The 56885-nt window shown below is 52.9% G+C and carries 60 protein-coding genes (1 of these 60 running past the window's edge); 24 read left to right on the top strand and 36 right to left on the bottom strand.

All coding sequences use genetic code 11. The annotated features are described in order from the left end of the window. Positions 1-568, top strand: partial view of a tRNA epoxyqueuosine(34) reductase QueG gene (gene queG, locus K7G70_RS05125; protein ID WP_223787537.1) — the 3' portion only. Its footprint begins 491 nt before the window's first position; the window shows 568 of its 1059 coding nt (coding positions 492-1059); the start codon falls outside the window, past its left edge; it ends in the stop codon at positions 566-568. Positions 569-735: 167 nt separating this feature from the next. Here queG and K7G70_RS05120 read toward each other — a convergent pair whose 3' ends face one another. Next, positions 736-1338, bottom strand: a complete 603-nt coding sequence (locus K7G70_RS05120; RefSeq protein ID WP_223787536.1) for a TlpA family protein disulfide reductase — start codon at positions 1336-1338, stop codon at positions 736-738. An 11-nt stretch (positions 1339-1349) separates the two neighbouring features. Beyond that, positions 1350-2558, bottom strand: coding sequence for a YihY family inner membrane protein (locus K7G70_RS05115; RefSeq protein ID WP_223787535.1), 1209 nt, complete (start codon positions 2556-2558; stop codon positions 1350-1352). Positions 2559-2784: 226 nt separating this feature from the next. On the opposite strand from K7G70_RS05115, the gene K7G70_RS05110 reads away from it, so the two are divergent. After that, a complete protein-coding gene (locus tag K7G70_RS05110; RefSeq protein ID WP_223787534.1) occupies positions 2785-3159 on the top strand; it encodes a hypothetical protein in 375 nt (124 codons plus the stop codon). 64 nt (positions 3160-3223) lie between these two features. On the opposite strand, the gene K7G70_RS05105 is transcribed toward K7G70_RS05110, so the two are convergent. The 9 genes from K7G70_RS05105 to K7G70_RS05065 form a co-directional block, all read right to left on the bottom strand. After that, on the bottom strand, positions 3224-3916 hold the full coding sequence (locus K7G70_RS05105; RefSeq protein WP_223787533.1) for a 5'-methylthioadenosine/adenosylhomocysteine nucleosidase: 693 nt from the start codon (positions 3914-3916) through the stop codon (positions 3224-3226). After that, positions 3913-4746, bottom strand: a complete 834-nt coding sequence (trpC, locus tag K7G70_RS05100) for an indole-3-glycerol phosphate synthase TrpC (protein ID WP_223787532.1) — start codon at positions 4744-4746, stop codon at positions 3913-3915. The genes K7G70_RS05105 and trpC overlap by 4 nt, the downstream gene beginning before the upstream one ends. Then, positions 4743-5783, bottom strand: a complete 1041-nt coding sequence (gene trpD / locus K7G70_RS05095; protein ID WP_223787531.1) for an anthranilate phosphoribosyltransferase — start codon at positions 5781-5783, stop codon at positions 4743-4745. The genes trpC and trpD overlap by 4 nt, the downstream gene beginning before the upstream one ends. Before the next feature lie 18 nt (positions 5784-5801). After that, positions 5802-6386, bottom strand: coding sequence for an anthranilate synthase component II (locus K7G70_RS05090; protein WP_223787930.1), 585 nt, complete (start codon positions 6384-6386; stop codon positions 5802-5804). A 111-nt stretch (positions 6387-6497) separates the two neighbouring features. Beyond that, positions 6498-9392 (bottom strand): TonB-dependent receptor domain-containing protein, encoded by a 2895-nt coding sequence (locus K7G70_RS05085; RefSeq protein ID WP_223787530.1) that lies wholly within the window; start codon positions 9390-9392, stop codon positions 6498-6500. A 219-nt stretch (positions 9393-9611) separates the two neighbouring features. Further along, the gene (trpE, locus tag K7G70_RS05080) at positions 9612-11084 is read right to left on the bottom strand and encodes an anthranilate synthase component I (protein ID WP_223787529.1); all 1473 of its coding nucleotides are present in this window, start codon (positions 11082-11084) and stop codon (positions 9612-9614) included. A 94-nt stretch (positions 11085-11178) separates the two neighbouring features. Beyond that, positions 11179-11853: a glutathione S-transferase gene (locus K7G70_RS05075; protein ID WP_223787528.1), complete on the bottom strand. Its 675-nt coding sequence runs from the start codon at positions 11851-11853 to the stop codon at positions 11179-11181. Between the two features lie 72 nt (positions 11854-11925). Then, complete coding sequence (locus K7G70_RS05070) at positions 11926-12285, bottom strand: nuclear transport factor 2 family protein (RefSeq protein WP_223787527.1); 360 nt, start codon at positions 12283-12285, stop codon at positions 11926-11928. Then, positions 12282-12596, bottom strand: coding sequence for a hypothetical protein (locus K7G70_RS05065; protein WP_223787526.1), 315 nt, complete (start codon positions 12594-12596; stop codon positions 12282-12284). Before K7G70_RS05065 ends, K7G70_RS05070 begins: the two co-directional genes overlap by 4 nt. A gap of 228 nt (positions 12597-12824) precedes the next feature. Between K7G70_RS05065 and K7G70_RS05060 the strand changes: the two genes are divergently transcribed. Next, positions 12825-14471: a hypothetical protein gene (locus K7G70_RS05060; RefSeq protein WP_223787525.1), complete on the top strand. Its 1647-nt coding sequence runs from the start codon at positions 12825-12827 to the stop codon at positions 14469-14471. Between the two features lie 100 nt (positions 14472-14571). Here the strand turns inward: K7G70_RS05060 and K7G70_RS05055 are convergent, their stop codons facing one another. The 9 genes from K7G70_RS05055 to K7G70_RS05015 all read right to left on the bottom strand — a co-directional run bounded on the left by K7G70_RS05055 (position 14572) and on the right by K7G70_RS05015 (position 23042). After that, positions 14572-14928, bottom strand: coding sequence for a TFIIB-type zinc ribbon-containing protein (locus K7G70_RS05055; RefSeq protein ID WP_223787524.1), 357 nt, complete (start codon positions 14926-14928; stop codon positions 14572-14574). A gap of 202 nt (positions 14929-15130) precedes the next feature. Continuing rightward, positions 15131-15379, bottom strand: coding sequence for a zf-TFIIB domain-containing protein (locus K7G70_RS05050; RefSeq protein ID WP_223787523.1), 249 nt, complete (start codon positions 15377-15379; stop codon positions 15131-15133). A 108-nt stretch (positions 15380-15487) separates the two neighbouring features. After that, complete coding sequence (locus K7G70_RS05045; protein ID WP_223787522.1) at positions 15488-15751, bottom strand: hypothetical protein; 264 nt, start codon at positions 15749-15751, stop codon at positions 15488-15490. A gap of 412 nt (positions 15752-16163) precedes the next feature. Further along, positions 16164-16451, bottom strand: a complete 288-nt coding sequence (locus tag K7G70_RS05040; RefSeq protein ID WP_223787521.1) for a hypothetical protein — start codon at positions 16449-16451, stop codon at positions 16164-16166. A 47-nt stretch (positions 16452-16498) separates the two neighbouring features. Beyond that, complete coding sequence (gene recG, locus K7G70_RS05035; protein WP_223787520.1) at positions 16499-18565, bottom strand: ATP-dependent DNA helicase RecG; 2067 nt, start codon at positions 18563-18565, stop codon at positions 16499-16501. 22 nt (positions 18566-18587) lie between these two features. Further along, entirely contained in the window at positions 18588-18968 is a 381-nt protein-coding gene (locus K7G70_RS05030) for a Rid family detoxifying hydrolase (protein ID WP_255589886.1), read from the bottom strand. Further along, positions 18952-21123, bottom strand: coding sequence for a RelA/SpoT family protein (locus tag K7G70_RS05025; protein WP_223787519.1), 2172 nt, complete (start codon positions 21121-21123; stop codon positions 18952-18954). The genes K7G70_RS05030 and K7G70_RS05025 overlap by 17 nt, the downstream gene beginning before the upstream one ends. Positions 21124-21168: 45 nt before the next feature. Next, entirely contained in the window at positions 21169-21447 is a 279-nt protein-coding gene (gene rpoZ / locus K7G70_RS05020) for a DNA-directed RNA polymerase subunit omega (RefSeq protein ID WP_305067288.1), read from the bottom strand. 110 nt (positions 21448-21557) lie between these two features. Further along, entirely contained in the window at positions 21558-23042 is a 1485-nt protein-coding gene (locus K7G70_RS05015) for a M48 family metalloprotease (protein ID WP_223787518.1), read from the bottom strand. Positions 23043-23284: 242 nt separating this feature from the next. Between K7G70_RS05015 and K7G70_RS05010 the strand changes: the two genes are divergently transcribed. The 5 genes from K7G70_RS05010 to grxC are packed head-to-tail and all read left to right on the top strand — an operon-like array spanning position 23285 to position 24770. After that, complete coding sequence (locus K7G70_RS05010) at positions 23285-23617, top strand: DsrE family protein (RefSeq protein ID WP_223787517.1); 333 nt, start codon at positions 23285-23287, stop codon at positions 23615-23617. Continuing rightward, entirely contained in the window at positions 23617-23919 is a 303-nt protein-coding gene (locus K7G70_RS05005) for a hypothetical protein (protein WP_223787516.1), read from the top strand. The genes K7G70_RS05010 and K7G70_RS05005 overlap by 1 nt, the downstream gene beginning before the upstream one ends. Next, positions 23916-24197, top strand: a complete 282-nt coding sequence (locus K7G70_RS05000) for a hypothetical protein (RefSeq protein ID WP_223787515.1) — start codon at positions 23916-23918, stop codon at positions 24195-24197. Before K7G70_RS05005 ends, K7G70_RS05000 begins: the two co-directional genes overlap by 4 nt. Then, positions 24194-24505 carry a TusE/DsrC/DsvC family sulfur relay protein gene (locus K7G70_RS04995; protein WP_223787514.1) on the top strand — a complete coding sequence of 104 codons (312 nt, stop codon included), beginning with the start codon at positions 24194-24196 and terminating at the stop codon, positions 24503-24505. The genes K7G70_RS05000 and K7G70_RS04995 overlap by 4 nt, the downstream gene beginning before the upstream one ends. 10 nt (positions 24506-24515) lie before the next feature. Beyond that, entirely contained in the window at positions 24516-24770 is a 255-nt protein-coding gene (gene grxC, locus K7G70_RS04990; protein ID WP_223787513.1) for a glutaredoxin 3, read from the top strand. Between the two features lie 9 nt (positions 24771-24779). Here the strand turns inward: grxC and K7G70_RS04985 are convergent, their stop codons facing one another. The 4 genes from K7G70_RS04985 to K7G70_RS04970 all read right to left on the bottom strand — a co-directional run bounded on the left by K7G70_RS04985 (position 24780) and on the right by K7G70_RS04970 (position 28849). Then, a complete protein-coding gene (locus K7G70_RS04985) occupies positions 24780-25853 on the bottom strand; it encodes an AI-2E family transporter (protein ID WP_223787512.1) in 1074 nt (357 codons plus the stop codon). Positions 25854-25913: 60 nt separating this feature from the next. After that, a complete protein-coding gene (locus tag K7G70_RS04980; RefSeq protein ID WP_223787511.1) occupies positions 25914-27134 on the bottom strand; it encodes a hypothetical protein in 1221 nt (406 codons plus the stop codon). Between the two features lie 184 nt (positions 27135-27318). Continuing rightward, the gene (locus K7G70_RS04975; RefSeq protein ID WP_223787510.1) at positions 27319-28323 is read right to left on the bottom strand and encodes an isocitrate dehydrogenase; all 1005 of its coding nucleotides are present in this window, start codon (positions 28321-28323) and stop codon (positions 27319-27321) included. A gap of 64 nt (positions 28324-28387) precedes the next feature. Next, on the bottom strand, positions 28388-28849 hold the full coding sequence (locus K7G70_RS04970; protein WP_223787509.1) for a peroxiredoxin: 462 nt from the start codon (positions 28847-28849) through the stop codon (positions 28388-28390). A gap of 67 nt (positions 28850-28916) precedes the next feature. Here K7G70_RS04970 and dapA point away from each other — a divergent pair, with 67 nt between their 5' ends. Together dapA and K7G70_RS04960 are read left to right on the top strand one after the other, a co-directional pair. Beyond that, the gene (gene dapA / locus K7G70_RS04965) at positions 28917-29819 is read left to right on the top strand and encodes a 4-hydroxy-tetrahydrodipicolinate synthase (RefSeq protein ID WP_223787508.1); all 903 of its coding nucleotides are present in this window, start codon (positions 28917-28919) and stop codon (positions 29817-29819) included. Further along, positions 29816-30436, top strand: coding sequence for a hypothetical protein (locus K7G70_RS04960; RefSeq protein ID WP_223787507.1), 621 nt, complete (start codon positions 29816-29818; stop codon positions 30434-30436). Before dapA ends, K7G70_RS04960 begins: the two co-directional genes overlap by 4 nt. A gap of 72 nt (positions 30437-30508) precedes the next feature. Here the strand turns inward: K7G70_RS04960 and fdxA are convergent, their stop codons facing one another. Continuing rightward, positions 30509-30841 (bottom strand): ferredoxin FdxA, encoded by a 333-nt coding sequence (gene fdxA, locus K7G70_RS04955; protein WP_223787506.1) that lies wholly within the window; start codon positions 30839-30841, stop codon positions 30509-30511. A 67-nt stretch (positions 30842-30908) separates the two neighbouring features. On the opposite strand from fdxA, the gene pcnB reads away from it, so the two are divergent. From pcnB to K7G70_RS04925, 6 genes are all read left to right on the top strand, one after another. Next, on the top strand, positions 30909-32165 hold the full coding sequence (gene pcnB / locus K7G70_RS04950; RefSeq protein WP_223787505.1) for a polynucleotide adenylyltransferase PcnB: 1257 nt from the start codon (positions 30909-30911) through the stop codon (positions 32163-32165). Continuing rightward, positions 32155-32715 carry a 2-amino-4-hydroxy-6-hydroxymethyldihydropteridine diphosphokinase gene (gene folK, locus K7G70_RS04945; RefSeq protein ID WP_223787504.1) on the top strand — a complete coding sequence of 187 codons (561 nt, stop codon included), beginning with the start codon at positions 32155-32157 and terminating at the stop codon, positions 32713-32715. Before pcnB ends, folK begins: the two co-directional genes overlap by 11 nt. Before the next feature lie 324 nt (positions 32716-33039). Continuing rightward, positions 33040-34572 carry a glucose-6-phosphate isomerase gene (gene pgi, locus K7G70_RS04940; RefSeq protein WP_223787503.1) on the top strand — a complete coding sequence of 511 codons (1533 nt, stop codon included), beginning with the start codon at positions 33040-33042 and terminating at the stop codon, positions 34570-34572. Positions 34573-34577: 5 nt separating this feature from the next. Then, positions 34578-35600: an iron-sulfur cluster carrier protein ApbC gene (apbC, locus tag K7G70_RS04935; RefSeq protein WP_223787502.1), complete on the top strand. Its 1023-nt coding sequence runs from the start codon at positions 34578-34580 to the stop codon at positions 35598-35600. A 22-nt stretch (positions 35601-35622) separates the two neighbouring features. Next, a complete protein-coding gene (dcd, locus tag K7G70_RS04930) occupies positions 35623-36192 on the top strand; it encodes a dCTP deaminase (protein ID WP_223787501.1) in 570 nt (189 codons plus the stop codon). Further along, positions 36189-36962: a Rossmann-fold NAD(P)-binding domain-containing protein gene (locus K7G70_RS04925; protein WP_223787500.1), complete on the top strand. Its 774-nt coding sequence runs from the start codon at positions 36189-36191 to the stop codon at positions 36960-36962. Before dcd ends, K7G70_RS04925 begins: the two co-directional genes overlap by 4 nt. Positions 36963-37021: 59 nt before the next feature. On the opposite strand, the gene K7G70_RS04920 is transcribed toward K7G70_RS04925, so the two are convergent. Both K7G70_RS04920 and K7G70_RS04915 read right to left on the bottom strand, forming a co-directional pair. Next, positions 37022-37237 (bottom strand): hypothetical protein, encoded by a 216-nt coding sequence (locus K7G70_RS04920; RefSeq protein ID WP_223787499.1) that lies wholly within the window; start codon positions 37235-37237, stop codon positions 37022-37024. 136 nt (positions 37238-37373) lie between these two features. Then, entirely contained in the window at positions 37374-38669 is a 1296-nt protein-coding gene (locus tag K7G70_RS04915) for a TlpA disulfide reductase family protein (RefSeq protein WP_223787498.1), read from the bottom strand. 120 nt (positions 38670-38789) lie between these two features. Here K7G70_RS04915 and K7G70_RS04910 point away from each other — a divergent pair, with 120 nt between their 5' ends. Next, positions 38790-39185 carry a hypothetical protein gene (locus tag K7G70_RS04910; RefSeq protein ID WP_223787497.1) on the top strand — a complete coding sequence of 132 codons (396 nt, stop codon included), beginning with the start codon at positions 38790-38792 and terminating at the stop codon, positions 39183-39185. 57 nt (positions 39186-39242) lie between these two features. On the opposite strand, the gene K7G70_RS04905 is transcribed toward K7G70_RS04910, so the two are convergent. Then, positions 39243-41354 carry a prolyl oligopeptidase family serine peptidase gene (locus K7G70_RS04905; RefSeq protein ID WP_223787496.1) on the bottom strand — a complete coding sequence of 704 codons (2112 nt, stop codon included), beginning with the start codon at positions 41352-41354 and terminating at the stop codon, positions 39243-39245. Positions 41355-41531: 177 nt separating this feature from the next. Between K7G70_RS04905 and K7G70_RS04900 the strand changes: the two genes are divergently transcribed. Then, positions 41532-42314, top strand: a complete 783-nt coding sequence (locus K7G70_RS04900) for a DUF1223 domain-containing protein (protein ID WP_223787495.1) — start codon at positions 41532-41534, stop codon at positions 42312-42314. Here the strand turns inward: K7G70_RS04900 and K7G70_RS04895 are convergent. The 5 genes from K7G70_RS04895 to rapA all read right to left on the bottom strand — a co-directional run bounded on the left by K7G70_RS04895 (position 42301) and on the right by rapA (position 48600). Continuing rightward, entirely contained in the window at positions 42301-42873 is a 573-nt protein-coding gene (locus K7G70_RS04895) for a hypothetical protein (protein WP_223787494.1), read from the bottom strand. The genes K7G70_RS04900 and K7G70_RS04895 overlap by 14 nt on opposite strands. Continuing rightward, positions 42866-43840, bottom strand: coding sequence for a hypothetical protein (locus K7G70_RS04890; protein ID WP_223787493.1), 975 nt, complete (start codon positions 43838-43840; stop codon positions 42866-42868). Before K7G70_RS04890 ends, K7G70_RS04895 begins: the two co-directional genes overlap by 8 nt. An 88-nt stretch (positions 43841-43928) precedes the next feature. Continuing rightward, positions 43929-44744, bottom strand: coding sequence for a helix-turn-helix domain-containing protein (locus K7G70_RS04885; RefSeq protein WP_223787492.1), 816 nt, complete (start codon positions 44742-44744; stop codon positions 43929-43931). A 59-nt stretch (positions 44745-44803) separates the two neighbouring features. After that, the gene (locus K7G70_RS04880) at positions 44804-45733 is read right to left on the bottom strand and encodes a glutaminase (protein WP_223787491.1); all 930 of its coding nucleotides are present in this window, start codon (positions 45731-45733) and stop codon (positions 44804-44806) included. Between the two features lie 2 nt (positions 45734-45735). Then, a complete protein-coding gene (gene rapA / locus K7G70_RS04875; RefSeq protein WP_223787490.1) occupies positions 45736-48600 on the bottom strand; it encodes an RNA polymerase-associated protein RapA in 2865 nt (954 codons plus the stop codon). A 116-nt stretch (positions 48601-48716) separates the two neighbouring features. Here rapA and K7G70_RS04870 point away from each other — a divergent pair, with 116 nt between their 5' ends. Then, positions 48717-49628, top strand: a complete 912-nt coding sequence (locus K7G70_RS04870; protein WP_223787489.1) for a diacylglycerol/lipid kinase family protein — start codon at positions 48717-48719, stop codon at positions 49626-49628. On the opposite strand, the gene K7G70_RS04865 is transcribed toward K7G70_RS04870, so the two are convergent. Next, complete coding sequence (locus K7G70_RS04865) at positions 49617-50390, bottom strand: hypothetical protein (RefSeq protein ID WP_223787488.1); 774 nt, start codon at positions 50388-50390, stop codon at positions 49617-49619. The genes K7G70_RS04870 and K7G70_RS04865 overlap by 12 nt on opposite strands. A gap of 152 nt (positions 50391-50542) precedes the next feature. Here K7G70_RS04865 and K7G70_RS04860 point away from each other — a divergent pair, with 152 nt between their 5' ends. Then, positions 50543-50776, top strand: a complete 234-nt coding sequence (locus K7G70_RS04860; RefSeq protein ID WP_223787487.1) for a hypothetical protein — start codon at positions 50543-50545, stop codon at positions 50774-50776. 92 nt (positions 50777-50868) lie between these two features. Here K7G70_RS04860 and K7G70_RS04855 read toward each other — a convergent pair whose 3' ends face one another. Next, entirely contained in the window at positions 50869-51966 is a 1098-nt protein-coding gene (locus tag K7G70_RS04855; protein WP_223787486.1) for a DUF2855 family protein, read from the bottom strand. Between the two features lie 27 nt (positions 51967-51993). Further along, on the bottom strand, positions 51994-53013 hold the full coding sequence (gene add, locus K7G70_RS04850; RefSeq protein WP_223787485.1) for an adenosine deaminase: 1020 nt from the start codon (positions 53011-53013) through the stop codon (positions 51994-51996). A 110-nt stretch (positions 53014-53123) separates the two neighbouring features. Between add and K7G70_RS04845 the strand changes: the two genes are divergently transcribed. The 4 genes from K7G70_RS04845 to K7G70_RS04830 are packed head-to-tail and all read left to right on the top strand — an operon-like array spanning position 53124 to position 56408. Continuing rightward, entirely contained in the window at positions 53124-54083 is a 960-nt protein-coding gene (locus K7G70_RS04845; RefSeq protein WP_223787484.1) for an acetyl-CoA carboxylase carboxyltransferase subunit alpha, read from the top strand. Further along, on the top strand, positions 54061-55335 hold the full coding sequence (tilS, locus tag K7G70_RS04840) for a tRNA lysidine(34) synthetase TilS (protein ID WP_223787483.1): 1275 nt from the start codon (positions 54061-54063) through the stop codon (positions 55333-55335). The genes K7G70_RS04845 and tilS overlap by 23 nt, the downstream gene beginning before the upstream one ends. Positions 55336-55344: 9 nt before the next feature. Next, positions 55345-55539: an exodeoxyribonuclease VII small subunit gene (locus K7G70_RS04835; RefSeq protein WP_223787482.1), complete on the top strand. Its 195-nt coding sequence runs from the start codon at positions 55345-55347 to the stop codon at positions 55537-55539. Next, positions 55536-56408: a polyprenyl synthetase family protein gene (locus tag K7G70_RS04830; protein ID WP_223787481.1), complete on the top strand. Its 873-nt coding sequence runs from the start codon at positions 55536-55538 to the stop codon at positions 56406-56408. Before K7G70_RS04835 ends, K7G70_RS04830 begins: the two co-directional genes overlap by 4 nt. Positions 56409-56885: the final 477 nt, after the last annotated feature.

Raw genomic sequence — 56885 nt, 5'->3', positions numbered from 1 at the left:
CACCGGCTCCTACTTTTTCTTGGGTGAAATTTACACCGACTTGCCCCTACCCCCGGACCCAGCGGCCACTTTCCACTGTGGCTCTTGCACCCAGTGCTTGCAAGACTGCCCCACCGAAGCCATCGTCGCCCCGTTTCAGGTCGATGCCCGCCGCTGCATTTCCTACCTGACCATAGAAAACCAAGGGCCCATTCCCGAGGAATTCAGGAAAGCCATGGGGAACCGCATCTACGGCTGTGATGATTGTCAGGTGGTCTGCCCCTGGAACAAGTTCACCCAAGACACCCAAGTGGCCGACTTTGCCCCCCGCCATGGAATGGATGACATTGAATTGTTGGCCCTGTTTCAATGGACCGAACGCGAATTCCTCAGTAACACCGAAGGCTCCCCCATCCGCCGCATTGGCTATGACGCCTGGCAACGCAACATCGCCGTGGCCTTGGGCAACGCCGAGCCTGATGCAGCCACCATTCAGGCTTTGCAAGCCAAGTTACTCACGGCTTCACCCATGGTCAAAGAACACATTGAGTGGGCGCTGGCAGAGTTAGGGAGTCATGACAGTCGGTGATGATTCTACAAACAGGAAAATCGTCATTCTGAGCGAAACGCAGTGCTGTCGAAGAATCTCATCATGGACAGTTGATTTCAAACTTGAGATCTGCCCTACATACACGAGATTGACCCGCCAGCTCAGCCGCCTCGCAATGATCTTCAGTTAACTGGATTAACCGAACTTCACTCCAACATTTCCACCAACCCCTTGGCATCAATCGGACCCATGTGTTTTTTGTGGCGCATGCCCTCAGGGTTGTAAACTATGGTGGTGGGCAGACCGAGGCCGCCTTCTTCGGCGAAGGCCGGTGGGTTGTAGACATCGATGGTCAACAAGGGATAATTCACATTGAAGTCAGCCGCGAAGTTTTTCAACTTCTCGACTTCAGCGTCTTCATAAGCAATGCCCAACACCTGGACATTGTCATGCTCGGCTTGGAATTGCACCAGTTCGGGCATTTCATCGCGACAAGGGGCGCACCAGGTGGCCCAGTAGTTCAACACCAACCATTGACCGCGGTAATCTTCGGCCTTGACGTCTTCACCATCGAGGTTTGTCAAGGTGAAGGACAAGGGGCCATTGATGCCGTCATTGGCCACGGCATCGGCCGTGGAGTCAGCCGTGGTATCAGCTTCAGAGTCAGCCGCAGGTGGCTTGGTGCCCACCGGTTCAGCGGTGGTGTTGGCATGGGGTGCTGCGGCAGGGGCCTCGGCGGCCGGTTCGGAACAACCGAACAGCAGGGTGGTGAGCATGACAATGATTAAAGTGTGGGTCAATGGTTTCATGTTGGTGTCTTTCATGTGATTGAATGGTCGGCAATGATTTGTTCCAAAGTTTCGTTCAACAGGCCCTCGGCCGGTTGCCAATATCGATCCAGCAAGGGTTGGTAATGGGCCAAGTGTTGGCTCGCTTGGACCGGTATTTTAAACCCTCCGGTGCCATAAAGTTGTCGAAATGTGACGGTTTGTGTGTCGTGTTGCAGCAGGTAATCGCCCTGGTGGTCGACGGTGATGTATTGGTGCGTTTGTAGCCAGGCCATTTGCGCGCTCAGCTCATCATCAGGCACAAAAGAATAGCGGTCACTGATGGCTTGATGGCTGACGGTTTGACCTTGCTGGCTGGCCTGCTTCAATTGACTCAGCACATCCAGCACCAACAACAACCGTTGGTCGGTTTGGTATTGCTGTACCCTGAGCCGCCACCGCGATGTCTCCAAAGTGGCGGTGATGGTGCCTCCCAGTAAGATGATGTTCCAAGATAAAAACATCCAAATCAAAAACAAGGGCACGGTGGCCAGGGCGCCGTAGACTTGTTGGTAACTGGGAATCGAGGAAACATACAGTTTGAAGCCCTGCTTGGCCAACTCAAAACAGATCGCGGCGAACAAGGCGCCGATCATCGCGTGCTTCCATTTGATCTTGCGGTTGGGTACCACCAAATAAATCAAGAAAAAAGCCACCGCGGCTGACAGCACCGGTAAGAATTCCACCAACAACCCTTTGACGCTGGCCAAGGCGGCGTATTCAAACACCAAGGATGACAAGGCCATGCCACCACCCACCAACAACGGCCCCATGGTCAGCACCGCCCAATACATCATTAGCTTGCGGGTGAAGCGGGTGGTCGAACGGGTGTCAAAAATCCGGTTCAAAGCTTTTTCCATGGTGTGCATCATCAACAACGATGTGATGAACACCGCCAGGAACATGGTCACAGTTAAACCCCGGGCCTTCTCAACAAAGCCCAGCAGGTAACTTTGCACCACCTCACCGGTGGTTGGTACGAAGTTTTGAAAGATGAAATCTTGCAGTTGTTGGGACGCCTCTTCAAACAGCGGCATGGCAGAAAAAACCGTGATCAACACCGACATGAATGGCACCAGCGACAACAAAGCGGTGTAGGCCAGAGAGCTGGCGGCTTGCGAAGTTTCGTCATCGCGATAACGCCGGGCCACTTCGGTGGCAAAGTTCTTGAAATTCAGGCCAAATTTGGTCACTCGGTTCATGCCGCTATTGTCTTTCATCTCCCACCAAGTTACAAGTTGAGAGAAAAATGCTGTGAGTCTATGGAATTCATTGTGGTACAGAAACGTTCAATTGTGTTCGCCAGGCAATTGTGCTATATTAATTGTGTGTGTTAGCTGGGGGGCTTGAGAACACATCACCTAATGACCTTCAGTGTGTGTTTCAAAGACCTTTCAGTGTAAGTAACGTGACTGCAAAGGTATTGCCATGAAAAAAAATCGAACCACCCTCACCTTGGTAACCGCCACGCTGCTGCTCAGCGCCTGTGGCGAAAGCCACCCCGAACTCACCCACTTCAAAGCCTTTGACGAACGCTTCACCACGGTGCTGGACACCGAAGACCCGGAACAACTGAAAGAAATCGCGGCCATGTTTTACAACCGACAAGACGTCGATGATGTGCAGGCCGATTTGAGTTTCGATTACCTGTTTGATTTGACCCTGGTATCGGGCACTCAAGAACGTTGGCGCTGTACCCGAAATGGTTATTGCCAGCAACGGGTACAAGGTGCCGAGCCGCTGCGAGACATTTATTACGTGGAACGCTACAAAGAATTGTTCGAATTGTCTAATTTGAACTGATTGTTTGCCAGCGCAGCTTGACTGCGCCAAATCAAGGGCGCTCACTTGGGCCCGTTAACACGCCCTAGATGGCTTCGATCAAGGCCAACACCAACTCGGTCGACTTGCGCCCAGCTTGTTCAATGAATTGGGTGAAATTCTCTGGTGCCGCCGCACCGGCCACATCAGACAGATTCCTGATCAATAAAAAATCCAAGCCATGCAAGTGGCACACCTGGGCCACGGCAGCGGCTTCCATTTCACACGCCAACACCTGATCGAAGCGGTGTTGGATGGTGCTCACTTGGTCGCCGTGATAAATGAATGATTCGCCGGTGGCAATGGTCCCCACATGGTGGTTTTCGTGCAAGGCATCGGCCACCTGGACCAACAAAGCCAACCAGCGCTCAGGCACAGGATAATACACCGGCAACTCGGGCAATTCACCAAAGGCAAATCCAATGGGACTGATGTCAATGTCATGGTGGCAGACCCGATCAGCAAACACAAAGTCACCGACCTGAGCACCCGGTCTGATGCCACCGGCTGAACCGGTGTTGATCACCAAATCGGGGGCAAACTCTCGGGCCAACCATTCGGCCGCCAGAGTGGCGTTGACTTTACCAATGCCAGACTCCAATAAACACACGGCATGGCCGGCCCATTGACCGTGACAAATTTTGATGTTCAAGTATTGGCTGTGTTGTGTCGCGGTCAATTGCGTCCGCAGGAACTCGCATTCGGGGTGCATGGCCCCGATGATGCCAATGCGGCTCATGCTTGATCTGACAGTAAGCGTTTCAAACCGTCACCAGGGTCGGCATGCCGCATCAAGGACTCACCAATCAAAAACGCCCCGATGTCATGCCCTTGCAGGAACTGCACATCGACCGAGGTGTGGATGCCGCTTTCACTGATCACGGTGTGGGGGAAATTGGCTGTTTGCCCGATGATCTGCCGCAAGCGGGCACTGGTTTCCAAACTGGTGTCGAAAGTCTTGAGGTTGCGGTTGTTGATGCCCAACAAACGGCATTGGGTTTGCATGGCCCGTTGCAATTCAGCCTCGTCATGCACCTCCATCAACACATCCATGCCCAACTCCAATGCCAGCTGATACAGTTCGTGCAAGGTGTCATCATCCAAACAAGCCACAATCAGCAGCACACAATCGGCCCCCATCGCCCGTGACTGGTGAATCTGCCAGGGGTCAATCATGAAATCTTTGCGCAGGATCGGTAACGACACCGCTTGTTTGACCGCCCGCAAATAATCATCGTGGCCCTGGAAGTACTGTTCATCGGTCAACACCGATAAACATGCGGCACCACCCCGCTGATATGATCGGGCGATGGCCACCGGATCAAAGTCGGCACGAATCACGCCCTTGGAAGGCGAGGCCTTTTTGGCTTCGGCAATGACCGCCATTTGACCCGATTGCAAGCGGCTTTCCAGGGCCTGTGCAAAACCGCGCGGGGGTTCTTGCTGGGCGATCAAGGCGGCCAAATCAGCCAAAGTTTGTTGTTGTTTGCCGGCGGCCACTTCCTCTCGTTTGGTGGCCACGATGCGATCCAACACATTGCCTTTGGCGGCGGACTGGGCGGCACTCATGCGTCACCTGCCTGCAGCGATTGGGTATGCACGGCCAGCGCTTGCAGCAAGTCCCATGCGGTGCCCGATTGTATGATGGCTTGGGCTTGGGTCACCCCGCCGGCCATGTCATCGGCCTTGCCTGCCACGTAAATGGCGGCCCCGGCATTCAGCGCCAGGATGTCGGCAGCCGGCCCCGATTGGCCGGTCAAAGCCTGTTGGATCAAAGCCAAACTTTGGTCGGCATCGGCCACCACCAAGTCATCAATGGCTTGCTGTTGGATGCCAAAATCTTCGGGTTGAATGGTGTATTCGTTGACTTCGCCTGCTTTGAGTTCGGCCACATGGGTGGGTGCGGCCAATGATATTTCATCCATGCCGTCATCTGAATGCAACACCATGACGTGTTTCGAGCCCAACTCTTTGAGCACTTCGGCGGCGGTGCGCACCCATTGCTTGGCAAAGATGCCCATCACCTGAAACGGTGTATCGGCGGGGTTGGTCAAGGGTCCCAATAAATTGAACATGGTGCGCACGGCCAACTCTTTGCGCGGCCCCACCGCATGTTTGGTGGCACCGTGGTGAGCCGGCGCGAACAAAAAGCCAATGTTGAAGCGGTCGATACAAGCGGCCACTTGCTCGGGCGTCAGGTTCAAGTTCATGCCCGCCGCTTCCAACACATCGGCCGAGCCCGTCGACGAAGAGACCGAGCGGTTGCCGTGCTTGGCCACCCGACAGCCAGCCGCGGCGGCAATGAACGCCACCGCGGTGGACACATTGAAAATCCCCACCCCATCACCACCGGTGCCACAGGTGTCAATCAAGTGTTCTGGACTGACCTCAACTTTCAGTGCCCGTTCGCGCATCACCGTGGCCGCTTCAGTGATCAACCGCACCGATTCACCATTGAGCTTCAGGGCCATCAACAAACCACCGATTTGGGCTGGGGTGGCGGCACCATCCATGATTTGATTCATCACAGCGGTCATTTGACCGGTGCGCAATGGTTTTCTCTCACCCAGTAAGTCCAGGGCAGTTTGAATCGGTGTTTTGAACATGGTCAGTCCTCGGTTGGGTCAGCGGGTTTGGGTCAAAAAGTTTTGCAGCATCTGATGGCCGTGTTCGGTCAAAATACTTTCGGGATGAAATTGCACCCCGGAAATGGCGTATTCTTTGTGCCTGAAACCCATGATTTCATCGAATTGGCCATCGGGCGTCTCGGTCCAGGCGGTGATCTCCAGACAATCAGGCAAGCTGTCGCGGTCTACCACCAAAGAATGGTAGCGGGTGGCATTGAACGGGGCAGCCAAGCCACTGAATACGTCGTTGCTGTGGTGGTGCACCGCCGATATTTTTCCGTGCATAATGGTTTTGGCCGCGATCACTTGGCCACCGAACACCTGGCCAATCGATTGGTGCCCCAAACACACCCCCAACAACGGGATGTTGCCAGCACAGGCTTCGATCAATTCCATGGAGATGCCGGCTTTGTCCGGATTCCTTGGACCCGGTGAAATCACCACGTGATCGGGTTTCAAGGCCAGGGCTTCGGCCACTGTGATCTCGTCATTGCGGTAAACCTGAACCTCGCAATTCAACTCACCAAAGTATTGCACCAGGTTGTAGGTAAACGAATCGTAGTTATCAAGCATCAACAACATCTGTTGCATCCGGTCAAAAAGGGCATTGTAACGAAAAAAACCAGGGGGTGAAACGAAAAAACGGCCTCAATGAGGCCGTTTTTTTCAAGCTTTCGCTGTGTGCGAACCAGATCAAAAATCAATCGTGGCCCGAACGTAGCCAAATTGACCTTCGCCATCATAGGTGGATGGGTCATAGCCATTCAGAGAACAACTGAAACAGGTGGGTGGGCGTTTGTCGGTGACGTTGTTGATGCCAGCCTCCAATTGCACCCGATTCCACTCAGGGAAGATCACTTGCAGATCATGATAGGTGGTGCTGCCCAAACGGTTCAAACGGTTGGCCGGATCTGAACACAGACCCAACTCAGCCAAGCCATTGGGTGAGCCGTCCAAGAAGTCACTACAGGCTTCTTGCAAGCCACCGACGTGACGGGTGCCCCAGATGAATTTCCAGTCCCGCACATTGAACGTGGTGTACAGGTTGGAATTCCAGTTGGGAATGCCCGAGTCATTGGTTTCTATGCCATCCAAATCACGGGGGGCAAAACCAGATGGGGTGTCAGCCGGGTTCAGCTCGTCGAATTGATTGACGAATGAGTTGTTCCAGGTGGCTTGCACAAAACCCCAGTCAAACTGCGGCGATGTCCAAGTCATGTTGACATCCACACCGTTGGTTTCGATGCCACCGATGTTGGTCAGCTGCGTGCTGAAGTTTTGGATGTTACCGAAGCTGTCACGGTTGAATGAAGAACACAACACATAGCTCGGATCCTGTGCACAGCGGTTCAAGATGAATTGCGCATCCACCGCTTGAATCGCACCTTCCACTTCGATGTCGTAATAAGTCACCTCAAAGTCCAGGCTGGAAGACCAGCTGGTGTCATCGGCCCACTCTGGCGAGTAAACCACACCCAAAGTCAGGGTTTCGGCTTCTTCTGGTGACAGGTTTGGGTTACCCCCGGTCACGGTGGAGATCTGCGGATTGGCTTGTTGGTATCCGGCCGGGATGCCGGCACAGCCTGGCAAAGCCGGGATCACACCGTTGGCATCGGAGTTACAAGGGTCGTTCAACTGCGCATCAAATCGCGCTTGGGTGCCGAACAACTCACCGATCGATGGTGCCCGCAAACCTTCGGCGAAGGTGCCACGGAACATCAGGTTTTCAGTCGGCATGTACTTGAAGCCCACTTTACCGGTGGTGTCAGAACCCGAAGTGCTGTAATCGGAGCTGCGGAATGCCACTGAGAAGTCCAACAATTCGGCACCCGGACGATCGGCCAACACCGGAATCAAGAATTCAGCATACAATTCATCGACGCTGAACTCACCAGCGGTTGGGCTGGCAGGAACGCCATTACTTTCACCGGCCACCACGATGGGATCGGGTTGGAAGAAACCCGACTTCTTGCGGTACTCATAACCGACGGCCACCGACAAGGGACCGGCAGGCAATTCAACCAAGTCACCAGAAATGTTGGCGGTGAAATCGGTCAATTCTTGCTCGGAGCTGTCTTGTTGGATGAATGAGATGTAGTTCAACATTTCAGGCGTGATGGAACCACCGCCACTGCCTTGACCACCGAACAGGTTCAATGGCACACAGCCTGGGGTGTTTTCACACTCGCTCAAAGGTCCCAACGCCGTGGCGATGCGGGCGATGTTCAAGGCCCCCGTTTTGCGTTGTGACGCTTGGTTCTTACCATACAAACCATTCACATCCCAATACCAGGTGCGATCAGCCGCATTGAATGAACCTTCCAAACCGGTGGAGAAGTAGAACGTGTCGACGTCTTGATTGAAGATCCGTGGGCCGGCTTCCAATGGTCGGCGACCGATGAAACCAAAGCCGTCTTCAAACAAGTTGATGCCGAATGGGTTGTAGGGGTTGGTGGCGTCAATGATGATGTTGTCAGCAATCGCACCGGCACCGGCAAATGGACCAATGAAGATCGGCTCTGGCGCCGCCTGGTTGGTTGATTTGCGGTTGTTGTACACCCCTTTGATGTGCCAAGAGATGTTGTCGGTCAATTCCACATCCACCTTACCAAATATGTTGGACCGCTTGGATGGGGTCACATAATAATTGAATTGGGCGTAGTTGAAACGATCATCATCGGTGAATGGATGGAAATCATCACCGCTGCATGGCGAGTTGGCATCATAAAACGGCATGCCAGTCACACCATCATTGATGGTGCAGTTGATTTGGTTGCCCAAGGCATCGGTCAACAAAAACCGGCCTTGGGGTGTACCCGAACTGCCGCGCGTAACGCCAGTAAAGGGTTTGGGTACCGCTGACAACACCCGGTCGGCGGCCGACACTTCTTGTTGGTCGGTGTAGCCAACATTGAAGATCATGTCAATTTTGTCGGTTTGCGTGCCAAAGGTCAGATCAAAGCTGCCGGTTTCTCCGTCACCTTCATCAAACGCCCCGGCATACAACCGGGCCTGCCCGCCTTGCATGGCGTCTTTGGTGATGATGTTCACCACGCCAGCAATGGCGTCGGCACCGTAAATGGATGAGGCGCCGTCTTTCAAAATGTCAATGCGCTCAATGATGCCCACCGGAATGGTGTTCATGTCCACCGCATTACTGACCCCAGAGGCTGAACTGCCGGCCACCCAGCGCAAGCCATCCACCAACACCAGCACCCGGCTGCTGTCCAAATGGCGCATGTCAACCCGGGTTGAACCAGCGCCAATACCGCCACCATTGGATGGAAAACCGAAGTTACCACTGGAGTTGAAACGGGTGTTGATGGCTGAACCGGATTGAGTCAACTGTTGCAGGATGTCACCCACAGAAGTCAAACCGGAACGGTCGATGTCCTCACGGGTGATGGTTTGGGTGGGCTCGATGCCCTCGATTTGTGATTGGCGAATGCGTGAACCGGTGACTTGTACCTTGCCCAATTCCTCAACGGAATCGTCAGCTTGGGCCAGCACCATGGATGGTGCCAAGGCCGTTGATAATCCGATACACAGAGCAGACGCAAGCTTGGTGCGCTTGAATTGATTTTTCATTTTAAACCCTCTGAGTTGCTTGATTGATTGATTTATTTTTGTTTATTCACCCACATTCATTTGACCAACGCCAAGCCTGCACAACAGGCAGTGAGCGCAACAAATATAGGTGATAGCGACCATGATTACAATGCATAAATGGACTAATTTAATGCACGAAAGCTTTCAGACGTAAACAGCTTGAGGCGCCATCCCTTTCACCCGCCAGACAGCACGGGTTCACAAACCGCGGGTGGCTTGCTCCACGGCGCGGAACACCGCTTTGGATTTGTTCATGATTTCCTGCCATTCATTATCTGCGGTGCTGTCAGCCACAATGCCGGCACCGGCCTGCACATGCAGCTCTTGGTCTTTGATCACCGCGGTGCGGATGGCGATGGCCATGTCCATATCGCCATGCCAGCCCCAATAACCCACGGCACCGGCATACACATTGCGTTTGACTTTTTCCAACTCGGCGATCACTTCCATGGCCCGCACTTTGGCCGCACCGGACAAGGTGCCGGCGGGAAACACCGCTTTGATGATGTCGGCGTTGGATTTCCCGGCTTGTAACTGACCGCGAATCTCCGACACGATGTGCATCACATGGGAGTAATGCTCGATGATCATCTTGTCTTGCAGCACCACCGAACCGATCTGGGCGATGCGACCAACGTCATTGCGACCCAGGTCAATCAACATCAAATGTTCGGCAATTTCCTTGGGATCATTCAACAAGTCCTGTTCCAGGGCGCGGTCTTCTGCCGGGGTTATGCCCCGCGGCCGGGTGCCGGCAATCGGACGCAGGGTCACTTCATCGCCCATGCGGCGCACCAGTACTTCGGGCGAAGATCCGACCACTTGGTAGCCACCGAAATCCATGAAATACATGTATGGGCTGGGGTTGGAGGCCCGCAAAGCCCGATACACATCCAGTGGGCGGGCATTGAATTGGGTGGAAATCCGTTGTGACAACACCACTTGCATGATGTCACCAGATTCAATGTAGGCTTTGCAGCGATCAATGGCAACATCGAATTCTTCACGGGTGAAACCGGTTTTAAAATCAGTGGTGTTGATGCTGTTGGGGTTGATCATTTCGGCATAACCGGTGGTACCCGAACGCAGGCGGTGGGTCAGGTCCTGTAAACGCTTACTGCCTTTTTCATAAGCCAGATCCTCACTGGGGTCCACATGCACGATCAACCAGACCTTGCCAGCCAGGTTGTCAAACACCGCGATGTCTTCGGCCAACATCATGTGAATGTCAGGGATGTGCAAACGGTCTTCGGGTGCCAGGCCTTTGAGCTTGGCTTCGATTTGTTCGATGATTTCGTAACCGAAATACCCAACCAGACCGCCATTGAAGGCTGGCAATTCGTCGATTTCGGGCACTTGATAGCGGGCCTTGATCACTTCCACTTGTTGCAGCACATCATCGACTTCGTACTCATCCACCAAGGTGTCATAAGCATACTCACGAAAGCGCCGGCCATGCACCTCAAAGCGGAAGTTGGCTGACAAACCAATGATTGAATAGCGCCCCCATTGTGCCCCGCCTTCCACCGATTCCAAGAGGAACGTGTGTTTGCCATTGGCCAGCTTCAGCCAGGCACTCAAAGGGGTGTCCAAATCCGCTGACACGCAGCGATACAAGGGAATGCGGTTGTGGCCTTGTGCGGCCAATTGCTGGAACTGTTCTTGTTTCATGCTGACTGGGTGGGTGTTTTATCTGCTTACCGGAGGCGCTATCATACCGCGTGCGACAGCCGCTGCAAACCCCCAGCAGGCAGGCAAACGTCGATCAGTCAGAATAATCGTAGTCCCCACCCTTTTCCAGTGCCCGTTGGTAAGCCGGACGGGCCTGAAAAGCCTGCACAAAGCGCACGATGTGCGGATGGGATTGCTCGTTCAAAATGCCCCGCGCCACGCTGGCCTCCAGCGGGAATGACATTTGGATGTCGGCCCCGGTGATGGCCTCGCCGGCAAAATAAGCATGCTGGGCCAAGTGGTCTTCCACATATTGGAAATGTTTCTTGATGTTGGGTGTGACAAATCCATCCATCACTTTGTTGGCAATGGCTTTGGCAATCGGTTTTACAAAAAACGGCATGGGGCTGGTTTTGACCTTATCAAACACCAGTTTCAACAACAAGGGTGACATCAAGGAGCCTTCGGCATAATGCAACCAGTACATATAGGGGCGGTATTTTTTGCTGTTGCGGCGCGGCACCCATTGCCCATCGCCATAAGCATGTCCCAAATGGTCAATGATCGCCCCCGACTCGGCCAACACCGCATCGCCATCGGTGACCACTGGAGATTTTCCCAGTGGGTGGATTTTATTCAGCGACTCCGGGGCCAGCTGGGTGTCGGCATCGCGTTGATAAAATTCAATTTCATACGGCACCCCCAGTTCTTCCAACAACCACAAAATGCGTTGCGAACGGGAGTTATTCAGGTGGTGGACAGTGATCATGATGGTCTTCGACAATGAAAACCAACATCTTAGCATTGTCAGGCTGTTGACTGCCGTGAATCAGGGGGTGGGTCAACCTTTGATTTCGGCATCACCCACATTGTAAAAGGACTGGATGGATTGAATCAGCCCGTCTTGCAATTGGTACCACTCACACACCACCATTTGCAGTCCGGTGCTGTGGTTGTTTTGTTCGAATTGCACACACACGCAATCACCTTGTTGTAACTGCACCAATACCGTGAATGTGTTGTCCAAAAAATCAGCCTGGTTTTTGCCCACGATCGACAGGTACCTGGCTTTGTCTGCGATGGTACCAAAGGGGCTGGTGTGCTGAAAATCATCGGCAATCGGCAACTCATCCAGTCGGCCGTTTTGCCAACAGGCCAGCCAACGCCTGACCTGTGGGTTGATGTCGTCATCTGCCATCATCCGCGCAACACCTCCAATTCAAATTTTTCGATCCGCAAACAGCCCACCAATTCTCGATATAATTGCCGCTCCACGGGCATGATGCCATCACCAAAATAGTCGTGCACTTCCACCCGCACATGGTGCTTGCCCTTAAAAAAACCAACCAGACCCATGGCTTTTGCGCCATCTCTGACGCATTGTTCGGCCGCTTTGAAATCACCCACCACCAGGCGTGGATACGAATACGATTGACTGGCTTTGAAGGTACGAGACTGCTTGGCGGTGCTGATGACCACTTGATTGCGTTCAATCTTGACTTTCACTTGCATGGCTCATGAACCCGATTCGATGAAATCATTGTGTCATTTTGTGGGGCCGGACTCAATTGGTATTTGCGGTGTTGCCACCAAGACCATTGTTGATGACACGCCGGCGGTTGCCATGATCTGCAGAAAGAATGTCTATTTCATTAGACTTCTATGTATAATAAATATGCGAAGTGGGTTGCGCATAACGTGCATCCCATGTTTTCGAAAAAACAAATAAGAGGGGAAATCATGAACCAAGTTCAAACCACCGCCTGTGCAGGCACCACAACATCCAATCCAATACATCCATCACACCTGATGCACACCACCAAAAGACCGCCCGGTAGACGCCGGCTCATGGGCTGCTGGTGGCCCATGGTCCTGATGCTGTGGGTCTCAGCTGGCTTTGCCGACCAATCGCCCACCGGCATTGACCAAGCCATGTACTTCAAAAGCCACGTCCGTGATGCGGCCAATTGTCAGGACGCCTTGCAAGTCAGCCGCAAAAAAATGCATTTCGAAGGCATCCAAAACCCGGCCATGGCCTGTCCGGACGCCTTTGCCTGGACCCAATTCATGAACGCAGTGACCGCAGAATTTTGGCAAAACTGGGCCACCGACCAACAGATTTGGGTGGCCAAACCGAAAGCCTATTGTGCCGATGCCAAAGACAGTGACTGCTGCGAACTGAACCCCAAAACCGGCAAAACCAACTACCGCGGTAACGCCAGCGGTGGCAACAGCCACTGCCCTTTGTATCCGGAATCCATGGGTGGCATTCAACTCACGGTGTTTGCCGACGAGCATGAATTGTCGCCGCACATTGCCAGCCAGGCCAGGCATCTGGATGACGACGTTTCGCGCATTGCCAGAGACACCGAGGCAGAAATCGTCTACCATAACCTACCGTTTTTTAATTACAGCGTCACCCAAGACCTGTACCACACCAACGGCCTGATCGACCTGTATAAGCGTGAACAATTTCAAGCCCAACAACAAGCCCCCCAACGGCCCAGTGGTCAAGGAGTCAGCTATCCGCAAAGCGCGATCATGTTCAAAGTGGATTTCATTTCCGAGGAAGTGATGACAATCCTGGGATACATTTCAGACCACGACAATGACCCAAGCACCCCGCCCAACAATGCCGAGCACCCTTACATCACCATGATGATCAAAAACCCAGAAAGCGGTGAATTGAAAACCCATTACTTGGTGGCGGTCACCGGCGCTTCCAAAGCCCTGCCCAACTGGCACTGGTATGCTTTCGAACACGTCGACAACATTGGGCGTTGTGATTACATCGGTTGTAACGACAGTTACGGCTTTCAATATTCGGTTGAGGTCAACATGCCTGATGGCAGCCAACAAGCCGTCATGAGCCATTACATTCCACCGAAACAAACCACCATCGAACTGGGCGACAACCTGTTTGTGCGCAATGAAAAATACCCATCAGCTGACATGACCGAACAGTTGGCCGATTTGTTCAAAGCCATGGGGGTGGGCCAAGGTCCGGTGACCCACGTCACCGAGCAAAACCCCATGCCCAAAGTCAACAGTGCGGCCTGGCAGAGCTACCGCCTGAAAGGCACCCAGACCACTTTTTATAACAACGACGGCACCCCGGTGCACATGGGCGCCTCGGTCACCGAAGGGGGATTTGTCAACACCGCATCGTGCATGAGCTGTCACGTGCAAGCCGGCGCCAATGCCCAAGGGCCCAATGGCAACACCGTCGGCGGCACCATGAACCTGTCACTGGATGGGATCAACAAAGTCACCAACGGTGCCCCGGAAGCCGCCGTGTTTTTCCAACCCGGCACCGTCACCCTCAACACCGCCCGCACCGATTTCGTGTGGGGCGTGTTGAATGCCAGTCCCTTATCAGACGATTGATACAGCTTGGGTGCACCATGAAAACTGGGGCCGATTGGCCCCAGTTTTTTTTGGTGAAGAGGCAGCTTGGTTTCGACTCAAAACGAACCCTTTTTGCGGCTTATTTCTGACTGATGAAGAACAACAATTCAGCGCGTTTTTCATGTCGGTTTAACCAGTCTCTGAAAGCCGCGGCTTTTTCGATGTCGGCCGCGCCCACCAGTTGTTGGTAACGGGCTTTCAGCCGTTGTTCGCTGTGTTCATGGCTGATCCGTTGTTGCCAGGTTTCGGTGAAGATTTGTGGCAGCTGATCGGTCAATTGCAAAGCTTGCAACAAGGCCCATTCGCCCCCATCCAACCAGGCCTCATCACAATGGTCACACAAGTCCAAGCGGTTTTCCTGGTCACTTTGGATGCGATATTTAGGACCTGTTAGCACCCACTGAAAGGCGACTGCTGGATCGTATTGATCAGCCATCAAGGCATCAGTCGTGATGTGTGGTCATTCCACATGAACGAGTGAATAACGCAGAGGGGTGATCAATACGACCCAGCCCCATGGGTTCAGCCTACAAAGGCCACACCCTGCGTTGCTCATCGCTCGATTGGAATGACCAAATCACGCTTTTCGCGCCTTGATTGTGACCTTTGTAACCTGAACAGTGGTCATTAAGTGGGTGTTAACAGGCCCTTGTCATCAGGCCATTGCACTTGGGGCAACTCAATGCCCGGCGGCTGTCGTGTTCGACCTGGCAGGTCAGTGAACTGGATTCAGCGCTGTGGCCATCAGGGGTCAATCGTTCCACCCAATCCCGATAGGACAACAAAGGCAACAGGGCGCCGCCGCAATCGGCGCAACCCAAAGCCGGTAAGCCTTGGTCCAAACGGGTGGCTTGTAATCTGGAGTAGTGGCAGCTGGGACATTGCATGATTTTCCTCCTGAAAATGTAGAAACATCCATCATAGCAAAGCCGCAGCAACCAATCATGTGCCTGAGGTCAGTATCGCATGCTGTGGGCTTGGGGTTTGGGCCTGGTCTACTGCAACAACAAGCGCACGAAGCGGATGAAGAATGCCAGGATGATGAACACAGGGCAGACCATGAGGGTGAGGGCCAACAGTTGGGCCCATTGGTTTTTGGTGTGGGTGAAGACCCAATAGCCGGCCAACACCAAGGTTAAGCCAAACACCACGGCGCCCAATGGTGTGAGCACCACCATACTGAGGATTGTCACCAACACGCCAACCAAAAATCCGGCCAGGACCATGAGGATCGGTTTATTGAATTTCGTGTTCGACATGGGGTTAATTTAGCACAGTGAACGGTGGCAGGACAGTTTGGTGGGTGTGATTGGTTCTGTCTATCCTGGGTGTTTTGTTGCCTGATTAGAAAATGGGTCTCCGGATCAAGCCCGAGGACGACGGCCGGTGTAGATCGTCAGTGAACAAGGGGGGCAAGCGGGCATTCTGTGTTGAATGACTGAATTGAGACCACGCAGCTTTCAGGTTCACTTCGTCAAGCTCAGTGACCTTGGTATTTCATAACCCCGGCCCCCTTCCGCCCACATAGATATGGGTGTGCCGCGATAGCAGGACGCGGTAACGACTGGCAGCGCTGAGGATGACTCATGTGGTCATCTCGACCAAACACAGTGAGTGAAGAGATCTCGGTCAGATTGCGAACTCCCTCACCATCACGAAAATGGGTTGGCCTTATTTACGGAACAGGTAGAATTTGGCCAGGCGGGGCAGATTGGAGCCGTCTTTGTCGTCAGGGTGGCGGCACTGATCCATGATCCACTGGATGAAAAAGGGTCCGATGACAAAGACATAGGCGGCACTCAACACCAAGCCCCACGGCATGCCCAGTTCAAATACCCCGTTGATCAACCACAGAATCAAAGCCGATACCCCCAGGCCAATGATCAAGCCCAGCAAGGCGCGGCGGAATCTGCGCCAGGTGTAAGGTTTCTTGGGTGTTTTCTTAAACGGTGCTATCATGCTTTCTTGGAGCTGCCACTGAGCTCATTATACCTTTTTTCACAGACTCAAACCTTGGCCAAGAGTTGGGCTTGTTTTTGCCAGCGTTGGATCAGTTGCTCACAGGCTTGGGGGTTGCAGGCCAGCAAGTCAGCAGCCATGCCTTTGGCTTGTTGAAACAAGGCGGCGTCTTGTTCGGGATTGGAAAAGCGGAATTCCATGCTGCCTTTTTGGCGGGTGCCCAGAATTTCACCTGGGCCGCGCAGTTTCAGGTCTTGTTGGGCGATTTGGAAACCGTCGTTGGTCTCGCGCATGGTGCTCAGGCGCACTTGGGCGTTTTCACTCAAGGGGGCCTGGTACATCAGCACACAGTGGCTTTGGCGGTTGCCCCGCCCCACCCGGCCCCGCAATTGGTGCAATTGCGACAAACCCAAGCGTTCGGCGTTGTCGATCACCATCAAGCTGGCATTGGGCACATCCACCCCCACCTCAATCACCGTGGTGGCCACCAACAATTGGATCTGATTGGCTTTGAAGCGGTCCATCACCGCTTGTTTTTCATCGCCCTTCAAGCGCCCATGAATCAAACCCACTTGCAAGTCAGGAAACCATTCTTGCAGTTCTGCAAAAGTGTCTTGCGCGGCTTTGGCCCGCAGGTGTTCAGACTCTTCGATCAAGGTGCAGACCCAATAAGCCTGCTCACCACCGGCACAGGCCTGTTTGATGCGTTCGGCCAGTTGTGGCATTTTTTGGTTGTCCAACAACAGGGTGTTGATGGTTTTGCGGTTGGGTGGTAATTCATCGATCACCGACACATCCAAATTGGCATAGGCGATTTGAGCCAAGGTGCGTGGGATCGGGGTGGCGGTCATGATCAGGTTGTGCGGCATCAACTGCTCGGTGTTGTCCTCACTGGCCTGGCCTTTTTGTTTCAACAACAAACGCTGGTGGACCCCAAAGCGGTGTTGCTCATCAATGATCACCAGCGCCAAATCACGGTACTGCACATCGGCTTGAAACAAGGCATGGGTGCCAATGATCACTTCAGCGGTGCCGGCTATCGCGGCCAACACCTCGGCACGGGCCTGACCTTTGACCTTGCCAGCCAAAAACACCACTTCGCGGTCCGGAAAGTATTCGCTTAAGGTCAGCAGGTGTTGCTCGGCCAGGATTTCAGTCGGGGCCATCATCACCGCTTGTTTGCCGTGGACCAGGGCGGCTTGCATGGCCAAGGCCGCCACCACGGTTTTGCCACTGCCCACATCCCCTTGCACCAAACGTTGCATGGGGTGATTCAAAGCCATGTCCTGATGGATTTCTTGCACCACCCGCTGCTGCGCCCCAGTCAATTCGAAAGGCAACAACGACATCACACCTTGGGCTTGGCCCGGCGCCATGATCAAACGCGGGGCATTGAGCTGTTGGATCGCGGTGCGGGCTTGGTGCATGGCCAAAAAATGTGCCAATATTTCCTCCAACTTGAGGCGCTGTTGGGCCGGGTGGGTGTGGTTGATCAGTTGCAGCACATCGGCGTCGGGCGGCGGGCTGTGCACAAACTGCAGGGCCTCAACCAAAGTCGGCATGGCCTGGGCCGCCAACCAGTCTGCCGGCAACAATTCATCCAATTCAAACGCCCCATCTTGCAACATCTGGATGGCCTGCGCCGCGGCTTTTTGTAACAGCTTTTGTGAAATGCCCTCTGATTTGGGGTAAATCGGGGTCAGGCTTTTGGCCAGGGCCGGTTGCTTGGCACCCAAACTGAATTCCGGGTGGATGATTTCCATGCCATACATGCCATCGCGCACCTCGCCATAGGCCCGGATGCGCAAGCCGGCGCGCATCTTGATTTTCTGCGAATAGTAAAAATTGAAAAACTTCAACTGCATGCAGGCACTGCCGTCATCGATTTCACAAACCAATATCGGCCGACGGCCTTGGGTCACATAGGATTTGACGATTTCACCTTCGACTTGGGCATAGCGAAAACCAACCAGCTCATCGATTGGCGTGAGGCGGGTTTTGTCCTCGTAGCGCAAAGGCAAATGGAACAGCAAATCGATGACCTCAGACAGGCCCAAGGCCAGCAATTTTTCTGCCGTGGTTTGGCCGATGCCTTTGAGATCAGTCAGCTCCATGCCACCTGGTTGCGCCGTGACCTCAGTTCACCGCGATGATGGCATCGATTTCGATCAATGAATCCTTCGGCAAGCGGGCCACTTGCACCGCCGCACGGGCTGGATACGGTTCCGCGATGTGTTCACCCATGATGCGATTCAAGGCCGCGAAATTCTCCAGGTCTTGTAGAAACACATTCAATTTAATGGCATTTTGCAACTGGGTGCCAGCGGCTGTGGCCAACGCCGCCAGGTTTTTGAACACCTGATGGGCCTGGGCCTCAAAATCTGGGGGCAACATCTCACCGGTGGCTGGATCGATGGGGATTTGACCCGAGGTGTACAGGGTGTTGCCGTGCACAATGGCTTGTGAATAGGTGCCAATGGCAGCTGGGGCTTGGTCGGTATTAATGATTTTTTTCATGATAAACTCGATTGACGTTGACGACTTCTCGGTGGCCTTCCAACTGATCCATCAATTGTTTGGCGTGGGCTTTGTTTTCTACTTCAACGGTGAACAGCAGTTGTGAAAAACCGGTGTCTTTGTCTTTTTGGTCGATGGTGACGATGTTGATGTCTTCACTGGCAATCAGCGATGCCAGGTTGGCCAGCACGCCGGTGCGGTTGACCACATCCACTTCCAAAGAGGTTTTGAAATTGCCGGAAGTGTTGACACTCCAGCTGCAGAACACCTTGCGCTCGGGGGCACTTTTCAAGGTTTCCTGCAGGTTGATGCAGCCACTGCGGTGGATCACCACCCCTTTGCTGGGACTGAGGTAGCCGGTGATCTCATCACCCGGTAAGGGCATGCAACAATTCGGGTAATTTACGATGGAGCCTTCGGTGCCATCAATGGTCAACGACTCCTTGGGTTGGTAATCTTTGTCCAGGCGACGTTGTTTCATCAGCGGCATCAGTTTGCGTGCCGCAATCGAAGGCAACAACTGCCCAAAGGCGAAGGCTTTGAGCAACTCATCCATGGACTTCAATTGGTAATGCTTGAGCACCCGCTTGATCGCACGGGGGTCCAGTTTTTCAAAGGAGTACCCATAAGTGTCCAGGGCCCGATCCAGCATGCGGTGGCCCAAGATCAAGGCGTCTTCGTCCTTGATGTCTTTCAACTCTTTGCGAATCGCGGTGCGCGCTTTGCTGGTCACCACCACCCGCAGCCAATCGGCCGTCACAGTCAAGCCTTTGGCGGTTTTGATGGACACTGAGTCGCCGGTGTCCAATTGTTGTGACAGTGTGGCTGGGTTGCCATTGACCACGGCGCTTTCGGCATGCGCCCCGACTGAGGTGTGGATGGCAAAGGCAAAATCCAACACCGTGGATTTGAGTGGCAATTGCACGATGTCACCTTTGGGCGTGAACACGTAAATTTCATCGGTTCCCAGATCGGCTTTGAGGTTTTCATAAAACTCCAAAGAACTGCCAGAGTCTTTTTGTAGCTTCAACAGCGAATTCAACCAGCTGCGGGCTTTGGTCAGCGATTGCGTCGGCTGAGCCCCTTTGTGCTTGTACAGCCAATGGGCCGCCACCCCGGCTTCGGACAATTGATCCATTTCTTCGGTGCGGATCTGCACTTCCAAGCGCATACCAAAAGGCCCGGTGACCACCGAGTGCAGTGACTGGTAGCCATTTTGCTTGGGCACCGCAATGTAGTCTTTGAAACCGTTCTCATTGGGTGGATACAAATTATGGATCACACCCAGGGCCAGGTAGCATTGATGCAGCTCTTTGACCACAATGCGCACCCCAAACAGGTCGTGGATCTGGTCGATGTCAACTTGTTTGGACTTGATCTTTTTGTAGGTGCTGTAAGGTGATTTTTGGCGCCCAGTGACTTCCGCATGCATGGCCGATTCCAACAGCGCTTTTTCGATGTTCTTTCGGATGCGCTCCACCGCTTTTTTGCGGTTTCCCGCAATTTTCTTCGAGGCATCGCTGATGGCGCGGTATTGGTTCGGGTGCAAGGCCCGAAACGCATGGTCTTCCAACTCATGCTGAATTGACTTCAGACCAATGCGCTCGGCAATCGGGGCATACACATCCAAAGTTTCCCGAGAAATGCGCCGTTGACCTGAGGCACTCATGGCACCAATGGTGCGCATGTTATGCAACCGGTCCGACAATTTGATGATGATCACCCGAATGTCATCGGCCATGGCAAACAACATTTTCACAAAAGTTTCGGCCTGGGCTTCCTTCAGGTTTCTGAATTTCAGCTTATCCAGTTTGGTCACTGCCTCCACCAGGTTGGCCACGTCACTGTTGAAGTGTTCGGCAATGTCCTGGAACGTGATGTCGGTGTCTTCAATGGTGTCGTGTAACACCCCGGCAATCAAGGTGTCAAGGTCAACCCGCAATTCGGCCAGCACCGTGGATACGGTGATGGGGTGGGTGATGTATGGCTCGCCAGACTTGCGGATTTGTTTTTCGTGGGCGTACGCACCGAAATGCACGGCTTCTCGGAGCTTGGCTTTTTCATCGGCGTTGAGGTAGGGGTTGGTGGTTTCTTTGAGCTTTTTAAACGCGGCTTGGACCGCTTTGTGGCTCATGGTTTTGGATGTGAATGACAACTCAGTCACATCCAGAACCTCACATTTAAGGGATCAGAACAAACCTTACTCGTTGTCTTCATTGTCTTGAGTTTCAGCGGCTGCATTCCAAGCCTCCAACTCACGGGCACGCTTGGCTTCCAATTCCAGTTCGGCCAACACTTCGTCATTGATTTTTTCTTCGGCAATTTCGCGCAAGGCCAAAACAGTGGGTTTGTCGTTTTCTTCTTCAACCATTGGCTCTTGGCCATTGGCGATCAGGCGCGCACGCTTGGCGGCCATCAAGACCAAATCAAAACGATTGGGTACTTTTTCTAAGCAGTCTTCTACAGTCACTCGTGCCATAACACTCTCGTCAAAATTGAGCTAATCGCGCATTGTAATCAAATTGATGCCGAATAGCAAAGTTTATTGGACCCAAATTGACCGTCTCAAGCCCCTGTTGCGTGATTCGCTCAGCGGCGGCCAATGCCCCGATCAGCGGCAATTTCTTGTTGCCGTTCGCGGTCGGTGATCAAGGGTTCATATGAAGCAATCAAGGCGTTGATTTCAGCCGACTGGTAATAATCCAGGCCGTCGTCTTTTTTCAGGTTGCGCAAAATTCTGACCGCACGGTAATTGCGCCCCATGTGGTGTTCTTTGCGGGCCATGGCTTCTCCGGCTTGAATCGGTTTCAAGGCATTCAAATAAGCAATTGATAACAACTCATAATAATGCGGGTTCTCCGGCTGAGACAGCACCAGTTTACGGATGTTCTTGATCGCTTCATCCACCCAGGCCAATTCTTTGGATTGCAGCATCACCTGGGCGGTGGTTTCCAACACCACATCGTTGTCTGGGTACCAACGCAACACGTCATCAATCAAGGCTTTGGCCCGGGTGCGATCCATCTGCGCCATGACCTCCACTTTCAACAAATCGACCAGGTGTTTGGCTTTGGGCGTGGCTTGGATCTCTTGCAACCAAGCCCAAGCTTGGGCGAAATCATTGTCCAGATAATGCAACAACGCCAAGCCATACATCAGCGCATTGGGGTCGCTTTGACCTTGTTTTAAGGCACCGGTGAAATAAGCTTCCAAATCGGTGTATTCATCCACTGTCAGCACCCGCACACGTTGCTTCACATAGTCATAGATTTCAGACTCATAAACCGGCCTGGGCGTGAAGGCATTCAAGCGGTTGCGGGCTTCGGTCACGCGGTTGATCGACAACGGGTGGGTGCGCAGATATTCTGGCAATTGATAGCGCGGGTCCACGCGGTTTTTTTGCATCAATTTGGCAAAAAAGGTGGCCATGCCCTCTGGGTTCAAGCCGGATGCATGCAGGGTGTTGATGCCCACCCGGTCGGCTTCGTATTCATGATAACGGGTGAAGTTAATCGCCAGTTGTTGCTGGATGGCCGACATACTGGCGGCGATGGCCACCGGTGCATCACCGCTGTTGGTTGATTGGGCCGCGGCGATGGCCGCCAACATCCCCAACAACACCGGCACGGTGGCTTTTTGTTGCTTGGCCAACATCCGCGAGATGTGTCGTTGATTGACGTGGGCAATCTCGTGGGCCAGTACCCCGGCCAGTTCACTTTCACTGTCGGTTTGCAACAGCAGACCACTGTAAACCACGATCAAGCCGCCTGGATAAGCCGAGGCATTGATGACATTGGCTGGCACCAGAAAAAAATCAAACGGTTGATCCGGCTTGTTGGAATTCGCTGCCAACCGGTAGCCCAGGTGATAAATGTATGAGGCCACGATGGGGTCGGTCATGACGAAGTTGTATTGATACATTTGTTGTTTGATGTTTTGTCGGTACCGCTGTTCATCATCAGCAGACAACACCTTATCGGCAGGATTACCCAAATCAGGCAATTTGAACTGGGCAGTTGCTGAGGTGATCACCAGCAACAACAGCAACAACAACATTTGCGGGTTTTTCTTCATCTTCATAGTGTATGCTTTGGACCATTAAAAGCGTGTTTAATTCAGCCACAAATCAGGTTTATGGGTCTTTGCTGGCGTTTCAAGAGAACCGCCACCGTTCTTTTTATCTGACGCAACAATTTTAACAGATCCCCAACAACGAAAAGGCATCAATTCACGGCCCCAGACTCACCGTGTTGCCACCATCAATTGGCCGCCTCACGGTCGCTGGTTTTTTGGCGCCAAGGGGTTACAATAAAGCCATGAAATTCTGTTTGTTGATCAATGCCGCCAAGCAGTGGCCCACCACCTTACAACAGGCTTTGCCGTTGGCCCGAGCCATGGCTGCTGAGGGCCATGCCGTGAACGCGGTGTTTTTGTATGGCGAAGCGGTGAAGTTAATTGAACACCCAAAACTGCTGAAGGCCTGGCAACAATGGCAACAACACAGCGGGGCCCGTCTGTTGTTGTGCAGCACCCAACTGCAGCATTGGCACATCGAGGTTGACTCCAAACCACCCGGTTTTGAAGTGGTGGGTCTGGCCGCCTTGACCCAAGCCATGGAACAAGCCGACCGCACCGTTGAGCTGGCCTGATGCAGACTTTGTTTTTGTTACACGAACACCTGGATGCCGATGGCTTGCAACAACAGCACCTGCTGTGCTTGGCCATGCTCAACTTTGATCATGATGTGCAGGTGGTTATGACCGCCCCCGTGTTGCAAAAACTGATGGCTTCTGACACCCTCAATCAGTCGTGGCGGGCTTTGAATTTGTATGGCGTGGATGAGTTTTTGTTGCTCAATGCCGAGCCACCTGTGGCATGTTCATGGCCAGTTCGCACCATTGATCACGCCGAATTGGAGCGACTGAAATCGACCGCAGGATTTGTGTCATGAAAACCTTACACCTGTGTCATTGGCATGACAAATCGCACTTTCAACAACACTGTCAATGGATTGGCACAGCAGACGCCTTGGTGGTTTACGGCCAGCTCAACGCCCTTGAAATCGAATTCATTCGCACCCACATGGGGGCCATTGAACGTCCCTGGTACCGGGTCATGGGCAGCGCCTTGTCAGATGCCGATGACCACCACCAAGGACCTGAGTTGATCAGTCCACAGCAATGGGTTGAACTGATCAGTGAACACCACAACACCTGGGCCTGGAAATGAAATCCCTGAACACCGATCAACACGGTCACCTACAAAACCGCCAAGACTGGAATCAGCAAGTGGCGCAACAACTGGCTGACACCGACCACATCATCCTAACCGATGACCATTGGGCGCTGATTCGTGCGGTGCAAGACCTGTTTGATGAGACTGGCGACACCCCGCCGATGCGCTTGTTGATCAAAGTGCTGCGTCAGCGGCTTGATCCGGCCATCGATTCGCGCCACCTGTATCGCCTGTACCCAGACGGACCGGTGCGTTTGGCCAGCAAACACGCCGGCTTACCCAAACCCAAACACTGCATGTGACCCCATGACCATGAACAAAATACTCATTTACAGCACCTTGATCTGCCCTTACTGCAACGCCGCGAAAAATTTACTGCAAAGCAAAGGCCTGGCCTTCGAAGAAATTCGGGTGGATCAGGACCGCCAACAGCGGCTGGTGATGATGGAAAGATCGGGCCGCACCAGCGTGCCGCAAATATTCATCGGCGATCAGCACGTGGGCGGATTTGATGATTTGTACGCGCTGGAGCAAGCCGGCCAATTGGATCAAATGTTGCGTTCCTGAAAGCCGCGCTTACGGCGCCTGTTCGGTTTCTGGGGTGACGATGGTTTTGGGCCAAGACTCGATGATGGCATTGACCAAGGTGGCCAACGGAATGGCAAAAAACACCCCCCAAAAGCCCCACACCCCACCAAAGAACAACACCGCGACGATGATCGCCACCGGGTGTAAATTATTGACCTCCGAAAACAACCAAGGCACCAACACATTGCCATCCAGCATCTGGATCACCCCATACGAGATCATCACATAAGCAAAAGGGCCGGTCCAACCAAACTGGAAGAAGGCCACCAAAGCGATGGGGATGGTCACTGCCACGGCGCCAATGAACGGCACCAACACCGAAAAACCGGTCAATGTCGCCAGCAAGATGGCGTATTCCAGATCCAGGAACACAAACACAATGTAACTGGTCAAGCCGACCAACAGGATTTCAAAGGCTTTGCCGCGCACGTAATTGCCGATTTGCACATCCACTTGATGCCATACGGATAATGTGAGTTTGGAGTCCTTGGGAATGAACTGCCGAAACCAAGTGACGATGATGGTTTTGTCTTTCAACAAAAAGAACACCAAAATGGGCATCACCACCAAAAAAACCGCAATAGAAAAAGCACTGAAGACCGAAGACACGGTTTTACCCAATAACGTTTGGCCCATGGCGGTCATCTCATTGGTGACGCTGGCGATCACCGACTGCATCTGCTCTTCTTTCACCAATGTGGGGTATTTTTCTGGCATGGTGCGCAAAAAGTCAAGGCCGGTTGAAATGTAAGCCGGTAAAGCCTGAACCAGTTGCGTGACCTGGGTGGTGAGCTTAGGCACCAACCAAATCAACAACACAAACATCACCGCGATGAACACCAAGAACACCAAACCAACCGCAAGGATGCGTGGAATCTTGAGTTTTTCCAAGCGCACAATCACGCTTTCCAACAAATAGGCCACCACGATGCTGGTTAAAAACGGTGCCAGGGCGCGGCCAAAGTAAATCACAAACACAAACCCCAGGATCAAAACCGAGATCAGGATGACGATTTGTGGGTCAGAGAAGTTGCGTTTGAACCAACTGGAAATGACATTCATGGGGCGTTTTGCGTTGTTGTGGGGATGGTCATTGGACTGATTGCATTCAGTCCCTACACATCAGAATGTGAACAACCAAGACAACACCGCTTCGGTGTGTTTGCCTCTCAATTCACTGCTGACACTGCCAAAATCAGTGCGGCCAAAGTTCAGGGGCTTCGGCGCATAACTGGCATACAGATCCAATTCGCCGCCAAACAATGGGGTGTTCAACCCGACCCGCACACTGTAAGGGGCTGAAATGGCTTTCAAAATGGTGGTCAGATCGGCGTCGGTGGCCGGCGGTTGTTGGCGACCTGAGTACTCGACGTTGAAGACGGCGCCGCTGTCAAAGCGATGGGCCATGTTCACAGCAAAGACCGTTTGGTCGTCCCACTGAAAATCCGGACTTTCCAAGTCATTCAAGAACGTCAGGAAAATGTCAGGATACGAGCGACTGATGAAGGCATTGATGTCGCTGTAATAATTGTGGGTGGCCTTGAAGGTGATGGTGTTGCGATCGGTCAAATCAAACCCAACCGCGACATTGATCTGTTCTGGAATATCAAAGTCCGCCGGATCGGCTTGCACACCCAACAAGCGACTGAAGCCATCCATGTCAATTTTGGATTGGTATTGGGTGTCCACATGAAAGCGGCTGAAAAAGTCTTGCGACCAACCCAGGTTCAAACCCAAGCCATTGCTGGTTTCGGTGTAACTGACTGAATACAAGTCCAATTGATCAAAGCCATTAATTTCAGAAGCGAGGAAATTGATGTCAGAATAGTTTTGTTGGGCAAACACCACGGCAAAACTCAATTCAGAATCATCGCTGTAACGATAAGCCACACCTGGGGCGAAGATGCTGCGGCTGAAAGATTCGTTGTCAACCAGCAACAGCTGATCAAACTGGAACGGTGAATCCTGAAAATTGACCGGCTGTAAGATCGACTGATCGTAATCAAAGGTGAAGAAATAGGACTTGCCACTGGTCAATTGGCTGATTTCATTGAAGCGCTTGGCGTTGAAATACAACTTGGCCCCTTGCAAACTCATGGCGTCGGCAAAATGATCGGCTTGAGACAATTGCAAGTTGGAGTAAAAGTTGGGATAGATGCGCTCAGCAATGCTGTTGCGCCAGTGACCCAATTCCATGGTGCTGTTTAGGCGGGAAGCGGGCGTGTGCTGGGCAGAAATCGCAGCCACACCAAACAATGACAAATCCGACGCTGAATGGGCGGTTCCAATCAGGGCCGGGATCATCATCAAGATTAAAATGAATTGATTGACTTTTTTAACCATTGATTCAATTGTTGGCTTCACCGGCAATTTTTGCAAAAATACAACAGAAAGTCAATTTTTCAACACGCAAAAGCCGCAAAAAAGCGGCTTTTTTGGGGCTCATGTTGCAAAAAGACAACAATGGCCAACACATCCCCGGATTCTTTGCTCAACCGAACCAACGGCTCGACACCGCAACACCGCCTCACAACCGGGCAATCACGGCATCGGTGAACTCGGCGGTGTGGGCGGTGCCGCCCAGGTCGCCAGTCAAGCGGTCTTTGGCCAACAACGTGGCTTTGATGGCCTGACGTATGCGACCAGCCGCCTCGACGTGACCCAAATGCTCGACCATCATGGCCGCGGCCAAGATCAACGCCGTGGGATTGGCTATTTTTTTGCCGGCGATGTCCGGCGCTGAGCCATGTACCGCTTCAAACATGGCCACTTCCTGGCCAATGTTGGCACCGGGCGCCATGCCCAAGCCACCAACCAAACCGGCACACAAATCTGAAATGATGTCACCGAACAAGTTGGTGGTGACAATCACATCAAATTGCGCCGGGTTCATCACCAATTGCATGCAGGTGTTGTCCACAATCAAGGTGTTGAATTCGATGTCGGGATATTCCTTGGCCACTTCTTGTGCCACTTCCAGGAACAAACCACTGGTGGTTTTCATGATGTTGGCTTTGTGTACGGCCGTGACTTTCTTGCGACCGGCTTTGCGGGCGATGTCAAAAGCATAACGAACGATGTTCTCCGAAGCCTCACGGGTCACCACAATTTTTGATTCGGCCACGGTGCGGGCTTCATTGATGGTCTGTCCGTCACTGAGGTAGGCGCCCTCGGTGTTTTCCCGGATGGTCAGGATGTCAATGTCGGCGTAACGGGCCTGGGTACCTTCAAAAGTGATCACCGGCCGCACGTTGGCATACAGGTTGAAATGGCGCCGCAAAGCCACGTTGATGGAACTGAATCCTTTGCCCACCGGTGTGGTCAAAGGTCCTTTCAAACATATGTGGTTGGCGGCAATGGCATCCAAGGTGTCTGCCGGTAACAACTCGTCATATTGTTCCAAGGCGGCCAGACCAGCGGCTTTGAATTCATACTCAAAATCCAGATGCAAGTGATCCAACACGCGCAATGTGGCGTCCATGATTTCGGGTCCGATGCCATCCCCTTTGATGACGGTGATTTTTTGACTCATTGACTGATCCTTTGTTTTCGTTTTTGAACTGTTTTTGTGGGCGTTAATTATAGCTCAAATCGCGTTACATTTCTTTGACTGCAGTCAAAACTTCAGCCACATGGCCTGGCACTTTCACTTTGCGCCATTCAGCCACCACGGTGCCTTGTGCATCCAACACAAAAGTGCTGCGTTCGATGCCCATGAAGGTTTTGCCATACATTTTCTTCTCTTTGATGACCTCAAACGCTGCACACAAGACACCATCCACATCGGCCACCAATTCAAAGGGCATGTCGAATTTGTGTTTGAAGTTTTGTTGTTTCTTTAACGAGTCTTGCGACACCCCCAACACCTGGCAACCAGCGGCCTGAAACGCCGCATATTCGGCACTGAAATCCTGGCTCTCAGTGGTACATCCTGGGGTGTTGGCGCGGGGGTAAAAATACACCACCAGGGTTTGTGCAACGCAATCACTCAAGGATTGTTCTGAGCCGTCAGTGAGGGGGACAGATTGGGTCCAGATTTTATTCGATATTTTAACCATTGTTTAATACACCTGATTTAAAAAAAGCATATAATTATGCGCTTTTGTAAAGCAGATACAAGTCTCAATGGGGCAAATTCAAGCCAAAGATTTGACCGGCAGCATGGTGGCCCTGGTCACACCGATGCACGCCGACGGTCGCATCAACCTGGAACAATGGACTCAGCTGATTCAATGGCACATCAGCTGTGGCACCCAGGTGCTGGTGGTGGCTGGCACCACCGGTGAATCGGCTTTGTTGTCTGCGGCTGAAATCAGCCAATTGATCCAACAAGCGGCGCAACTGTGCCACGGCACCAACACCTGGGTCATGGCCGGCACCGGCGCCATTGATCCGGCCAAAGTGTCCGCCGCCAATCGGCAAGCACAAGCCGACGGCGCCCAAGCGGTGCTGGTGGTCACCCCTTATTATTTGACCCTGACACAGCGCAGTTTGATGCACCATTTCAAACAGATCGCCGACGAGTCACCCCTGCCGGTGGTGTTGTACAATGTGCCCAGTAGAACTGGGAATGACTTGCAGGCCGCCACCACGGCCACTTTGGCCACCCACCCCAACATCATTGGCATCAAGGAAGCCAAAGCCGACATGCAACGGGTGGAGAAACTGGCCAAAATCAAAAATTTCGCGGTGCTGTCAGGTGATGACGGCACCTTTGTACAAGCCATGGCGCATGGTGCCGATGGCGTGATCAGTGTCGCCGCCAATGCCCGCCCCAAAGCGATCAAGCAAATGTGTGATCTGATGCAATTGGGCCAAGTGGCCGAAGCCGAGTTGAAAAATGCCGAGATGGAACCATTTTACCAATGGCTGTTTCATGAACCCAACCCATGTCCAGTCAAAGCCATCATGCACGAGGCCGGCTTGATGGATGACGGCATCCGTGCCCCTTTACTGCTGACCCATGTCAGCAAAAGCGACCTCAACAAATACCTCAACCCCATCCGCAAGGAGTTTAGTTCTTTATGAAAACAATGTTCAAATCCATTCTGATGCTGGCACTGTGTGGCCTGTTGGTCAACTGCAAGCGCATGGTTAAGGAAGAGCCTTACCTGGCTGCCGAAAGCACCCCAGCCCTGAATCCTGTGGAAGGACAAGATCTGCCCCGCACCAACAACAATTTGGACATCCCGGCAGTGGCGTCCACCGGTGACGGCGCGACCCCTGATACCAAACCCCCTGAGATGGCTTTTGCCAGACGCCGCAGTGACGATGAAAATGTGGTGATCATAGAATCAGGCGGCATGCCCACCATTGAAATATTCAATGACCAGGATGCCTGGGATTTGATGGTCGGTGATCATGGTTACAATTGGCTGTTGCTGGACGAAGACCCCGACAACTGCCAGGCCACCTTTCGGTTCTATGACCCGATCACCGATGAAGTGGAAAAACAAGGGTTTTTCAAAAAACTGTTCAGCCTCAACAGCAGCTACATTGACCGCTCTGGCGAATACGTATTGACCTGTCTGAAGTTGCCACAGAAGCAACAAATTTGGTTGCAGACCATCGACTTTGAAGCCCCCTCCTCATACGTCATTGATGACTTGTTTACACACATCTTTGAAGCCGCCACCAAGGACTGATGGTCTGGTTATAAAGCGGATAAAAAAAGGCGCCAACAGGCGCCTTTTTTCTTGTTCATTATTTTTGGACCATTAATCTTCCCCGCGGTCCAATAAATGCGTCTTGTCTTTGACTTGGGCCCAATCATCGGCATCTTCAGGGTGGTCCTTCATCTCGGTGATGACCGGCCACACGGCGGACAACTCCTTGTTCAATTCAATGAAAGACTCTTGCCCGGCCGGCAAATCATCTTCCGGATAAATGGCTTCAATGGGACATTCGGGTTCACACAAAGTACAGTCGATGCACTCTTCTGGGTCGATCACCAGAAAATTCGGTCCTTCATGAAAACAATCCACTGGACAGACCTCCACACAGTCGGTGTATTTGCACTTGATGCAGGCCTCAGTCACCACAAAAGTCATTCAACAGCTCCTCGATTTGATATAATGCGCAATTATACAACAAGCCAATAAAACGCAGTCAACAATCTTGCTAGACCATAACCTCATCACATACCATCAATTCGAACACCGGTTGCCCAATGGCGAAATCAGTAACGCCAGCAAAAAAATCATCAACAAGTTGGTCGAGCATGGCTTCGAAGCCTACTTGGTCGGCGGTGCCGTGCGTGATTTGTTGTTGGGCCTGCACCCCAAAGATTTTGACATTGCCACCGATGCCACACCCGAAGACATCAAAGCCATTTTCAAAGGCAAATGCCGTTTGATTGGCCGCCGATTTCGCCTGGCCCACGTGTACATGGGCAACAGCATCTATGAGGTGGCCACATTCCGCGGCACCGAACCCGGTGACCGGGTGATGAAAAAAGGTCAGATCATCCGCGACAATGTGTTTGGCACGGTGGATCAGGACGCCATCCGTCGTGACTTCAGTTGCAACGCCTTGTATTACGACATCAACGAACAAACCATCCTGGATTTCACCGCCGGGGTGCATGACCTGAAAAAAGGCGAACTTCGGCTGATTGGCAACCCCAACAAACGGTTCGTTGAAGACCCGGTGCGCATGCTGCGGGCCGTGCGGTTTCATGCCAAATTGGGTTTGACCTTGACCGAAGAGATGAAACAGGACATCATCAACAACCGGGAAAACCTGCGCCAAGTGCCCACCGCCCGATTGTTTGATGAGGCCATCAAAATGTTCCATTGCGGCAACATGGAAATCGCCTATGACTGTTTGGTTGAGTTGAAACTGTTTGAGATTTTGTTCCCGATGCCGGCCAAAATTGCCCGCTCCGATGAACAATGGGACCTGTTTTTGCGCCTGGCCTTCCGCAACACCGACCACCGTTTGAAAAATGGTCAATCCGTGACCCCGGTGTTCCTCAGTGCCTGTGTCATGTGGCTGGAGTTCATTCCGCTGTATGACCAATTATTGAACAATGGCAAAAACCCACATGACGCCCTGCATGAAGCCACAAGTTTGGTGATGGCCAATCAACGCCACCACTTGATGGTGCCCAAGGCCATTCAAAACGGCATCCGCCAAATGTGGATGTTGCAGCTGCGATTCAAGAAAATGTATGGCAAAGGGGTTTACAGCACCCTGCACCACCCCCGTTTCCGCGCGGCTTACGACTTTTTGTTGTTGCGCAGTGAAGTGCAAGAGCGCTTGTCTCGCAAAGCCGAATTTTGGACCAACATCCAAAGCCTGTCACCAGAAGGCATCAAAAGCCTCATTTTTGGCAAAAAAGTCAAACGCAAAAAAATCGACCATGCCTTGTAAGGCGGCGCAGGCCACCTGGCCTGGCACCGATATTTATCTGGGTCTGGGCAGCAACTTGAACAACCCCGTCAAACAACTCAACCGGGCCATCAAGTGGTTGCAACGCCTGCCTCAATCAAAGGTGTTGCGAAGTGCCCAATGGTATCAAAGTCCAGCCTGGGGCGTGACCGCACAAAACGATTTCATCAACACCGCCTTGCACCTCAAATCCCAACTCACACCCAGTGCCTTGCTGCAACACATCAAAGTGATCGAATACCGCCTGATGCAGCGACAACCCAACGCCCGCTGGCATGCCAGAAACATCGACATTGACCTGTTACTGGTTGGTCGTCAACGACATCACTCCAAGCATTTGTGTGTGCCCCACCCGTTGATCGCTGAACGTTGTTTTGTCACCACACCGCTGTTGGAACTCAAACCCCAATTGCCGGTCAAATTACAGCGAGACATGCTGAGGCTGTTGGCCAGCACAAATTGCCACATGACATTGAGTCGCCTGCCTGCAGCTCAGCGCAGAAGTGGCTTAAAAGGCACCCATTTGCCCTGAAAAATGTTGTTTTTTTGCAACAAAAACGCCTTCCATGTCATTTTTGTTGTTTTTTTTAAACAAAAAGCCAAATTGGTGTTGCTTTTAAGCCAATCTTGGTTTAATATTGTTACCAGTTTTAGAGTAAATCATTCGAAACTCCAAGACAAGCAGGGCACAAAAGTAAAATATCGTATTTAACCCATCCAATTTGGATGGGTTTTTTTTTGGCCCCAATGACCCACGGACGGGTCGGACACGCATCGGCGACCACTGCCATCATGGCTTTATCTCATGGCACCCTTGAGCTACAATAACCCGTTTGACAAAACAGGCCCTTGCCTCATGCAGAACAACCCACTGTGGGACCGTCTCACCGAATTGGCCAGTCAGGATGCCATCAAAGACCTGGCCAGCTTGTGGCAAAAACCCAATCGACACCAGGCTTTGGTGTTTGAGCACGACAACATCTACTTGGATCTGTCGAAAAATTGGCTGGACGAGGAGGCCCTGGCGGCCCTGTGTGACCTGGCCAGCCACGCCAATCTGCAAGCGGCCATTGAACAGCTGTTCAATGGCGATGTGGTCAACACCACCGATCAATTGCCCGCCACCCACACCACCCTCAGGGATCCTGATCACCCCAATTACCAAGACAACATTCAGTCCATCTTCGGATTGGCTGATCGGGTTTTGGCTGGCGACATCAAAACCGGTTTTGGACAACCGGTCAAACAATTGGTCAACATCGGCATTGGTGGTTCTTACCTCGGCCCCCGGCTGGTGGTGGAGGCCTTGACTGAATTACAAAGCGAAAGCCGCATCCCCATTTTCTTCGCCGCCAGTGTGGACGACTCTTTGCTCAACCAACTGTTCAATTCCATCGACATTGAGCATTGTTTGTTTTGCATCAGTTCCAAAAGTTTTTCCACCGTGGAAACTTTGATGAATGCCAGGGCCATCCATGCCAAACTGAAAAACATCCCGAGTTATGCGCCCAATGATCAGCAAAGTTCATTGATGGCCATCACCGCCAACCAACAACGGGCGCTGGAGGCCGGCATCCCACCCCACATGATTTTGCTTTTTGATGAGTCCATTGGCGGGCGTTTCTCGTTGTGGTCAGCCATCGGCTTCCCCATTGTACTGGCCGCTGGCAAACAAAAATTCCTCGACTTATTGGCCGGGGCCCACGCCATGGATTTGCATTACCGGCAACAAGAATTTGCCCACAACATCCCGGTGCTGATGGCCCTGATGTCGATCTGGTACCGCAATTTCATCGGTTTGTCTGCATACAGCTGCTTGCCCTATGATGCCCGCTTGCGCAGCCTGCCCAAATGGTTGCAACAATTGATGATGGAAAGTGCTGGCAAAATGCACAACGTCAACGGGGATGTGATCAACTACCCCACCACACCTTGGGTGTTTGGCGATCATGGTCAATTGTCACAACACGCCTTCTTCCAGGCCTTTCATCAAGGCATTGATGCCCTGCCCCTGGATTTCATCGGGGTGCTGGAACACAAATCCCCAAGCCAAGACTTTTTGTTGTTCAATTTAATCGCCCAAGGGGCGGCACTGATGCAAGGCAAGGAAGAAGATCACAGCATGAAAGGTTGCCCAGGCAACAAACCAAGCACCACATTGTTGCTGAAAAACCTGTCGGCCCGTTCCGTGGGGCAGTTGCTGGCCATGTATGAACACATGATCTACACCCAAGCCGTGATTTGGAACATCAATTGCTTTGATCAACCGGGGGTGGAACTGGGCAAATCAATTGCTCGCGACATCCAGCAACATGTGGAAAATAACACCTTGAATGAGATGGCTTTAGACCCATCTACATTGGCACTGATCAAAAAAGTGATGGAATGACCACCATGAGCCCAAACAACCCACAAAATGATGCCGTGACCGGCCAAGCGATCGGCAAATCGATTGACCTCAATGCCAATAAAGGTCGTGCCGAATTTCGCTTCCCCATGGCGCCGTTTACCGAACAATACCAAACTTGGCTCAACGCAGAACTGGGTCAACAATCGTGGCTGTTGAAGCAACGCATTCGCCAACACCAGGTCCGCGAGGGCATTCAGCCGCTGAAGGGCGTGAAAAACATCATTGCGGTGGCTTCAGGCAAAGGCGGGGTGGGCAAATCCACCATGAGTGTGATGTTGGCCAAAAGCTTGCAACAACTGGGCGCCACGGTGGGCATTCTCGATGCCGACATCTATGGTCCCAGCATTCCCAAAATGCTGGGGGTCAGCCAAAAACCCGAGTCACCCGACCAAAAGTCTTTTTTGCCGGTGTCTGCCGATGGCTTACAAACCATGTCATTGGGTTACATCCTGGGCGAGAAGGATCCGGCCATTTGGCGCGGAGCCATGGTCACCAAAGCCTTGATGCAAATGATTCAAGACACCCGCTGGCATGGTTTGGATTATTTGATCATGGACCTGCCACCAGGCACCGGAGACATCCAATTGACCATGATCCAAAAGATCCCAGTCACCGCAGCGGTGCTGGTTACCACGCCGCAAGACATTGCCTTATTGGACGCCCAAAAGGCCCTGGCCATGTTCCAAAAAGTGGAAATCCCGGTGCTGGGCGTGATTGAAAACATGAGCACCTATGTCTGCGATAACTGCGGCCATGAAGCGCACATCTTTGGCCAGCATGGCGGTGCTCAAATGGCAGCAGAGTTCGAAGTGCCCTTATTGGGTCAAATGCCCTTAAACATCGACCTCAGGGTGCAGATGGACGCGGGTCAGCCCGCAGCGGTTTGGCAAACGGCCCACCCCTTGAACGAACAGGCCTTGATGATGGGCCTGCGCACCGCCCAAAACCTGGCTCAATGCCCCATCAAGTTCAGCCTCACCGACAGCCTCAAATTACATAAAAAATAATTCACCGGAGCACCGACCACACATGAGCATCAAATCAGACAAATGGATTCGCCGCATGGCCCAAGAACACGACATGATCAGCCCATTCACTGCCGATCAGGTCAGAACCACCGCCAGAAACAACAAAATCATCTCTTACGGCACCTCCAGTTATGGTTACGATGTGCGATGTTCTGATGAGTTCAAAATCTTTCACAACATCAACAGCGCGGTGGTGGACCCCAAGAAATTTGATCGCAAAAGCTTTGTCGATGTGAAAGCCGACGTCTGCATCATTCCACCCAACTCATTTTGTTTGGCCCGCACCGTCGAATACTTAAAGATACCCCGCAATGTGCTGACCGTGTGTTTGGGCAAATCGACTTATGCCCGCTGTGGCATCATCGTTAATGTGACCCCATTGGAACCCGAATGGGAAGGTCATGTGACCCTGGAATTTTCCAACACCACCCCTTTGCCAGCTAAGATTTATGCCAATGAAGGGGTGGCGCAGTTTTTGTTCTTTGAATCCGATGAGGTGTGTGACGTGTCTTACAAAGACCGTGGCGGCAAGTATCAAGGACAGGTGGGTGTGACCTTGCCCAAAGCATGATGCGCATCCAATTCATCGGCAGCGGCTGGTTGGCCGAACCGGCCGCCAGGCATTGCCAAGACTTGGGTCACCCAGTAAAGGTCACCACCACCGATGCCACCAAAGCACAAGCTTTACAAGAGACCGGGCTGCCGGCCCTGGTTTATCGGTTGGGGGATGAGTTGGACCCATCCTCAGAATTGTTGGCGGCGGATGTTTTGGTCATCGCCATCACCAGCAAAGACGTGGCCGCATTTGCCCGCTTGCTGCAACAACTGGACTCGGCCCCACACCAGCCGCACCTGATTTTCACCAGCTCCACTTCGGTTTATACCAACAATGGTCAGATTCATGATGAAAGCAGTGAGGCTTTGCATGATGACAGTCCTTTGAGGGTGATTGAACAGTTGGTGATGGAATCTTCGCGACACACGATTTTGCGGTTGGCCGGTTTGGTGGGGCCCGGCCGGCATCCAGGTCGATTCTTCCAGTCAGGCCGAACTTTGAAAAATCCCCAGGCGCGGGTCAACTTGGTGCATTTGGATGACTGCATCGGGGTGTTGCAGGCCATCATCGAGCAGCACGCATGGCCACAAATCTTCAACGTCTGTGCCGACACCCACCCGCGCAAATTGGATTTTTACCAGGCCATGGCGGATCAGTTACAGGTGCCGCCACCAACCTTCACCACCGCCAAGGGTGGCAGTGATAAAGTCATCGACAACCAGCGAATCAAAGCACAACTCAATTATCAATTGCGCCATCCAGATGTGATGGCAATGAACTTTTAGCAAGCCCAAAAAAACCCAAGCACCGACGGTGTTGGGTTTGATTCCAGGCGATCCAATGATCAGCCATTGTCTTCGGCATCGTCGGCCGGCTGCGCGCCGCCGATGTTGAACAACAACAGGCCCAAACCTATTTCGATGTAAGAAGAATACTTCCACAACAGATCAGGCAGGGTCACTCCCAGGCGGCCCCACAGGTCGAAGCCCGAGTAACTGCCGATCAGATCCACAGCGCCAAATACGATTAATAAGATTCCAAAGATTTTCAATGCTTTCATAGCGTTCCTTTCCTTTTTAGATTGAGTGATTGATGAAGCCGCCGTTGGGCTCCGATAGTTTGCAGACGCGGTCAAGCCACCATCCACTGCCAATCATTATAGGGAAATTCAAGGGACATGCCAGTGTTGTTTGAGCTCATTCAAGCAACAGGGCTTGAATTTGCGCTTCCAGCTGTTGCACCAGTTGCTCATAATGGGCGCCGGTACCAGGGCCAGCAAACCCCGAATGGATGTTGACCACCCGGTGATCACGGTCCAGGAAGAGGCTGGTCGGATAGGCCACGATTTGATCCACAAAACCCAAGATTTGAGCCGCTTCGGCTTTGTCATTTTGGCCCGCCCTGAGCAAGGGGTAGTCTATGCCGTGGCGTTGTCGAAAGGCCGCAATTTGTTGGAAGTCACGGACCGGATCATCGGTGTATTCAAAAGCCAAGCCCACGATTTCCAGGCCTTGATCGCGGTATTGCTGATAAAACCCAGCCAACACCGGTGCTTCGTCATTGCAATTTGGGCACCAAGTGCCAAAGATGTTGATGATCACCGCTTTGTTGGCAAAACGTGGGTCAGACAACCGCACCAATTGGCCGGTTTCGTCCGGAAAGGCAAATTGGATTTCATCGGTGGTCAGTTTGACCGCCTGCCACGCATCAGGCAACACGTCATGGGCCTGGTCATTGCGGTGCGCCGTCCAGGTGGCGTGGTATGTGTCCCGGGACCAAAAATCGCCGGTCAATTGATTCCCTTCGAGGTGTGCTTCAAACAAAAACGCATGGGCGCCATCAAAGGCCGACAAACGCAACACCCCGGCTTGGACCTGACCGGCCAGGTAGCGGTAATCGCCGGTCGGTGTGAGGAAGGTGCCATTGACCTTGGTGCCGCTCTGCTGAAACTCACCCACCGCCACCGAGGGGCCATCTTCATCGACAAATTCAACTTGCCACACCCCACCCACATCACTGGCGTCCAGCTTTGAATGGTCAGCCCGGAAGCGGTATGGGTAGCCTTTGGTGGCGGTGAATGGCAAGCGAGAAATGTGCTCATCCGCAGCGGTTTTTGACCACTCACCATGCATTGACTGACCCGTTGCATCCACCGTGGCTTTGAGCCTGGCGTCATACCAACTGAATTGAATTTCGACTTGCGAGCCTGTCACCAACACCGCTGAGGTGTCGACCTGTTCAGGCCCATTGAGGATTTTGGCTTGGTAACCATCGGCCGTCTGTGCCAGTTGGATGCCAAACGGCAATTCGCCACCCGGCGAGTCCAGCACCCCACGCCACAAACCCGACAATCTGGGCTCGGCTGGTGCAAGCTGTTCTGTGGCTGCAGACTCGGCGGATACTGCACTGGAATCACTGGCCGCATCGCTGTGGTCGCTGCTGCTGCATGACCACAAAATGGCGATCAGCATCAATGGGAGGATGTTTTTCATACCTTGAAGACCCCAAATGGGGCAAAAACTGACATTATAGGTGATTTTTTTTTGCCGCCAAGGGTTACAACTGGCACAATGAAGGGGTGTGAATGACCCGATGTGTGACCCAAAACGACCATGAACCCTCGCCCCTCCATGAACCGCCTGCTTACTCTGGGCAAACTGTTGGCTTTAACCTGGGCTTTGTTGTTGCTCAGTGCCTGCCAGCATGAGCGGTATTTGATTGTGGTGATCAACGAGGCCGATCAGCCCATTGATGACGTGACTTTGTGGTTGGGAGACTTGTCTTTTGAGTATTTGCGGGTGCCGGCCAACAGCCGGGAAACCGGCATTTATCAGCAACACCGCTTAACCGATGAAATCAGGATTACTTGGTTGGATCACCAAGGCCAAGACCAACAACAACGCTTCGACACCTTTGAGTTCATTCCCCGAAACTACGATCATGGCCGGGTGCACTTGACCCACCAAAACGGCCGCTTCACCCTGTCATTTGACAACCAACCATTCTGAAACGCCGCCCACCACCAGCGCCTGCTTTGATCAGTCAGTCACCCCAGAACCGCCGACTCACTTGAGGTGCGTCCACAAGTGGGTGTAAGCCAAGGCCAAGCGTTCGGCCAATTGTTCATTGGTGCTCGAGCCCCCGTGGCCACCTTCGGTGTTTTCGTAATACCAAATCGGGTACCCATATGACATCATTTTGGCCGCCATTTTTCTGGCATGGCCCGGATGCACCCGGTCGTCGCGGGTCGAGGTGTAGAAAAACGTCGCGGGGTACTCAGTCTCGTGTTTGAGGTTTTGGTAAGGGCTGTAGGTTTTGATGAAGGCCCATTGTTCGGGTTTATCGGGGTTGCCGTATTCACCCATCCAACTGGCACCGGCCAACAACTTGTTGTAGCGCTTCATGTCCAACAAAGGCACGCCACAAATCACCGCACCATACAAATCCGGACGTCGGGTCATGGTGGCACCGACCAACAGGCCGCCGTTGGAGCGTCCTTCAATGCCCAAGTGTTCTGGCGAGGTGATGCGGCGCTTGATCAAGTCCTCAGCCACCGCTTCAAAGTCCTCATACGACTTGTTGCGGTTTTCCAACAGCGCGGCTTTGTGCCATTTGGGTCCATAAGCCCCGCCGCCACGGATGTTGGCAGAAACAAACACCCCGCCACGATCCAACCACAGCTTGCCGTAGGCCCCTTCCAGCGCTTCATAAGAACCCGAATAAGACGGCGTCAGTGAGTTGCGGAAGCCACCATAGGAAAAGATGTGGGTGGGATTTTTGCCATTGAATTCGGTGTCTTTATGCATCACGATGAAGTAAGGCACAAAGGTGCCGTCGGCCGAACGCGCGAAAAACTGTTCCACTTGGTAGGGTGATGGGTCAAAGCTTTGGGCCTGCGATTTCACGGCTTTGGGCTTGAGGCTTTTGCCATCCACATGATACAGGGTTGGGGGCGTGATGAACGATTCATACTCGGCAAAGAAACTGCCGCTTTCATCATCCACCGCGGTGATGCCAATGGCCCCATTGTCGGGGAAGGCAATTTGTTCCACATCCCAACCGTCATCATCCGGGCGGTACACATAGACACCACCGACCACGTCGGTCAAAAACGTCACAATGATGCTGTCATCGGCGGTGGCAATGCCCTCGATGTTTTCATTCGGCCGTGGGTTCAAGAACACCGACCAGTCATCGGCTTCGACCAGGCTTTTGCGGCCGGTCAACACATCCGGATTGATGATCAGCACCATGCCTTCTGACAAAAACTGGCCTTGGTACTCCCAGTCCTCTTTCAAGGACACAATCACATCTCCCTGAAAGAAGCCATTGACCACAGCTGAAGCCGGCAAATCCAGTGGCAAAGCCGTTCCGTCCACCCATTGATAATACTGCTGCGACCAAAACGAGGTGCTGTCGATCAAAAAGTCTTTGGCCTCTTTGCCCTCGCCAGTGCGGAAAGCGAAAATGCCGACGGATTTTTTTGGCACGGTCATCAGCTCTTTGGCCTCAGCCAAAGGCGTGCCTCGGCGCCACAATTTGATGGTTCGGGGATAGCCTGAGTCGGTCATCGAATCTTGACCAAAGTCGGTGCCGACAAAAATGTGATCGGCATCCTGCCAACTCAAACGCACTTTGGAAACCGGCAGGCGAAAGCCATCTTCGATGAACTGCTTGCGCTCCATATCAAATTCAAAGACTTCCACGGCATCACCACCACCGGGGGACAATGAAACCAGGCAGCGGCGGTTTTTCGGGGCGTGGCAATTCATGCCTTTGAACACCCAGTTGCCGCTGTGCTGTTCGTTGTAGGCATCCATGTCCAACACCGTTTGCCACTTGGGCTCGTCGTTGTTGTTGAAGTCCTTGAGTTTGGCGCGGCGGTACAAACCACGTGGGTTGTCGGCGTCTTTCCAGTAGTTATAAACCCACTCGCCGCGTTGACTCACAGAAGGAATGCGGGATTGGTTGTTCAAGGTGGACAAGGCTTGGTCATACAACTCTTGATAAATGGGCTTGGCCTTGTACTCATCGGCGGTGTTTTGGTTCTGCTCATGCACCCAGGCCATGGATTTTTCTGCATCCACATCCTCCAACCAAATAAACGGGTCTTCCATGGTGTCTTTGGCATTGGCCCCAACAGCCATCAACAACATCATCAAAGTCAGGTTTCGCATGATCACACTCGCATAAAAAAGAGCAATGATATTAGCAGTTTCTGGCCCAGTTTACAGCCCAAGCCCGGTAAAAACCGAGCGATCGTGACTTTTGTCACAGGCCCATCAAAGCCAGCAACGGCTCAGCGGGTGGCAAATGTTTGAAAGATCATCGCATCGGCTCCTGTCTGTTGTGTCATGAACCCCAAAAACCTGACCTCTACTGCCCCCAATAACAACCTGGCTTTGTCGTGGATGTTGTTGGGTGGTTTGTTGCTTGTCTGGCCCATTGGCGCCCTGGCCATTGAATTCATCAGCCCCGAGTCACAGACCACGCTGGTGGAACTGTACACCTCTGAGGGTTGCAGCTCATGCCCGCCTGCCGATCATTTTGTCAGCCAGTTCAAACAAACCGAAGGGCTGTGGCAGACTTATTTGCCGCTGTCATTCCATGTGGATTATTGGGACTGGCTGGGCTGGCGCGACCGCTTTGCTTCTGCGGACTTTTCAGAGAGGCAACGAATGCACCACAGACAAGGCGCGTTGAGTTCCATTTACACCCCAGGTTTTGTGATCAACGGCGCTGAGTGGACGGGTTTTTTTAATACCATCCGCAGTTTGCCCCAAAGCGAGGCCAAACCTGGCCGCCTGCGTCTGACCGCACAAAAACAACAGGTTTTGGTGACTTTTCAAGGCAGCACAGACAGCCCTTTGACTTATCACCTTGCGGTGTTGGGCATGGGCTTGAGTACCGCGGTGCAAGCCGGTGAAAACAGCGGCCACACCTTAGAGCATGATTTTGTGGTGCTGCATCACCAACAGACCATTGGGCCAGGACCGGCCCAATTCCTGTTGCCTTTGATCACCCAGCACGACCCCGAACAATTTGCCCTGGTGGCTTGGGTCAGCGCGACCGATTCCCTGCGCCCAATTCAGGCCGTTGGCGGTCCACTGCCACCAGGCACCCTCAATCGGCTGTGACCGGTTCAGCTGGGGCCCGGGTGCCTTGAATTCGGTACACTTCGGTCCACACCGCCGGTGCCGTTTCATATTCCAGCTTCCAGGAAAACCGCTCTGGCTGGATGTCATAAAAAGTGATGCGTGAATTCTGCCCATTGAATTCACCCGTCATGATAATGGATTCAGCGGTTTCGGTGGCCATGAAAGTGTCCACCTGCTGACCTTTGACCGAAGCCCACGCCATTTCCCAGCGATTCTCGGCGGGATTGAAAATGCGGATGTTGGTGCCAAACTGACGACCACTGGCAGGTGCTGGCTGGCGCAAGGGCGGTGATATCCAGTCATCCTGCACCGCATGGCCGTTGAGGATGGGATAAAAATGCCAATCGGCTCCTGGCCCGGCTTGCCATTGGCCATCGGTCCCCAGCGAGCTGTCCTGGATCTGCCATTCACCCAACAAGGCTTTCATCAAACTGGCTTCCATTTGGGCTGACAGGGTGGGCTCTTTGGCCCAGGCGGCACCCACGGCACACAACAAAAAGGCCGCCAAGAGACGTATTTTGCCATTCACTTCATTCATGGTTTTCCTCCTCGCTTGTGGCTTTGGGAAAATAATAGCCATTGAACCACGGATACCAGGTGGCACCGCCATCAATGGATTCTTCAAAAAACTGCTGCACCACGCCGCCATCTAAGGGCGTCCAAGTACCCCGAAAGTCACGCAATTGGGGCTGTTGTTGGGTCGATGCATAGTGAATCTTGCCCACCAATTGCATCGCCTGGCGCCCACCTTCTGCAGCAACCATGCCACCGGCATAATCAATCACCACACCGCTGCTGACCCAGCGTTGAACCCACTGGCCTTGGATGCCATCATAATAATTCATGCTGGTGCCGCTGGAACCACTGGCCCCTTGCCAGTGTTCCATGATCAAACAGCCTTGTTCGGACAGGGTGATGGCGTTGTGTCCATACAACGGGCCGGACTTGTCCAAGTTACCATACACTTCCCACTGCCCCAACCAAAAGTCAAACTGCCGATAAATGGCTTGGTGCATGCAGGGCCGCAGGTTTTGATCGGCCTGTTCGATCACCGCTTGAAAATTCGCCTCACTGGCCAGGTCCTGCCACATGGGGTTGGTTTGCAACTCTTCAACGTTGCTGTAACCAGCGGCAATCATTTGTTCCAATGTCGGCCACAAACGTTCCTCATCATTCAACAACTTCAATGCCTGGGCTTTTTGATACAGCACCAGTGAGGGGTGGACCACAGTGGCTTTGGCCAACTGGGCATTGGCGGCCAAGGCCGCTTCACCTTGGCCTGTTTGCAGGTGGGCATGAGCCAGGCGGTACCAGGCAATTTCCGCTTGATTGACGGGTAAATCGGGCTCCGCTTTGAGCCATTGTTGGTGGACTTCGATCGATTCAGCCCATTGCCCTGCTTGGTGCAATTGGGCCGCTTTGGCAGCCAGTTGGTCATCGGCCATCACCGCCGCAGTGAACGCAGTTAAACACAGCCCCCAAAACAACAAAACGGGTTTGGACATCACCACCTCACGACAATTGAAAACCCTGATTATGCGGCTCGGGATGCCCCGGCGCTATCAAAAAATTGCTTATTGAATCAATGCTGCTTCAGTACCGACTGAACTGCGCGCGGTATTGGGTGGGGGTCAAATCAAACACCTGGCGACACGAGGCGGTCATGTGGGCGTGGCTCGAGAAGCCAAAATCAAAGGCCAAATCCACCAAGTCCGAAGAATCCTGGCGCAATGACAACAACAAATTCCGCAACCGTTGTTGTTTGCGGTATTGGTTGAGGCCCTGGCCATGGATGCGTTTGAACAGCCGGGACAAATGGTAAGGTGAGGTGTGGTGCAGCCGGGCCAATTGCTTGAGGCTGATTGATTGACTCAAATCGGCCTGCAAGGTGACTTTGACTTGTTCGACCAATTGTTTGTGTCGGGGCTTGATCGGGCCCTCGCTGACGCCACCAGCAGCGGGATCCAACAAGGCCGTGAACAAGGCCAACACCCCTTCTTCCAAGGCCATGGGATCGGTCGGTGCATTGCCTGTGAGTTGTTGTAACAGCTGCAAATGTTGCAAGAACACCGCCGGTGGACACGGCATGTTTTCGAGCTTGAATCCGCCATCGTCGCGGCCCAGCATTTCTGCCAGCACCGCGTCTTTGACTTTGAACCAATGGCAGTGATCGCCTTGTTGGTCAATCAGGAAGCGGTGGTAAGTTTGGTCACGGTTATAAAAATTGACCAGGGTGGGATCGGCCACAAAAGGCTCTGAACCCTCGTGTTGAATCCAAATGCTGTGCTTGGGAAAGACAATGATGGGGGCGTCCACATGGCCGGGTTCGGTAAAAGTGGGGTCATCGGGTTGCACGGAAAACACCCCGATTTCGATCAACTCACTTTGGTAGAGCACCTGTTCTTGCATGCCCCCATTGTAGGGCAACGCCGGCCTCGACACATGTCAACAAAGTCATGCTTTGTGGGTCAAAAGATGGATTCTCCGGTCACAGTGGTGAACTGCTCCAAGAACCGCAGGCCGCGGTATGAATTGCCTTTCTCATTCAAGCGAGGACTCCACACTGCCAAGGAAAAATGATTGGGCAGAACCGCCACGATGCCGCCACCCACCCCACTTTTACCCGGCAAGCCCACTTTATAGGCAAAATCACCGGCTTCGTCATAGAAACCACAAGTGAGCATGATGGCATTGAGGCGTTTGGCTTGGCTGCGATTGAGCAATTGCACGCCACCGTCCAGGGTTTGTCCGTGGTTGGCAAAAAACATGAAACTGCGGGCCAGTTGCTCACAGTTCACCGCCACCGAACAGCTGTCCAAATACAAATCCAACACTGCCTCCACGTCGTTGTGGATGTTGCCCAAGGACTTGAGGAAATTGACCAAGGCCAAGTTGCGATGGCCTTCGGCTTTCTCGGAAGCTGCCACCACCGGATCGAAATCAATGGTGTCGTCACCCGAAGCCGAACGCAGCAAAGCCAACAAGGCCGCCCTGGGATCCTCATAGGTGTCCATCAACACGTCACACACCACCAAGGCCCCGGCATTGGAAAAGGGGTTTCTGGGAATGCCGTCGTCGTGTTCCAACGTCCCCATGGCATTGAATGGGGTGCCGGACGGCTCGACCCCAACCCGTTGCCACAGCCGGCCACCCAGCTTGGTGTAGGCCAGGCTCAACAGCAGCACCTTGACGATACTTTGAATGGAAAATGGGGTCTGCCAATCTCCGGTGTGGTAATTGTTGCCATCTACAGTGTGCAAAAACACCCCAAATTGTTCACTGTCGATGTTGGCCAATTCAGGGATGTAGTCGGCCACTTCACCGTAATTTTTGTGCAGCAACAATTCTTGGTGAATTTGTTCAATGATGCGTTGGTAATCGGGCCGTGAATCAGACATGGTCACATGGTAACCAAAACGCGCACAGAATCCAACTGCGGTTGGGTTTGGTTGAGCGCCGTGGTGGCTTGTTGCAGGCTGCCTTGCAGGTATTCGATTTCTTCATCTCGCACCTGTCCATGGTGCGCCGCCAAATCCCGCAAGCGTTCAATCTCTGCATTTAAACTCACCCGCATCGATCGTTCAGCCACCTGCTTGATGGCCGGCATCGCTTGGGTCATCATTTGATCGGCTTGCGCCAACAGGTTTTTGATGGTGCCCAATTTGGCTTTCAACACCTCCACGGCGACATTCATCGGGGCTGAGTTTTTGAACTGATTGATCCGATTTTCGGTCAATTTGTCGCCCACATCGACACCCATTTCCGCCAACAAGTAGCGCTGATTGATGGGCGGCAGGTAACGGCTCAATTGCATTTGGCTGCGCCCGGTGGCCTGAATCACATAGCGGCATTCCAAAAACATTTGACCGGCATTCAAGCCGGAGTTTTGCAGCACGGCAAAGGCGGTGTTGCCTTGCTCTTGGCTCAAAATCAAATCCAACACTTCGGTCACCATCGGGTGCTCCCAAGTGAGGTAATGAAAGGTTTCATTGGCCAGGGCAATGTCGCGATCAAAAGTGATGGTCATGCCATCATCCAGCAAGCCCGGGAAATAACCGTGCATTTCATCGGTGGGACGGATGATTTCGCTGCCACTGCGATGTTCTTCATGGTGCACCCCAAACAAATCAAACACGCGGTGCATGAATGACTCCAGGGCCTCACCTTGGGCCAGCTCGGTGGCTTGTTTCAACAACCCTGCGGCCACCGCTGGTCGGCATGAGTTGTATTCCAACAAGCGGTCTCGTCCCTGGTGCATGGTGGCCAACAACCCTTCACTGAGCTGGCGGCTATGCGCAATCAGGCGATCCAAATCCGCTGCTGTTTGTGGCTGAGACAAGGTCTCGTGCATGGTGCTGTACACCTGATGGGCCGCTGGATTGGGTTGAGTGAACAAGTCCAGCCCCTCGTGGTACCAGCGTTGCCACTGGGCCTGCAGCGTGTCTTTTAAATAGGGCACATGGATTTGAATGGTTTCGGTTTGACCGATGCGATCCAAGCGGCCGATGCGCTGCTCCAACAAGTCCGGGTGATCCGGTAAATCGAACATCAACAAGTGATGAGCGAACTGGAAATTACGCCCCTCACTGCCAATCTCAGAACACAACAGCACTTGGGCCCCGTTGTCCATGTCGGCAAACCAGGCCGCCGCTTGGTCCCGTTCGATCAAGCTCATGCCCTCATGAAACAGCGCCACATGCAGGCCATGCTGTTCCCTGAAATGCCGTTCCAGTTGCAGCACAGTGCGGGCATGGTGGGCAATGACCAGTACCTTGGCTGGCCGCAAACTTTTGATTTGACTCACCAGCCAAGCCACCCGTGGGTCCCAGGTCAGCCACTCAAAATCTGCTGCATCTGCCCCGGTGGTCTCTGGGGTCAAAGTTGTTAAGGCGGCGGCTGACTCCGTGTATTTCGGAGGTACATCCAAAGCCGTGAAATGGGCATGTCTGGCAGGAAAACCAGCCACCGACTGCCGGGTGTTGCGGAACAGCACCCGGCCGGTGCCGTGTTGGTCCAACAGTTGGTTGATCACCGCCTGCCGTTGTTCGGGGTGCGCCTCAAGCCCTTGAATTTGTTGCAATAAGTCGGCATCGATGTGTGGCGCCAAGGCTGCGGTCAAAGCCGCCAGATTCATCGGCTCATCGTTGGTTTCAGCCAAGATCAACTGTTCGATGACATCGGCCACCTGTTCAAAAGTGGCTTCCTGTGCTATGAAGGTTTCGTAATCATGAAACCGGTCTGGATCCAATAAGCGCAAGCGGGCAAAGTGGCTTTTGCGGCCCAACTGCTCTGGGGTGGCGGTCAACAACAACACACCGGGGATGTGTTGGGTCAAAGACTCGACCATTTGATAGGCTTGCACCGCTTCGGGCACCGCAGTTTCGTCGGCGTCTGCGCCCTCATTCCAGACCAAATGATGCGCTTCATCCACCACCAACAAATCCCAACCAGCGGCTTGTAATTGTTCGGCCCGCAGTGGGTTTGCCAGCAGCATGGACAAGGGACACAACACCAGTTGTGCGGCTTCAAATGGGTTGCTCAAACCACTGGACGTTTCGATTTGTTGACACTTCTCTTCATCAAACACACTGACCGACAAGTTGAAGCGCCGCAACAATTCCACCATCCATTGGTGGGTCAGGCTTTCCGGCACAATGATGACGGCCCGCTGGGCCCGGTTGGTCAGCAATTGTTGGTGCAAGATCAAACAGGCTTCGATGGTCTTACCCAAGCCCACTTCGTCGGCCAACAACACCCTGGGGGCATGGCGCTTACCCACCGTGTGGGCAATGTATATTTGGTGTGGCAACAAAGCCGTGCGGCAACCGGTTAAGCCATATAAACTGGACTGCCACAACCGCTGTTGGTGGGCCCAAGCCATTTGCCTGACGTCGTACCATTTTTGTTTGTCGATTTGGGCATTGAGCAAACGGTCGGCCGGGCGGTCCAGGGAAATGTGGTCGGCGATCTCGGTTTCGGGGATGACGTCTTCCTCACCATTGGCTTTCTCCCCAAAATAGATGTTCAGGCCATTCAGGTTTTTCACTTCTTTGACCGTCAACACCCAACCGTCTTTGTGCTGCAAGGGGTCATCCACTTGTGCCACGTAACGACTCAATGGCGCCGAATCTTTGGCGTAGATGCGCTCTTCACCGACGGCGTCAAACGCCACTTTCACCATGCGGTGGTTGTCGCTCACCACCCGACCCAAACCCAGTTGCAGGTCGGCGTTGTTGATGTATCGTTGTCCGGTGATGAAAGCCATGAAATTCGCGGTTGCCAAAGGTTGGCTATTTTAACGAATTTTCACTATACTGGTGGACTTTCCTGACAGTTTCCCGATGACACCCCTGCCCATGTCGCAGCCATCCAACGACCACTGTGAACGCACCCTTACTGATCATATTTAACCCCCAAGCTGGCAGCGGTCGGGCGCAACAGTTTTTGCCCTTGATTGAGTCGCATTTGGCTGCACATGGGGTGGCGGTGAAGATCATACACACCGACCATGCCGGTCATGCCCAGGAGCTGGTGACACAGGCCGATTTGACCCCATTTTCGGGGATCATTGCGGCCGGTGGCGACGGTACCCTGTTTGAGGTGGTCAATGGCATGATGGCCCACCCGGGACATGAGCGCCCGCCATTGGGCGTGATCCCAGTCGGCACCGGCAATGCCTTCTCACGGGAGCTGGGGCTGCAACCCACCGACTGGCAACCGGGGATTGATCTGATCCGCCAGCAACGGACCCAAGCCATCGATGTCGGCCATGCCCACATGGCTGACCAACAATACCATTTCCTCAACATCATCGGCATGGGCTTTGTGGTCGATGCCGGACGCAACACCCTGAAAATCAAAAAACTGGGACAATCGGCTTACACCCTGGCGACTTTATGGGAAACGGCCAAACTGAAAAAACACCGGGTCAAACTGACCCTGCTTGATGCCCACAACCAAACGCTTGAGCTGGATGATGATGTGGTGTTTGTCGAGGTGGCCAACAGCCGCTACACCGGCACCTCATTCTTGATCGCACCAGCAGCCCAGATTGACGATGGCTTATTGGATGTGATCATCTTGAAAAAAATTTCCCGCTTCAAGATCCTGCGCTTGTTCCCCACCATTTACTCCGGCAAGCATGTTAATTACCGGGAAGTCGAAACCCATCAGGTCAAACGCATCACCATCCACACCGAACAGCCCATGCCATTGATGCCCGACGGCGAATTCATAGGCCACACCCCAGTGTCCATCGATTGTCTGCCTGGGGCTTTGCGATTATTCTGTTGATGCAGCGGCGGCCCGCCGTTGTTGTTCAAACTGCTCGATCAGCTCATGATTGGGTTCCAGCGCACCACCCGGTGTGATCAATTGACTCAAAGGGGCCAAATCCAGTAAATATGCTTTCAAATCTTGCAACGATTCTTCCTCGATCGACTGCAAGCCTTCGTGCAAGCGCAACAGGTATTCATCGCTTTTGGAGTGGTGACCAAATTGCCGGTGGTAATTGGCCCCCAGATACAAATACACCACCATCAGCTCAGGTCGCACACCGGCTACCAGCTCGCTATCAATTTGTGCCAACGCCTGCTGCCGGTAGGCATCGGCTTGCTCATATAAACCCGCCTCTTGGTGGTAACGGGCAAAAACCCGCAGCAGCTTGTTGCGGAATTCATCGTTCAAATCCCGCACCGCATACAGGCCTTCCAGGTACTGAATTTTCGACAACAAATCATCGGGATTGAATGTGTTGTCTTTGATGTATTGGATGATCTGGGGCTTTTCTGCCGCGCCAACTTCCTCAAAGGCAGGCATGAAGCCCATGTACCCGGATTGCTCACAGTACCAAATGTTGTTGGGATCGGTGTAAGGCCAAAAGACAAAATCAAAGCGTGAGGGGTAACGATAAATATAACCGCCATAACTGGCCGGTTTATTGACCTGACATTCGGCACCAGCCAGCAATGGATCAGGCACGGCTCCCGGGCGCCAGGTGATGGCTTGCGCCCAATGGCTGAGCAACAACAGCACCATGGTCATGAGTTTTCTCATCACATTCTCCTTGTTTGATGTGGATTGGACTGTCCGGTGAGTCATTGGTTGCAGCCATTTTCATTGCGCTGTCAACCCCATGCTCAGTGGCGCGTTGTAACTGATAACAACGACAAATACGACAACAACCATAAAAACTACAGGAGCCTCACATGAAAACGATGATTTTACTGACTGGCCTGGCGGCCTTGACCTTCACCACCGGTTGCCATGCGCACAAAGCAGACCACAATACTGACCGTGTTGTGGTGGTGAAAAAGCCCCACCAAACCAAGGTGATTTTGGTGGACAACGACCACCGCCGCAAAAACTACACCATTGTGCGGGTGAAACCGGCCAAAAACCGCGTGTGTAAAAAACACCGCCAGCACTGGCATTGCATCTGAATGCACTGACTGCTCACTGCCTGCATTCACTTTTTCCCCAAGCTTAACCGCGGCAACAAACCCCGTTGTTGTCCGCGGCCTTTTTTTGAGTGTTACAAATGAACCACCAAGCCTTGGGCGGCTGGCAGTTGTCCATTGGCCACCGCTTTGAATGGCTCGGTCAAGCCCGCCAAGCCATCCACTGCGATCACTTCAAGCCACCGGCTGGTGGCCTCCGCGGCCTCACGCAGGAATGTCCCTGAACGTTGGTTGAAGACTTCTGGGCCCCAAGTTTCGATGCATTGTTGGATGTAGGCAGGGGCAAAAAACACTTCGCTGCGGTCGCGGATATAGGCCTGGCCCATGTCATTCTGCGACCAATGGGTCAAACCCACATGCCAGGTGTTAATCATGTGCTTTCCAAGCCGCGCATGCAATTCATTCAACACCGCACCGTTGCCAGAAAAATCGACAATCACCGCCGTTTTATCGGCTTCAATTTGCGCCAGCTCTTCATAGCTCAGGACCTGGGCATAACACCCCAATGAAGCCACAAAGGCTTGGTTGGCCGCCGAGGTCAAACCCACCACAGCCGGGGCTTGATCTTGGGTGGCCAAAGCCTGGGCCAGACCCAACGCGGTTTTGCTGGAAGCACTGGTCAAAATGATTTGTTGGACCCCAAACCAGTCCTGCCCGGTCAGGGCTTCGGCCAAACAAAACGAGGTGATGTGCAGTGGAAACAGCAACATGTGCAAAGCCTCTTGCTGCTGATTGGCCGGCTCTTGTTTCGGCACCCGTTGGTAGCGGTTGTAGCCAGCTGGTAAGGACTGGCGATGGGCACTGCCATCAAGCAAACCATGGCGGTTGATTTGGGTTGGCTGCAACACCCAGCGACTGGCTGGTGGCCAATAGCCAAACAGGCGCTCACCAACCGGTAAATCACGGTGTGCCGAAGTCTGCACAGTGGCATAGCCCCACACCGGAATCAGGCCCCAGCGATCATTGGCATTGTCTGACGCCGGAAAAAACTGCCAGTACTTGAACTGATCTCCCAGCGCCCAATAGGTGATGTTGTTGGCCGAGAATCCGAATGACTCGATCTGCATTTCAACTTGGCCAGGCGCCAATTCAATGGTTTCTGAGGATTTCAGCAAACGGCTTTGGTTCAGGTCATTTTTCAGGACTTGGAACTGGATCATGGCTGAGGTCATGGCTGGACTCTTACTCAGTGATTGTTGTTAACCGACGGGTGCCAGCACTTGTTCCAGGTATTGGTCTAATTCATCAGACAATTCTGTTTTTCTGGGCTGGTCAGCAAAACTGGCATCGATGGCGTTGTAGGTCATGCGAATGAGGTCGTCATCGGTGATGCCACAATGGCGTTGGACCGCCACCATATTTTCCTGCAGGAACGCACCGAAATGGGCCGGATCATCGGAATTGATGGTCACATTGAGGCCCAAGTCCAACATCTGTTTGATCACGTGTTGGTTCATGTGTTCGAACACATGCAAGCTGACATTGGAACAGGGACATACGGTCAAGGGGATTTGGGTTTGTTGTAGAAACTGCACCAATTTGGGGTCATCCAAAGCCCGAATGCCGTGGTCGATGCGACTGACGCCGGCATCGTGGATCGCCGACCAAATGTATGTAGCCGGCCCTTCTTCGCCGGCATGGGCCACCACTGGCAAGCCAGCGGCGTGCACCTGATCAAAAATGGCTTTGAATTGGCTGGCAGGATAACCCACCTCAATGGCCGCCAGACCGATGCCCAACAACCGCTCGGCATGCTGCTGATAAAAGTGCCAATCTTCGGCGGCTTTGTCCACCCCCAGATGGCGGATGAAAGTGCCCAGCATGCCCCCAGAAATGCCGTGCCTGTCACGCGCCTCGGCAAACCCGGCTTCGATGCCATCCAGCACCATTTCCGGCGGTAAGCCGCGCTCCACATAGGTGCGGATGTCACAAAACACCTCGGCATGCCGGATGTTTTGTGCCGCACACCGGTCCAAGTAGGATTGGGTCAACACATAAAAATCTTCAGCACTTTGGATCACTTCGGTGCCTTGCAGATACAAATTGATGAATGCGGTCAAATCTTTGAACTGATAAGCCGCCTCCACCTCTTCCAGTGTTTGGTAAGGCAGCTTGATGTGGTTTTTCTCGGCCAATTGCAGCATCAAATCAGGCATCATGGCGCCTTCGATGTGCATGTGTAATTCAACTTTGGGTAATTTTTCGATGAATTCAGACATCGTTGTGCAAAAGTAAATCTGGCATCTTACCATTTAATCAGCCATTACAGTTGGCACATTGTTCAGCGAACACGTAAAATAAGCCCTTCTTTGAGCAATCTTTGCCTGGTATGAATACAGACTATTTGGACTTTGAACAACCACTGGCTGAGCTGGAAGCCAAGATCAATGAATTGCAAAATGTCAGCGACGACAATGCAATGAACATTGATGAAGAAATTCAACGGTTAAAAAGCAAGTTGAAGTCCAAAACCGAGAGCATTTTCTCCAATTTGTCTGACTGGCAAATCTCTCAATTGGCCAGGCACCCCAAACGGCCTTACACCCTGGATTATGTGGACATGATGTTCACGGATTTTCAAGAACTGCATGGTGACCGGGCCTTCGCCGACGATGCCGCGATTGTGGGTGGACCGGCCAAACTCGACGGCCAATCGGTGATGGTCATTGGCCATCAGAAAGGCCGCAACACCAAGTCCAAAATCAAACGCAACTTTGGCATGCCGCGACCCGAGGGTTACCGCAAGGCCTTGCGCCTGATGCGTTTGGCCGAGCAATTCAACATGCCCATCGTGACCTTCATCGACACCCCAGGGGCTTACCCGGGAATCGGTGCCGAAGAACGGGGGCAATCCGAGGCCATTGCCAAAAATCTGGAAGTCATGTCGCACCTGAAAGTGCCGATCATTTGTACTGTGATTGGTGAAGGCGGCTCTGGTGGCGCCTTGGCCATTGGTGTGGGCGATGTGATTCTGATGTTGCAATACAGCACCTATTCGGTGATCTCTCCCGAAGGCTGTGCTTCGATCTTGTGGCGCAGTGCCGACAAGGCACAGGATGCGGCTGAAGCCTTGAGCATCACCTCAGAAAAACTCAAGCAACAGGGCCTGATTGATCAAGTCATCCAAGAGCCCCTGGGCAGCGCTTACCGCGACACCGAGTTTGTGGCCAGCCAACTAAAAGCTGTGATCAGTCAGGAGTTGCAGCGGTTACAACAGTTGGATGATGCAGAGCTGCTCAAGCAGCGATACCAAAAATTGATGTCTTATGGTGCCTTCAGCGAAGCCTAAGCCGCTGATTGACGAGACCAGTCTTCCTGCTGCAAATCACTATTACCTGGCCTTCAGTGGCGGCCTGGACTCCACGGTCCTGCTGCATCACCTGACGCAACAGCACGCACTGCAAGGCAAACTGTCTGCCATCCACATCAATCACCAGCTGCACCCCGAGGCCGATCAATGGGCCCATCATTGTGCCCAGATTTGCGAGGCGCTCGAGATCCCCTTGATCACTGCCACAGTCAGTGCTGCCAACGACAGCGAAAACGCCGCCAGAACCGCCAGATACGCCGCCTTTGCTGAAATCCTGACTGCCCAGGATTGTCTGGTAACGGCCCACCACTTGAACGATCAATTGGAAACGGTGTTGTTCCGTTTGTTGCGTGGCACCGGCCTGTACGGCCTCACCGCGATGCAAACGGTCAGCCGCATGGACCACTACGCCGTGTACCGACCTTTACTGAACACCAGTCAAGAGCAACTGAACCGCTACGCCCATAGTCAGCAACTCAAATGGGTCTCTGATCCAAGCAATGATGACCACCGCTACAGCCGCAATCACCTGCGTCATCGGGTGCTGCCCGCCTTGCTGGATTACCATCCGGACAGCCTGAATAATTTGGCCCAAACGCGGCTCAATTTGCAACACAGCCTGGATTTATTAACCACCCTGTTGGGCAACGACAACCCGCTGCCAATCGCCCCGTTCACACAACCGGCGTTGTTGGCCAGCGCCTTGTACCATTGGTTGCATGGCATGCAATTAGCCGCCCCTCAACATGGCCAATTGCGACAATTCAGTGAGGACTGTTTGCAGGCTGCCCCTGACGCGAAACCAGAGCTGGCTGGACCCGATTACCAATTGGTCCTGTGGCAACAACAAGTCCATGCGTTGCGACCGCTCGAGACCAATTCTGCTGCACAATGGCAACCCACCTTGCAAGCCGGATCAGCATGGACGGTCCCTTCAGGACAAGGCCGCTTGTTGCTGCAAGCCGAACAAGGAGTTCAACTCGAGGTGGACATTCGCTTCCAACAACGCGGAGAACGCTTGTTGTTGCCGGGTCACAAACACCACAAAAAACTAAAAAAACTGTTCCAGGAACACGCTGTACCACCTTGGATCCGATCGGTCATGCCCATGTTGTACATCAACGGTGAATTGATGGCCTGTGGTGATCAATTCCTCAGCCAACGATTCGTTGATTGGTTGTCGGCACATCAAGCACAATATCATTGGCGATCCCCCCACTTTCTTATGTAAAATAAGCCCATGAGTCAAACACAAACCTTTGAAAAAAATCTGGAACAGTTGTCCACCATCATTGAAAAAATGGAGCAAGATGATGTGGGGCTGGAGGAATCATTGAAGTTGTACGAACAAGGCATTCAACTGACCAGAAAATGCCAAAAAATCATCGATGAAGCCGAACAGAAAATCCAGCAATTGATGGAACAGAACAATTGATCTCCCAAGCAATCCTGCAACAGCGCATCAATCAATTCCTTACTGAGCAGCTGAATCGGTGTCAGCCGCATGATTCCAGGCTGAAACAAGCCATGGCCTATTCCCTGTTGTCAGATGGCAAGCGCATGCGCCCTTTGTTGGTCTATGCCACAGCCAACAGTTTACAATTGGAGCTGGCAGTGGCCGATCACTTGGCAGCGGCCTTGGAGATGATTCATGCCTATTCATTGATTCATGATGACTTACCGGCCATGGATAACGACGATTTGCGTCGTGGCCAAGCCACCAATCACATCGCATTTGATGAAGCCACCGCCATCCTGGCCGGTGATGCCTTGCAGTCTCTGGCCTTTGCCAGCTTAGCCGCAGCGCCAGCGGAGCCCATTGTGGTGGTCAAATGGGTTCGTGAACTGGCCCAAGCCAGTGGTTTGGCCGGCATGGCCGGCGGCCAAAGTTTGGATTTGATTTCTGAGCAGCAGACAGTTGATTTGAGCCAACTGCAGCAAATTCACAACGCCAAAACCGGAGCCTTGCTGCGGGCTTGTGTGGCCATGCCGGTGCTCGGTCATCCGACTTTACCGCAGGACCAACAACAACATTTTCTGCGCTTTGCCGAACACCTGGGATTGGCCTTTCAAGTGGTGGATGATGTGCTGGATGTGACCCAAGACACCGCCACGCTCGGTAAACCCGCCCACTCAGACACCAAAAATAACAAATCCACTTATCCCAGCCTGCTCGGCACCGCAGGAGCCCAACAAAAGGCCAATGAGTTGATCGAAGCGGCCTTCGATGCCCTGGATCAACTGCCACAAGACACCGACGAACTGCGCGATCTGGCACATACCATCCTGCACCGCAAACACTGATTGCACAACCAAGCTGTGGGATTTAATGATGGGCCACCGATTACGCTGGCTGAGCCTGTCGAAGCCTCGGCATAGATAGATAATCAATCAATGGGATACACACCCCGTCAAGCTCGGTGAGCTTGAGATTTTTTGAATGTGATGGTGTACCCACCAATCAAGCTGGCTGAGCCCTTCGAAGCCACATCAAGGCTGAATACCAATCAGTCAAATACACACACCTCGACAAGCTCGGTGTTCTTGAGACTTTTTGAATATGTTGATGTGCCCACCAATCAAGCCGGCTGAGCCCGTCGAAGCCACATCAAGACTGGACAATCAACCAGCGAAGTAAACACACCTCGACAAGCTCGGTGTTCTTGAGATTTATTGAATATGTTGATGTACCCACCAATCAAGCCGGCTGAGCCCGTCGAAGCCACATCAAGGCTTAAGAATCAATCACCATAACAGACACACCTAACAGGCTCGGTGGCC

It is taken from the genome of Marinicella meishanensis (assembly GCF_019931145.1).
Lineage (GTDB): Bacteria > Pseudomonadota > Gammaproteobacteria > Xanthomonadales > Marinicellaceae > Marinicella > Marinicella meishanensis.
The sequence above is the reverse complement of the archived record's forward strand: the minus strand, read 5'-3'. Positions and strand labels throughout refer to the sequence as shown.

Excerpts from the sequence above, each read along its gene's own strand:
- K7G70_RS05120 (WP_223787536.1), bottom strand. The coding sequence starts at position 1,338 with ATGAAACCATTGACCCACACTTTAATCATTGTCATGCTCACCACCCTG.
- K7G70_RS05115 (WP_223787535.1), bottom strand. The coding sequence starts at position 2,558 with ATGAACCGAGTGACCAAATTTGGCCTGAATTTCAAGAACTTTGCCACC.
- K7G70_RS05110 (WP_223787534.1), top strand. The coding sequence starts at position 2,785 with ATGAAAAAAAATCGAACCACCCTCACCTTGGTAACCGCCACGCTGCTG.
- K7G70_RS05105 (WP_223787533.1), bottom strand. The coding sequence starts at position 3,916 with ATGAGCCGCATTGGCATCATCGGGGCCATGCACCCCGAATGCGAGTTC.
- trpC (WP_223787532.1), bottom strand. The coding sequence starts at position 4,746 with ATGAGTGCCGCCCAGTCCGCCGCCAAAGGCAATGTGTTGGATCGCATC.
- trpD (WP_223787531.1), bottom strand. The coding sequence starts at position 5,783 with ATGTTCAAAACACCGATTCAAACTGCCCTGGACTTACTGGGTGAGAGA.
- K7G70_RS05090 (WP_223787930.1), bottom strand. The coding sequence starts at position 6,386 with ATGTTGTTGATGCTTGATAACTACGATTCGTTTACCTACAACCTGGTG.
- K7G70_RS05085 (WP_223787530.1), bottom strand. The coding sequence starts at position 9,392 with ATGAAAAATCAATTCAAGCGCACCAAGCTTGCGTCTGCTCTGTGTATC.
- trpE (WP_223787529.1), bottom strand. The coding sequence starts at position 11,084 with ATGAAACAAGAACAGTTCCAGCAATTGGCCGCACAAGGCCACAACCGC.
- K7G70_RS05075 (WP_223787528.1), bottom strand. The coding sequence starts at position 11,853 with ATGATCACTGTCCACCACCTGAATAACTCCCGTTCGCAACGCATTTTG.
- K7G70_RS05070 (WP_223787527.1), bottom strand. The coding sequence starts at position 12,285 with ATGATGGCAGATGACGACATCAACCCACAGGTCAGGCGTTGGCTGGCC.
- K7G70_RS05065 (WP_223787526.1), bottom strand. The coding sequence starts at position 12,596 with ATGCAAGTGAAAGTCAAGATTGAACGCAATCAAGTGGTCATCAGCACC.
- K7G70_RS05060 (WP_223787525.1), top strand. The coding sequence starts at position 12,825 with ATGAACCAAGTTCAAACCACCGCCTGTGCAGGCACCACAACATCCAAT.
- K7G70_RS05055 (WP_223787524.1), bottom strand. The coding sequence starts at position 14,928 with ATGGCTGATCAATACGATCCAGCAGTCGCCTTTCAGTGGGTGCTAACA.
- K7G70_RS05050 (WP_223787523.1), bottom strand. The coding sequence starts at position 15,379 with ATGCAATGTCCCAGCTGCCACTACTCCAGATTACAAGCCACCCGTTTG.
- K7G70_RS05045 (WP_223787522.1), bottom strand. The coding sequence starts at position 15,751 with ATGTCGAACACGAAATTCAATAAACCGATCCTCATGGTCCTGGCCGGA.
- K7G70_RS05040 (WP_223787521.1), bottom strand. The coding sequence starts at position 16,451 with ATGATAGCACCGTTTAAGAAAACACCCAAGAAACCTTACACCTGGCGC.
- recG (WP_223787520.1), bottom strand. The coding sequence starts at position 18,565 with ATGGAGCTGACTGATCTCAAAGGCATCGGCCAAACCACGGCAGAAAAA.
- K7G70_RS05030 (WP_255589886.1), bottom strand. The coding sequence starts at position 18,968 with ATGAAAAAAATCATTAATACCGACCAAGCCCCAGCTGCCATTGGCACC.
- rpoZ (WP_305067288.1), bottom strand. The coding sequence starts at position 21,447 with ATGGCACGAGTGACTGTAGAAGACTGCTTAGAAAAAGTACCCAATCGT.
- K7G70_RS05015 (WP_223787518.1), bottom strand. The coding sequence starts at position 23,042 with ATGAAGAAAAACCCGCAAATGTTGTTGTTGCTGTTGTTGCTGGTGATC.
- K7G70_RS05010 (WP_223787517.1), top strand. The coding sequence starts at position 23,285 with ATGAAATTCTGTTTGTTGATCAATGCCGCCAAGCAGTGGCCCACCACC.
- K7G70_RS05005 (WP_223787516.1), top strand. The coding sequence starts at position 23,617 with ATGCAGACTTTGTTTTTGTTACACGAACACCTGGATGCCGATGGCTTG.
- K7G70_RS05000 (WP_223787515.1), top strand. The coding sequence starts at position 23,916 with ATGAAAACCTTACACCTGTGTCATTGGCATGACAAATCGCACTTTCAA.
- K7G70_RS04995 (WP_223787514.1), top strand. The coding sequence starts at position 24,194 with ATGAAATCCCTGAACACCGATCAACACGGTCACCTACAAAACCGCCAA.
- grxC (WP_223787513.1), top strand. The coding sequence starts at position 24,516 with ATGAACAAAATACTCATTTACAGCACCTTGATCTGCCCTTACTGCAAC.
- K7G70_RS04985 (WP_223787512.1), bottom strand. The coding sequence starts at position 25,853 with ATGAATGTCATTTCCAGTTGGTTCAAACGCAACTTCTCTGACCCACAA.
- K7G70_RS04980 (WP_223787511.1), bottom strand. The coding sequence starts at position 27,134 with ATGGTTAAAAAAGTCAATCAATTCATTTTAATCTTGATGATGATCCCG.
- K7G70_RS04975 (WP_223787510.1), bottom strand. The coding sequence starts at position 28,323 with ATGAGTCAAAAAATCACCGTCATCAAAGGGGATGGCATCGGACCCGAA.
- K7G70_RS04970 (WP_223787509.1), bottom strand. The coding sequence starts at position 28,849 with ATGGTTAAAATATCGAATAAAATCTGGACCCAATCTGTCCCCCTCACT.
- dapA (WP_223787508.1), top strand. The coding sequence starts at position 28,917 with ATGGGGCAAATTCAAGCCAAAGATTTGACCGGCAGCATGGTGGCCCTG.
- K7G70_RS04960 (WP_223787507.1), top strand. The coding sequence starts at position 29,816 with ATGAAAACAATGTTCAAATCCATTCTGATGCTGGCACTGTGTGGCCTG.
- fdxA (WP_223787506.1), bottom strand. The coding sequence starts at position 30,841 with ATGACTTTTGTGGTGACTGAGGCCTGCATCAAGTGCAAATACACCGAC.
- folK (WP_223787504.1), top strand. The coding sequence starts at position 32,155 with ATGCCTTGTAAGGCGGCGCAGGCCACCTGGCCTGGCACCGATATTTAT.
- pgi (WP_223787503.1), top strand. The coding sequence starts at position 33,040 with ATGCAGAACAACCCACTGTGGGACCGTCTCACCGAATTGGCCAGTCAG.
- apbC (WP_223787502.1), top strand. The coding sequence starts at position 34,578 with ATGAGCCCAAACAACCCACAAAATGATGCCGTGACCGGCCAAGCGATC.
- dcd (WP_223787501.1), top strand. The coding sequence starts at position 35,623 with ATGAGCATCAAATCAGACAAATGGATTCGCCGCATGGCCCAAGAACAC.
- K7G70_RS04925 (WP_223787500.1), top strand. The coding sequence starts at position 36,189 with ATGATGCGCATCCAATTCATCGGCAGCGGCTGGTTGGCCGAACCGGCC.
- K7G70_RS04920 (WP_223787499.1), bottom strand. The coding sequence starts at position 37,237 with ATGAAAGCATTGAAAATCTTTGGAATCTTATTAATCGTATTTGGCGCT.
- K7G70_RS04915 (WP_223787498.1), bottom strand. The coding sequence starts at position 38,669 with ATGAAAAACATCCTCCCATTGATGCTGATCGCCATTTTGTGGTCATGC.
- K7G70_RS04910 (WP_223787497.1), top strand. The coding sequence starts at position 38,790 with ATGAACCCTCGCCCCTCCATGAACCGCCTGCTTACTCTGGGCAAACTG.
- K7G70_RS04905 (WP_223787496.1), bottom strand. The coding sequence starts at position 41,354 with ATGCGAAACCTGACTTTGATGATGTTGTTGATGGCTGTTGGGGCCAAT.
- K7G70_RS04900 (WP_223787495.1), top strand. The coding sequence starts at position 41,532 with ATGAACCCCAAAAACCTGACCTCTACTGCCCCCAATAACAACCTGGCT.
- K7G70_RS04895 (WP_223787494.1), bottom strand. The coding sequence starts at position 42,873 with ATGAATGAAGTGAATGGCAAAATACGTCTCTTGGCGGCCTTTTTGTTG.
- K7G70_RS04890 (WP_223787493.1), bottom strand. The coding sequence starts at position 43,840 with ATGTCCAAACCCGTTTTGTTGTTTTGGGGGCTGTGTTTAACTGCGTTC.
- K7G70_RS04885 (WP_223787492.1), bottom strand. The coding sequence starts at position 44,744 with ATGCAAGAACAGGTGCTCTACCAAAGTGAGTTGATCGAAATCGGGGTG.
- K7G70_RS04880 (WP_223787491.1), bottom strand. The coding sequence starts at position 45,733 with ATGTCTGATTCACGGCCCGATTACCAACGCATCATTGAACAAATTCAC.
- rapA (WP_223787490.1), bottom strand. The coding sequence starts at position 48,600 with ATGGCTTTCATCACCGGACAACGATACATCAACAACGCCGACCTGCAA.
- K7G70_RS04865 (WP_223787488.1), bottom strand. The coding sequence starts at position 50,390 with ATGAGAAAACTCATGACCATGGTGCTGTTGTTGCTCAGCCATTGGGCG.
- K7G70_RS04860 (WP_223787487.1), top strand. The coding sequence starts at position 50,543 with ATGAAAACGATGATTTTACTGACTGGCCTGGCGGCCTTGACCTTCACC.
- K7G70_RS04855 (WP_223787486.1), bottom strand. The coding sequence starts at position 51,966 with ATGACCTCAGCCATGATCCAGTTCCAAGTCCTGAAAAATGACCTGAAC.
- add (WP_223787485.1), bottom strand. The coding sequence starts at position 53,013 with ATGTCTGAATTCATCGAAAAATTACCCAAAGTTGAATTACACATGCAC.
- K7G70_RS04845 (WP_223787484.1), top strand. The coding sequence starts at position 53,124 with ATGAATACAGACTATTTGGACTTTGAACAACCACTGGCTGAGCTGGAA.
- tilS (WP_223787483.1), top strand. The coding sequence starts at position 54,061 with ATGGTGCCTTCAGCGAAGCCTAAGCCGCTGATTGACGAGACCAGTCTT.
- K7G70_RS04835 (WP_223787482.1), top strand. The coding sequence starts at position 55,345 with ATGAGTCAAACACAAACCTTTGAAAAAAATCTGGAACAGTTGTCCACC.